This window comes from Mesorhizobium sp. B2-7-2 (assembly GCF_006440775.1).
Classification (GTDB): domain Bacteria; phylum Pseudomonadota; class Alphaproteobacteria; order Rhizobiales; family Rhizobiaceae; genus Mesorhizobium.
Window position 1 is genome coordinate 50,309 of sequence record NZ_VFTZ01000017.1, and the last position, 56,498, is coordinate 106,806.

Sequence of the window (56,498 nt, forward strand, 5' to 3'; positions counted from 1 at the left end):
CAGTCCTTCTTCGACTCTTCCGGTTTCTTGACCTGATAGAGATACATGTCGTGCACCATCGAGCCGTCGGCCTGCACCTTGCCGTTGGCGGTGAAGACGTCGTTGACCGGCATTTCATGCAGTTCCTTCGCCACCGCCTCGGTCTCGTCGGTGCCGGCCTTGTCGATGGCCTTCAGGTACTGCGTCACCGCCGAATAGGTGCCGGCCTGAATCATGTTCGGCATGCGGTTGGTGCGCTTGAAGAAGCGTTGCGCGAATTCGCGGCTCTTGTCGTCGCGATCCCAGTAGAAGCCTTCGGTCAGCACCACGCCTTGCGCCGCCTGCAAGCCCAGCCCATGCACTTCGGCGAGCGTGAAAAGCAGCGCGGCGAGCCGCTGGCCGCCGGCGACGATGCCGAATTCGGCTGCCTGCTTGATCGAGTTCGACGTGTCGAGGCCGGCATTGGCGAGCCCGACGATCTTGGCGCCGGAGGACTGCGCCTGCAGCAGGAAGGAGGAATAGTCGGTGGAGCCGAGCGGATAGCGCACTTCGCCCAGCACCTTGCCGCCGCTCGCCTCGACCAGCTTGGCGGTCTGGTCCTTCAGCGAATAGCCGAAGGCATAGTCGACGGTGATGAAATACCAGCTGTCGCCGCCCTGCTTGACCAGTTGGCCGCCGGTGCCGACCGCTTGGGAGTGGGTGTCGTAGGCCCAATGGAAGCCATAGGGCGAGCACTGCTTGCCAGTCAGGTCGGTGGAAGCCGCGCCGGTGACGATGTCGATCTTCTTCTTTTCCTTGGAAAGCCCCTGGACGGCCAAGGCTACGGACGATGTCGTGAGCTCCATGATCGCGTCGACCTGCTCGGTGTCGTACCACTGGCGCGCGATGTTGGAGGCGATGTCGGGCTTGTTCTGATGATCGGCGCTGACGATCTCGATCGGCACGCCCTGCACCTTGCCGCCGAAATCATCGACCGCCATCTTGGCGGCCTCGACCGACCACTTGCCGCCGAAATCGGCATAGACGCCCGACTGGTCGTTCAAGATGCCGATCTTGACCTTGCCGTCGGAGATTTCGCCAGCCGCGGCCGGCATTGCGGATGCCGCAAGGAGCGCGGCCGAGACGAGACAGGATGCTTTCACTGGTGGTTCCTCCCATATGGCAGCCACGGGGAACGCGGCTGCCTCGCGATGGTTCAACAGTTCCTTCGGATTTTTGGATTGGAGCCTCGATCCCGCTCTGCCGCTCCTCCTCCGGCGGGCCTTCCTGTTTGCGGGCTGGGCCACAGCGTGCCTTGGGTGCACGAGCGCGAGCCTAGCACCACATGTCGCAGGCCGAGAATGCTATTTTCGTAGCATGGAGGATTGCCAGGCAGCCTGGGCGGCTACCAATCAGGCTCTATTGCAGAATCCTCGGAAAGCCCAAGCGATTTTACCGGCAGGAGCGTGCGGATCGCAGCTTCTCTAAGAGGAGCGGGAAAAGCCTTGAGATAGTCGCGGTCAAGTGGAAGCTTCAGGTAGTTGTGAGAAATCGCCGCAGCCACCTCAGCCTGCTCGCGATCGCGGGTGGCCTTGACCGCGGACCGGTCGGGCCGCCTCGCGAGCCATGCCTTGTGAAGCGCAAATATCCTGGGGTCGACAGTCGGTATCCTTACGGGATAGCCGCGCTCATCGATGGCGATTGCCTCGGTCTTGGGCGCATTGATGAGCCATTGCAATCCGTCCATCGGGGCACCGTCGAGATCATCGGCAAGCGGCGTTATCGACGTCGGGGCATTGTCCTTGAGGACATTTCTCGTTTGCGGTCTAATGAGATCGACCAGATAACCATCCCGGTTTGTCGCCCTGAAGGCTCTGGGCTGGAGTGGCTTGAAGGACTGGTCCACTTTGCGCAATACACCGATCAACCCGGATTGTGTTATCTTCTCGCCGGTCACGAAGCTGATCCGGCGGCGCGAGTCAAAGAGCAGATCGATGTCTCCGGTTGCCGTGAGGCCGCTCGCGATCTGCACACCTGCCAACGCCTCGTAGGCGAACAGGGCATTCGTGCCGACGACAACCAATTGTCGTCCAAGGAGGTTCGTTTCGGCGCAGCGTCGCAATATCCGGGCAGCTATAGCCGGCACCCGCCCCAAGCCAATTGCGACATTGATCTTGGCAAGGCTGTTCAAGTGATCTGACAGGCCGGCCAGCAGGTCCTTGTTCCGTTCCCTGCCCTCGGAGAAAGCCGAAAATGATCTTTCCGTATCCTCGCTTCTGGGACCTAGCGAGCTTTCGGCTTGGCCGATCTTGCGCAGCAGGTATTCGGCGCCGTTCCGCTCAACCCAGCGCATGCTGCCCCGGAAGCGCCTTTGGTGCTCTTCGTTGGCGCCGAGCCAGCTCTCATAGACCTGCTGGGTATCTATGAGTTGGCGGCGCTGTTCATTTGTCAGCTCCCTAAGCATCCGTTTTCCACTCTACCGAGCCATTCCTAAATTAATAGTGGAAAATCGTTAAATAACAATGCCTTGCTTGCCATTTTCCACCATCACTCTCGAATTCCGCCATGATAGTGGAAAAATGCTTGAAAACAATAGCTTAAATCGTTTCCTATGAAACGACTTTCGCGATTGTCCTTTCTCACCAAGGCAGTCTTTTGCAGTCATGAAAAAAGCCGCCGGTCGGACCGTCGTCGCGCAAGGTCGCGGCCCAGACGATGCCGGCGGCGCCAGACACAATCCGGAAACAAGATTCAACAGTCGGGAAAAACTCGCGAAAAAAACTGGTGTCATAACGGTACCCGCAGCAGCCGACCACTCCGGCGCGCGACAACAGACATTGATCCGAACCCAAGGAATGCCGATTATGAAAAAGACCTTTCTTTCCGCACTCGGCCTCGCCGTCGCTCTCGCTTTCGCGGTGCCCGCCGCCAACGCCCAGACCACCACGACGAACACCGCTCCGGCGACGAGCACCACTGCTCCTGCCGCGACCACGGCTGCCCCGGCCGCTAACGAGACGGCGAAGGCCGGCGCCAATGGCCCGCACAAGAAGCTCAGGAAGCATCACCGTCATCATGCTCGCAAGCATCATCACGTGAAGAAGCACCACGTGCGCAAGCACCATGTGAAGAAGCATGTTGCGAAGCAGGCCGCATAAGGCCTAACGCGTTTCGACCTTCATGACCGGATGATCCGGGACCGCTTGCCAAGGGTTCAGGATCATCGCTTCCCGAAAACGCCGCCCTCCCTCCCGGGCGGCGTTTTTGCTTGCAGACCTAGTCGGGCAAACCGGCGACCATTTCGGGATCATGCCTTACTTCTTCTGCGGGTGGATGGTCTCGCCGCGCTTCAACATCGCCACCAGATCAGCGATCTTCTTCTTGCGGCCGGCCTCGGTCCTCATGTTGTGGACGCGGAAGGCGAGCGCGAAGCGGTTCTGTGCCGAAAGCTTGCCCAGCATCGCTTTCGCCTTCGGCTCGGCATCGATCGCAGCCTGCAGGTCGGGCGGGATGGTCATCTCCTTCGATCCGCCATAGGCGCGGTCCCAGCGACCGTCGGCCTTGGCCGCCTCGACCTGATCGAGCCCATGCTTCGTCATGCGCCCCGCCTCGATCAGGCGCGCGACATTGTCGATGTTGATCTTGCTCCAGATGCTCTTCCTGCCGCGCGGCGTGTAGCGCTGCAGAAAACTCTTCTCGTCGAGCGACTTGCGCACCGCGTCGATCCAGCCGAAGCAAAGCACGACGTCGATCGCCTCTTTCGGCGTGATCGAGGCGAGACCAGAACCAACCTTGTGGATCTTGATCCAGACTTCGCTTTCGCGGGCATGGTTGTCGGCAATCCAGGCATGGAAGCTTTCGGCATCCGGGAATTCGTGCACCTTGTCCGGATCGAGCTTGATGGGGGCCATTATCACCTCGTCATTTCATCACGCCAATGTGGATGATTCTGCGACGGTTGTAGCGACGGCTGGTGCCAGTTTCTGTCAGCACGCGCTATACGGCTTGATCCGAGGGATTCCCGTTCGCGACTTGAACCACCGGCCGAAAACTCCCTTGTTTTCAATAACTTGGTAAACTCCACACTTCTGTTGACTTCTACAGATGTGTGGAGTACGCTATCCTTTATGAACGCAAACGAATTCCGGCGCTGGCTCGCCAAGGAGGGATGCACCTTTGAAACCCACCGCGGTGGGAGCGGTCATCTGACTGTCCGTTTTAAGGACAAAGTTTCCCAGTTGCCAATGCATGGTGGCGGCAAGGAGCTTGGAACGCGTTGGTCGAGAAGATCAAGAAGGATTTGGGCCTGAAATAGAGGAGATAGTGTATGTGGTATGAACTCGCCTTCACGCCCGACGACAACGATACCTGGTTGGTTACGGCACCTCAGTTCGACGAAGTCGCGTCCTACGGCGCCACCGATGAAGAAGCTTGCCGCAATGGGCGCAATGCAATCGAGGAGGCCATCGCCGCCCGGATTGCGCACGGGGATGATATCCCTTTTCCGCTCAAGGAAACCAAGGGCAAGGGATGGTTCGTGGAGGTTCCGGCGCTCGTTTTCCTGAAGTCGGCCCTATACATGGCCCTGAGGGAAAAGGGCTGGAGCCGGGCGGATCTGATGCGCGAGTTGAAATGCCAGCGCGAACATGTCGATCGGTTGTTCCGGCTCGATCACAACTCGCGACTCGATTCGCTCGAGGAGGCATTCAAGGCGCTCGGCCACCCGCTGCGCTTCGACATGGAGTTCCACAAGGCCGCCTGACTTTCGCAACGAAAGGGGGCGGCCGCCGACCTCGCCATCGGACGCTCCGATACCACTATCGGTTTGTTCCGTTTCCGCTTCGCGCCAGGGTCTGCCAAACCTCCTCCATGCAAAGGAAAGGCATGGACATGGAGAAGCAAAAAATCCTGATCGTCGGCGGCAGCTCGGGCATGGGGCTGGCGCTCGCCAGGCGCTGCCTCGAGGAAGACGCGCACGTCGTCATCGCCGGGCGAGGCGAAGCGAAGCTGGGCGCGGCGCGGGAAGAGCTCGGCCAGCCGGGCACGCTCGAAACAGCTGTGGTCGATATCAGCCGCGAGGATGAGGTCGCCGCACTGTTTCAGCGCGTCGGCAGGGTCGACCATATCGTCAGCACGGCGGCCGACATCGACGGCGCCTACCGGCTGTTGCCCGAGATCGAGCTTTCAGCCGCGCAAAAGGTGGTGGAAAGCAAGTTCTACGGGCCGCTTTTACTCGCCAAGCACGGCGCGCTGAAGCTGCCGTCAGCCGGCTCGCTCACTTTCGTCTCGGGCATTGCCGCCCACCGGCCGGCGGCGCGCGGCTCGGTCGTCGCCGCCGTAAACGCCGCCTTGGAAGGGCTGGTGCGGGCTTTGGCCGTCGAACTGGCGCCGATCCGGGTCAACGCCGTCTCGCCTGGCTGGGTCGACACGCCGATCTGGGAGTTCGTCGCCGGCGACAAAAAGGACGACACGCTTGCGGCGATGGCGAAACGACTGCCGGTAGGTCGGGTCGGAAAGCCGGAGGACATCGCCGACGCAATCCGCTTCCTGATCGGCAACGGCTTTACGACGGGAGAGACGCTGCATGTCGAGGGCGGGCACCGCCTGGTGTGACCAAGGCGAAGCCCTCCCCTACGGCCGTGAGCAGTGCCTTAAGCGCCGGCGGCTGGACGCGCCGGCGGCGCCAGATCATCACCACGTCCGCCGAGCGGACCGGCCCAGGCCAGGCAAGCTCGGACACCTCGCCGCGATCGATCGCGGCGGCGACCGCCAGCCGCGGCACGAGGCCAAAGCCGGCGCCTGCCGCCACCAGCCCGGCGATGGCGTCGATGCTGCCGGCTTCGGCGGCGAGGTTGGGATTGCCGAGGCCGGCCTCGGCGAACGCCTTATCGACCATGGCGCGGTAGACGCAGCCGGTCTCGGTGGCAACGAACTGCTTCTCGGCCAGCGCCACCAGATCGACATCCGCCCGGTTGTCGCCGGGCGGCGCGATCAGCGCCAGCGGCTCGGCCGCCACGAGGCGTCTGGCAAAGCGCGGGTCCGGCTCACCGGCATTGGATTGCTCGAAGCAGAAAACGACGTCGATCTCACCGTCGCCCAGCCGGCGCAGCAACTCGCCGCTGCCGGCGATCCGGAGCTTGATGTCGATGCCGGGATGATCGGCGCGAAAACCAGCAAGCCATGGCGCCAGCCTTGCCGCGGCGATCGTCTCCAGCGCGCCGATCGACAGGCCGCCGCCCGCCTCGGCGCTGGTGGCATCAATGGCGGCGCGGGCCTCGTCGGCAAGCGCCAGCAAATCCTCGGCATAAGGTTTCAATGCCTCGCCGGCCGGCGTTAGGGTGAGCCCCTGTCGCGAGCGGGTGAAGAGGCTGGCGCCAAGCTCGGTTTCCAGCGCCTGGATCTGGTCGCTGACGCTCGACTGCGCGAGATTGACCTCCCGCGCTGCGCGCGTGACGTTGCGGGTACGCGCGACCGCCAGAAAGGTCTTCAGCAACCTGGGATGCATCGGCGCTCCAAGCTTACTGCAGCTGCGGCTTCTTCAGGAAGGAATTGCGGTCGGCGGATTTGATGCGCAGCCAGGTTTCGCGGCCGTCGCGCACGACGCGCAGCGGAATTTCAGCGCCGGCCGGGTTCTGCCAGAGTTTTCTGTAGAAATCGGCCAGACCATCGACTTCGCCGTCGCGCACATCGGAGATGATGTCGCCCTGGCGCAGGCCCGCCTGTGCGGCCGGGCCGCCTTCGGCGACGCTCATCACCACCACCATGCCATTCGACTCGGCCGAGAAGGCGCCGAGCCACGGACGCGGCGCCTTCGCCGCCTGGCCGCGCTTGATCAGATCGTCGAGGATCGGCGTCAGAAGATCGATGGGCACGACCATGTTGATGTCGGCCACCTCGCCGGCGCGGCTCATCTGCAGGCGCAGCGAGCCGACGCCCAGCAGCTTGCCGGCGCGGTCGAACAGCGCGGCGCCGCCCCAGGACGGATGCGCGGGCGCCGTGAAGATCGCCTCGTCGATCAGATACTCCCAATAGCCGGCGAATTCCTGCTTGGTCACGATGTGGGCATCGACCTGCTGGCCGATGCCGTCGGCGAGCGTCACGGCGTCGCCGATCTTGGCTTTCCTGGCATTGCCGAGCTGGACCGCCGGCAGGCCGAGCGGCGACAGCGCCTGCACGAGCCCGAAGCCGGTTTCCTGGTCGTAAGCCAGCGCATGCGCCGCCACCACACGGCCATCCTGGTCGGTCAGCCACACTTCCTCGGCCTCGGTGATGAGATAGCCGATGGTGAGCACCAGCCCATTGTCGCGGATCACCACGCCGCTGCCCTCGCGGCGCGTGCCCAGCGCATTGGCGGTGAAGGCGTCGTCCGGAACCGTGGCGCGCACGGCAACGACGGAGCGCGAAATTTTCTCGATGGTCATCGATCCATCCTGCATTGCGGGTCTCTGCCTATAAGTATGGCCAAAGGAGCGCCGTGCAAGGGCGGATTTCCCCTCGCCCAAGCTGGCATAAGCGCTAGTTCAACGAAGATTGAACTTTTTTCTTTGACGCGCGCGGAACCGCACCTAAGTCTATCGGCATCCGTGTCAGATGCCCGCCCTTCACGAAACGCAAGGCCTTCAACATGAACCAATACGTCCCGCCGAAAGTCTGGACCTGGAACAAGCCGAATGGCGGTGAGTTCGCCTCGATAAACCGGCCGATCGCCGGCCCCACGCATGACAAGAAACTGCCGGTCGGCAAGCACCCGCTGCAGCTCTACTCGCTGGCCACGCCCAATGGCCAGAAAGTGACGATCATGCTGGAGGAGCTTCTGGCGCTCGGCCACAACGGTGCGGAATACGATGCCTGGCTGATCAAGATCGGCGACGGCGACCAGTTCGGCTCGGGCTTTGTCGAGGTCAATCCGAATTCGAAGATCCCGGCGCTGATGGACCATAGCGAGCCGAAGCCGGTGCGCGTGTTCGAATCCGGCTCGATCCTGACCTATCTCGCCGAAAAGTTCGGCGCGTTCCTGCCGACCGAACGCGCGGCGCGCGCGGAAACCTTCTCATGGCTGTTCTGGCAGATGGGCTCGGCGCCTTATCTCGGCGGCGGCTTCGGCCATTTCTATGCCTATGCGCCCGAAAAGATCGAATATGCCATCGACCGCTTCGCCATGGAGACCAAGCGGCAGATGGATGTGCTCGACCGCCGGCTGGCGGAGAGCGAATATCTCGCGGGCCCCGATTACACGATCGCCGACATTGCGGTCTGGCCCTGGTATGGCGGGCTCGCCAAGGGCCGCAGCTACAGCAACGCCGCGGAGTTCCTGTCGGTGCATGAATACAAGAACGTGCAGCGCTGGGCCGACGCGATCGACGCTCGGCCGGCGGTGAGCCGCGGCCGCATGGTCAACCGCATGTCCGGCGATCCCGCCTTCCAGCTGCGCGAGCGCCACGACGCCAGCGACTTCGAAACCAAGACGCAGGATAAGCTGCAAGCGGCGGAGTGAACTGCTAATCTCCCCCCTCGTGGGGGAGATTGGCTGTCGCCAGCGCCCCGCTACCTCCCATATGTGTACGTCACGGTCGCCTGGCCGAGCGCAGAGCTCTTGGCGGCGACCGAGATCATCTCCGGCAAGGGGCTGGCCGGCATGCGCAATGTCTTTTCACCCAGCGCATAGAGCGTAAAGACATAGTGATGGTCGCCGCTGCCGGGCGGCGGGCACGGGCCGAAATAGCCGGCGCGGCCGACGCCGCCTTTGCCCTGCACGGAGCCCTTGGGCATGCGCTTGCCGCCCTGCGCGCCAGCGCCCTCGCGCAGGCCCTTGGCGCTCGCCGGGATGTTCCAGGCCAGCCAGTGCCAGAAGCCCTTGCCGCCATTGGCATCGGTGTCGAACATGGTCAGCGCGTAGCTTTTCGTTCCGGCCGGCGGATCCTTCCAGGCAAGCGCGATCGAGACGCTCTGCCCGCCGCAGCCGGGCTTGTCGCCGAGATATTTCGCATCCCATTTGCCGTTCGATACCGACGGGCTGGAGATCTCGAAGGCCGCCGCCTGACCGGCGAAGGCGACAAGGGCAAGCATGGTGAAGCCGAGGCGCAAGGTCATCTGATCCTCCCTGAATGACGCAGCGTAGCCGAAAAGCGGCCCGAAAAAGGCTAGCTAGCGCGGCCTCCTGCCGGGACAATGAAAAAGCCCCGCCGGTGGAGGCCATCGGGGCTTTCGTTCGGACCGTAGAGGTGGGACCCCACGGCCGGGTCGATCCAGGGGGTTGGATCGGTCGCGACACTAGCCGAGGAATCGGGCGCGCGGACAATCACGCCTGCGCACGACCAATCACGCCTGCGCGAGTGGACGGCCGGCTGCTGATCTCCTCTTGAGGATCAGCCCCGCAGCAGCTTTGCCAGTCTCGGCACGCCTTCGCTCACCGCGCGGTCGTCGGCAAGCGTGAATGACATGCGCAGCGTGTTGCGGCCGGTGCCGTCGGCGTAGAAGGCGTTGCCCGGCACGAAGGCGACGCGCGCCTCCTTGATCGAGCGCGCCAGCAGTTCGGTGGCATCCGTGCCTTCCGGCAGCGTCAGCCAAACGAACATGCCGCCGTCCGGACGGCTCCAGGAAATGCCGGCGGGCATGTCGGCTTCCAGCGCGGAAAGCAGCGCATCGCGGCGCTTTCGGTAGGCATCGATCAGTTTTTCCACCTGGGCGTCGAAGATGGTTTCGGCGACGCGGTGCATGACCATCTGGTTGATCGAGGGGCTGTGCAGGTCGGACGCCTGCTTCATCAGCACCAGCTTCTCCACCACATGGCGCGGCGCGCAGACCCAGCCGACGCGCATGCCCGGTGACAGGATCTTCGAGAACGACCCGCAATAGAGCGTGCGCGCATGATCGATGCCGCCGGAGCGGGCGCAATCGAGCGCAAGGATCGGCGGTTCGCCCTCGCCGTCATAGCGCAGCGCGCGGTAGGCGGCATCCTCGATGACGGCGATGTCAATCTCGCCGGCAAGGTCGAGCACCGCCTCGCGCTGCTTGGTATCCAGAGTATTGCCGGTTGGATTGGCGAAATCCGGCACCAGATAGGCGAACTTCACCTTGCCGCCATTGGCCGCCGCTGCAGCGCGATAAGCCTCGGGCGTCATGTTGCCGCCGGCGGTGTTCAGCCGGTCGTAGCGCGGTTCGTAAGCGTTGAAGGCCTGCAGCGCGCCGAGATAGGTCGGCCATGTCACCAGCGCAGTGTCGCCGGGGGACAAAAAGAGCTTGCCGAGATAGTCGAGCGCCTGCTGCGAGCCGGAGGTGATGAAGATGTTGCCCTCGTCGCATCGAACGCCAAGCTTGCCCATATAGGCGGCCAGCCATTTGCGCAGCGGCAGGAAACCCTCGCTGACCTGGTACTGCAGCGCGGCGCCCGCCTCCTTGCCGCCCAGCACGGCCTGGTAAGCATCGGCGATGGCTTCGGCCGGAAACAGCGACGGGTCGGGAATGCCGCCGGCGAAGGAGATGATGTCGGGCTGGTCGAGCAGCTTCAACAGCTCGCGGATTTCCGAAGCCTTCATGCGCGACGAACGCGAAGCCAGAAGATTCAACAGGGTCAAGGCGCACCTCCCGCGGAGCGTATTCTATTTAGGTCAACCTAGCTGACCTATTACCAGGCTTTTTCACCGAGTTGAATAGCCCAGGTTCGAAGCGCGCGCAGGCCAATAAGCACCATGCATTCACTGAAACGTGACCGCCAGGAAATATCAGCGACATCTAAATAAATCGCTGTTGGTGATACTTATGACGTGCCCCAACTGTGGGGTTACAACGATGGGAGGTACAGGCCATGAAAACGAAGATCGCATTTCTAAGCCTATTGGCCGCGTCGGTCATCGCCGGCACGGCATTCGCCGGCATCCTCGACGAGCCGAAGATGATGGCTCCCTTCTTCACCGACAAGACCATGAAGACGATGAAGTCGGATGCCGATATGAAGAAGGCTTGGGCCAAGATGTCGAAGAAGCACCAAGCGGCGATGATGAAGGAATGCCAGGACGCGGCCATGAGCAAGCCGCATGCCGAATTCTGCGCCAAGCTGAACGCGCTGGCGGGCCACGCCTGACCGAGTTTCGACGGCAGGATGGCGGACCTGGAGAGGACCGCCATCCGCCTCAAACTCAAGAACATTTAAGCGACCGCGAATAGAAACCCGTTGCCTCGAAGCGCAAGCGGATGCAACCTCATTGGCGCGGACCGTCAAGAAGAAGAACATCGGTCCGGAACGGGAGGGGCAATGACGCTCGAGATCATCGGGGCCGGCTTTGGCCGCACCGGCACGTGGTCGACTTTCGCCGCGCTGAACAGGCTCGGCTTTCCGAGCTACCATATGCAGGAAGTCATCATCAACAAGGCCAACAAAGGCCATCTCGACTTCTGGCGCAAGGTGGCGAACAGCCCGCCCGGTGCGCAGCAGGATTGGAGCCGGGTCTTCGCCAATTATCGGGCGACCGTCGACAATCCGGGCTGCTGCGTATGGCGCGAGCTGATGGCCGCCTATCCGGAAGCCAAGGTGCTTCTGACGCTGCATCCGCGCGACGCCGAGGCCTGGTACGACAGCACCATCGACACGATCTACTTCACCGAGAATGTATGGCAGTTCAGGGTGCTAGAGTGGCTGACGCCGTTCGGCCGCAAGTTCGGCGACATGTCGCGCAAGCTGGTCTGGGGCCGAACGCTGAAGGGCGTGATGAACGACCGCGACAAAGCGGTGGCGCGCTACAATTCCTATATCGACGAGGTGAAGGCGGCGGTGCCGCCTGAGAAGCTGCTTGTCTTCAAGGTCAGCGACGGCTGGGCGCCGCTCTGCGATTTCCTTGGAGTCGCGATGCCCAACGAACCCTTCCCTAATCTCAATGACCGCGCCAGCATCAAGAAGGTCATCAACGGGATGATCGTGGGATCTTACCTGATGCTTGCCGGCGTGGCGGTCCTGATCGCGCTGGCCATCGGCGCCCTGTGGTGGTGGCTGGCGTAGCGGCCACCCGGATCGGCCTGCCAGGGCCGCGGCGCTCCGGCTCCGGCGGCCGCGCGATTAGAACGGCAAACGGATCTCGTCAGGCTCGGTCCTGCCAGGCCAGCCGATGTCCTTCTGAATCTCCGTCGGCAGCTCGCTAAGCTCGCGCGCCGTGCGGCGGCGCTTGCTGGCCTGCGCGAAGGCGGCGCGGATTCGGTTGAGACTTTTGAACATGAAAAACCTCCTAAATCAGCGGCGGAAAACCGGTGCCGCCTCTTCCCGGCGTCGCTTTTGCGATGCGTCTGTAACCGGTGGATTGCGCGCGAACGGTGAAATGCTTCACGAAGCCGGAACGGCTTGAAACATATGCATGCAAACTAATTGGGGGTCGGCCATGTGGCGCTGCGCAGGACGCGAGCCTGCATGGCCTGCAATGTCAAATGCTTACGCCTGTTGCCTTGCGCGTTGATTCACGTCCCCTGAGAGGGCCGCGCCTTACTCTGGCGCCTGCGAATCCGAATTGCTTGGCCTTGCGGTCTGCTCGGAAAGCCGGCCTTTGCGGACGAGCGTCGGCCTTGCGTATTCTTTCTTCATGGCTAAGTCCCCAACCTGCACGGAAACGTGCGGCACCGGCCCACAGGCTGTCAAGCGGAAGGCGACATCTCACTCGGCTGACCGGCCGGCCGGCCGATGGTGCAATCCGTCGAAAAGGAAGCCTCAGTCGTCGCCGCGCGGAGGCCAATGCGGCAAAGGATAGAACCTGTTTCACGCTTGCCTTCTCTCCTTGTGGAAGAAGGCAAGTTCAACGCCGCCATATACCGTTTTCGCGGAAGTTTCAGCGGGCGGCAAATGTGCCATGGTGAAGTCTGCGGTATGAGGCCGCCGTGGTCGACGCGGACGCCCAAGCACATCCCCAACAATGCGCCCCCAACGGCCGCGTCGACCATGACCGGAAACGCCAATGGCGACCGCGCCTTGGGTCGCCTTTTTTCGACCGGCCTCGCTTTCATTCAGCCGTGGGAGCCGGCGTATTCGGCGACCAGCGGCTCATATTCCTCGAAGGCGGGCAACGTCGCGTAGCTGTGCACGGCCGATGTCGCCGCCCAGGGCAATTTCTCACTGGTCCAGGTTTCGATGAAGGGCGCGAACCAGGCATGGTCGTCGAGCATGGTCGGGCGCAGGTTGACGAACCAGTCGATCCCTTCCGGCCGCGTGAACATCCAGGTCATGCAGTAGCCGCAGAAATAATGTCTCGAGGCGCCATGCAGGCCGCCGACCACCGGCTCGCCCTTCGTCACCCCGAAACCTTCCGAGGGGATCGCCGCGCTCAGCGAATAGGCGCTGGACGACATCGACTGGCAACCCGTGCAATGGCAGGCCATGGTGAGCAGCGGCTTTGCCGAGATTTTCAGGCGCACGCGGCCGCAGCGGCAGCCTCCTTCGGCGGGAAGAGTGAGGGTGGGCAAGATGGGCTCCTGGGGTTGGGGTTCTCCCTTCTCCCCTTGTGGGGTGAGAAGCGGTCCGCGCAGCGGACCAAAAGCCAATTGCTTGGCTTTTCGAGCTTCGAACGCCCTGAGCCTGCGAAGGGCGGGGCGGTGGATCGGCGCGTAGCGCCGAGACGGATGAGGGGTGTTCCAGCGGAGTGAGACGCTGGCATTCCCTGGAACACCCCTCATCCGGCCGCTTCGCGGCCACAAGGGGAGAAGGGGAAGGCGCGCTCAGCCTTCGATCAACTCCTCCGTCGTTGCCATCCGCACGCCCTGCCCCGCGAAAGCCTTGTTGTGGCGGGCAATGATGTCGGATGCCTTCTCCTCCAGTGAATCCAGCGTCGAGTGCGCGTCGGAGACCACGGTGACGCCGAGACCTTCGGCAAAGGCGCCCTTCACGGTGGCGGCGACGCAGAAATCGGTCTGGGCGCCGAGGAGCACGACGTCCTTCGCGCCGTGTCCCGCCACCCATTCAACGAGTTCGGGATTCGAGAAGGCGTTGCCGACGGTCTTGCCGAAGGTCGGTTCGTCGGCGGCCTGACCGAGCAGCGGCCATACCGGCCAACCGGAAGCGCCCGGCGCCAGCGGATCGCCTTCCGGTCCGTCATGGCGGATGAACGCCACCTTGCGGCCGGAACGCCGTGCCCAGTCGATCAGCCGACGGGCACGCTCGGCGATCGTGTCGGCGTCATGGATCGGCGGATCGAACCGACCGTCGAACATGCCGGTCTGCAGGTCGATGACGATCAGCGGCGCGGCGGCGGAGGGGGCTGTGTCTGGCATGGCGCGAAGATAGCGTGGGTGGGGGATGGGTCAAGGCAGCGCCAGCCTTCCCTTCTCCCCCTTGTGGGAGAAGGTGGATCGGCGCGATAGCGCCGAGACGGATGAGGGGTGTTCCAGCGGAGTGAGACGCCGGTTTCCCTGGAGCACCTCTCATCCGTCGCCTCGGCGACACCCTCTCCCGCAAGGGAGAGAAGGGGAGCCCTCACGACATCAGCGGCATCGGCCCCTTCAGCGCCTCCGCCAGCGCGTTGCGGAACACCGCGATCGGACGCACCAGCCTTCCCGCCGGCGGGCGGTGCAGCAGCCAGCAGCGCACCTGCGGCTTGAAGCCGGGGCAGTCGACCACCTCGACCGCGTCGCGCCATTGGCTGCCCGACAGCGCGCCCGGCGTGACGACGCCGATGCCGTGGCCGCGCGCCACCAGCGACATTCTCAGATCCGCGCCCTGCGCCTCCACGCCGACATGGAAGGGCAGCCTTGCCGCCTCTAAGCGATGGCGGATGAAGGCGCGGAAGCCGCAGCCGGTTTCGTTCAGCACCCAGGGGTAGCGCGCGAGATCGTTGAGCTCGGCCGGCTTCGGCACGCCGAGGTTTGGCGCGGCCACCAGCAGCACCGCCTGCACGCCGAGATCGTCGCCGACGAGCTCCGGCGGCGGCTCCACACCCTCGGCGAGGCAGACCGCGACGGCATCGATCTCGCTGTGCAGCACCTGCTCCACCAGGCGCGGCGACAGGCTGGAGGTGATCTTCAGTGTCAGTTGCGGGAAGGCCGCGCGAAGACTGTCGAGCGGCTCCGATAGCGCGCTGGTCGAGAGGTAAGGCATGATGCCGAGACGGAACTCGCCCCTCACCTCGCCGGCCGGCGAGACGCCCGCCTTCAGATCCTCCAGCGAGCGCAGCACCCGGCGGCCATGCTCATAGGCCTCGCGGCCCGAGGCGGTGGGTTTGAGCGGCTTCGACTGGCGGTCGAGCAAAGGCGTCGCCAGCCGCTCCTCGAGATTCTGCACCCGCCGCGTCACGCCGGGCTGGGTGAGGTTGAGCCTGGCCGAGGCGCCGACGATGGAGCCGGTTTCGACGACGGCGACAAAAGCCTCGAGGTCATGGATGTTCATGCGCAACTCGCATAATGATTATCAGATCATTTCAATTGTAGCATTATGATCAGTGCGAATAAAGTCCTCGCGAAATATACAAACAGCGAGGCTACCCATGAACGGAACAGAGAACGCCCGGATCGCGACGGCCGAGTTCGCCGATCCGTCGCCGCATGCCGGCGGCACGATCACCCGATCCCAGACGCTGCTGTTCGCCGCTTCGGTCGGCATCATCGTCACCAATCTGTTCGCGCCGCAGACGCTGGTCGGGCTGATCGGCCCGTCGCTGGGCGCCGAGGTATCGGAAAGCGGCTTGGTCTCGATGGCTACGCTGCTCGGCTATGCGGCCGGGCTATTCTTCATGGTGCCGCTGTCCGATCTCCTCGAGAACCGCGTGCTGGTGCTGCGCATGCTGTGCATGGCCGCGCTCGCGGCGGCGGTCGCGTCATTCGCGCCGTCGGCCGCCTCGCTGCTTGCCGTGCTGTTCGTGCTTGGCGCGGCCTGTTCCTGCATCCAGGTGCTGGTGCCGGTCGCGGCCTCGATGGCGCCGCCGGGACAGGACGGGCGCGTCATCGGCGACGTGATGAGCGGGCTGATGATCGGCATCCTGCTCTCGCGTCCGATCGCCAGCCTTATCGCCGACGCCTTCGGCTGGCGCGCCTTCTACGGCATCAGCGCCGCGGCACTGGCGCTGCTTGCCATCCTGCTCGGCTTGACATTGCCGAGGCGGAAGCCGCCGCTGGCGCATACGAGCTATGCGGGGCTCATCGCCTCGCTGGTCGGGCTTCTAGCCCAAGAGCCGGTGCTGCGCCGCCGCGCCTTCACGGCAAGCCTGGTGATGGCGGCCTTCAGCGTGTTCTGGACGGCGGTGGCGCTGCGCCTCTCCGCTCCGCCATTCGATCTCGGCCAGAAAGGTATCGCGCTGTTCGCATTTGTCGGCGCCGGCGGCGCGGCGGCGACGCCGATCTTCGGCCGCGCCGGCGACCGCGGCTTTACGCGCACCGCCACGATCCTCTGCCATCTCGTGCTGATTGCGGCGCTCGGCCTCGCCGCATGGACCGGGGCGGCCAAAGCCGGGGCATGGCTGCCGCTCATCCTCATGGGCGTCAGCGCCGTGCTGCTCGATATCGGCGTCACCGGCGACCAGACGCTGGGCCGCCGCGCCGTCAACCTGCTGCAGCCAAAGGCACGGGGCCGCATCAACGGGCTGTTCGTCGGCATCTTCTTCATCGGCGGCGCAATCGGCTCGCTGCTTGCCGGCATCGCCTGGACCTGGGGCGGCTGGAACGCGGTGTGCGCGGTTGGAGCGCTGTTCGGGGTGGTGGCGCTGGTGGTGGATTGGACCGAGTAGCTCGATCTTCTCCTCCACGCTTGTGCGAGAGGAAGCTATCCAATCCCACCCGTCACCCTATACGCCCCGCTGACGCGCCCATCCGGCGACCTCACAATGGCCGTGACGATGGAGCCATAGGCGCCGCGCCAGACGCTATGGAAGCCTTGATGGGTCGTGGCCGGCACGATCACGCGACCGGTGAATCGGTTACCGCTGCCTTGCATGAAAACCGGCTCGCCGTTGACGTGGACTTTGACCACCGCCGCGTCGCCGGTCTCCAGCGCGATCGCGATCTCATCGGTGTCGCCGGAGCGCGTCGTCTCGGCTGTGAGCGCCAGCGTGAGCGGGGCATCGCCAACACGACTTGCCGCGCCCCTCCCCTCGAACACATCGCCGGCCAGCGCCGGCGTGCGCGGCGGAACGGTGCGGCGCTTCGTGGCGCGCTCGTAGTCGCCGGCGATCCTCAACAACGCAACGTCGTCATAAGCCTTGCCGGCGAAGGTGAGGCCGACGGGCATGCCGATATCGGCCATGGCGCCCATCGGCACCGTCACGGTCGGGATGCCGAGATGGCGCCAGACGAGATTGCCGTTGGCGACCCAGGTGCCGTTGCGCCAGGCGAGCCGGGCGGAAGCCTCGTCGACGTCGGCATCGGCCGGACCGACATCGGCGACCGCCGGCAGCACCACGGCGTCGAGGCGGTTGGCATCGAGCCAGTCCTCGAAGTCGGCTCGGCGCGTTGCCTCCAGGCCCTTCAGGCCTGCCTCGATGGCGGGAATGTCCGCAAGCGAGGCCACCCCGCGCTTCGCTCGCTCGACATACTGCGCCAGATCGAAATCGGCATCGCCATAGCGATCGCGCAACGTGCCCGGCGGTTGCGGGAAGATCTTTGCGCCGTCGACCGAGGCGAGATCGGGGATCGCCGGATCGGCATTGGCGCGCAGGAAATCGTCCCAGGACCAGATGGACAGGTCCCAGATCTCGTATTCGGCGAATTCCGGCGGCACCAGGCCGCGGTCGACCATCGACAGCGCGCCCGCACGGTTGCGTTCGTAATTGGAGACGACAGGGAAATCGACCTCGACCACCTCGGCGCCGAGTGCTTCAAGGTCGCGCGCCGCCTGCCGCCAGAGATCAAGCACCGAGGCGCGCGTCTCGATCGGGCGCTCCGCGCCATCATCTTTGCCGATATACATTCTCGGCACGCCGAGGCGCTTTCCCTTGAGCGCGCCCTGCACGGCAAGCGCTGTGTAGCTCGCCGGCCGCAGCGCCGAGGCTTTCGGGATTTGCACCCAGGGCTGCACGCGCCAGAAATCGCTGCGCGCCTCGGCATCGTCGGCAACGATGACGTCGAGCAGCTCCAGCATGTCGGGAATGGTGCGCGTATGCGGCACCACCACATCCATGGTTGGCACCAAGGGCCAGTTGCCGCGCACCGAGACCACGCCGCGCGAGGGCGTGTAGGCGACCAGCGCGTTGTTGGAAGCCGGCGCCCGGCCGGACGACCAGGTTTCTTCGCCAAGGCCGAACGCGGCGAAGCTGGCGGCGGTCGCCGTGCCCGAGCCGTTCGACGAGCCGGAAGCGAAGGCGGCGGTGAGGAAATCCTTGTTATACGGACTTTCGGCACGGCCGTAGACGCCGCGCTGCATGCCGCCATTGGCCATCGGCGGCATGTTGGTGAGGCCGATCAGCACCGCGCCGGCGGCGCGCAGCCGGGCGATGGTGAATGCGTCTTCCGTAGCGACGAGATGCTCGAAGGCCGGCGAGCCGGCGGCCACCGTCAGCCCCTTCGCCTTGTAGCTGTCCTTGGCGGTGTAGGGGACGCCGTCGAGCGGCCCGAGCGTCTTGCCCTCGCGGCGGCGCCGGTCGGACGCTTCGGCCTCCTCGAACATCTTCGGGTTGAGGATCGGCACGGCGTTGAGCGCGATGCCGTGGCGATCGTAGTGGGCGATGCGCCTGAGATACGCAGAGACAAGCTCGACGCTGGTGACTGTGCCATCTTCCAGCGCGCGGCGCAGGTCGGCGATCGAGGCTTCGACGAGGTGGAGCATAGTAGGAGCGAATATCCCTGCAGAGGCTGCGTTCCGTCACACTTCTGCCCTGCCGGGCATCTACCTCGCAAGGGGAGATCGATGTCGCCATCGCTTTCGCCAATCGCTGACGCTGCAGAGAGGCGCCGTCGCAGGAAACTGCCAATCTTCCTGCTTGCGGGGGAGATGGCCGGCAGGCCAGAGGGGGCTGTCCAGCCCGCCTGTCAGGTAATCCAAGGGCGCCATTCATTTTTCCGGACGAATGCCCGCCTCTCGCCCTCGTGCTCTACGCTCAACCCACCAATCATTCTGCCAATCCTCATAGCCGAGAAGCGAGCCCTCCATCCGTTCGAGGGCTTCGTTCCAGCCGGTCTTGGCGGAGACTTTCGATGCCAGCACATATGCGTCTATTCGCCATTCCTCGCCGGGGAGTGCGAAGAAGGCGCGCCGCCATCTTTCGAACTTTGGGAAGCGAGCGCGCTGGGCGTTGGTGAAGGGCGTGTCCATTATGCGGCGCACCAACCGACCCGAGCGGACGAATGGGTCAAAGCGGGCCAGCGTTTCCGTCAGCCACTCCACCGGATAGGTGTCTTGGAACACAGCAAGAGGCTTGCGACCTTCCAGCATCAGCGGCAGCTCGAAATTCGTGTGAACGAGATACGGTGTCTCGCGGATCGGATGCCAGGGCTCGATGCGATTGAGCCTCGGGTCAAGCTCGCGAGGTGGGATGCAGATCGCGCCCAGCCTTTGAATATCTCCCGGGTCCAATTCCCATGAACCTGATAGCTGTGTGCTGCTGCAACCCAGAATCGCGCCAAGCTCTTTCAGGTCCAAGACGCAGATCCGAGCCTCAGCGACAGCCGAACCGGTCGCAGGATCGATCTCCTGCAGGACAAAATAAGTGGATTCGGCAGTGTTGCTCATGCGGCGACGATGGCTGCTCGGACTGTCCTTGTACAGGTCTTCTTCGGACAGGCTGGCGGGACAGCGCCCCTCTGCCCTGTCCGTCCTTCGCTACGGCGAAGGGGTGAACCGGGTATCTCCCCCGCAAGCGGGAAGATCGATGTCGCAGCCGCTTTCGCCAATCGCCGCCCCTAAACCCCCAGCACGCCCTTAACCCGCTCGCGCGTGTAGGGTAGATCGTAAATCCGCATCCCCGTGGCATTCCGGAACGCATTGGCGATGGCGCCTGCGGTTGGGCCCTGGGCGGCTTCGGCGACACCGAGATAGGGCGTGCCTGGATTGTCGACGACCTGCACCTCGATGCTGTCGGGCACCGCGCTGAAGCGCAGGATCGGATAGGTCGACCAGTCCGGACTCAAGATGCGCGTGCGGTCGAAATGCACCGCCTCGTAAAGCGTCCAGCTCATCGATTGCAATATGCCGCCCTCGGTCTGGTTGACGATCGAATCCGGGGCGACGGCCTCGCCGCAATCGACCGCCGCGACAGCGCGCGACACCTTGATCGCGCCGCTGTCGCTGTCGACATCGGCTTCGAGCGCGACGGCCAGATACGCGGCGTGGTTCTTGTACTTGGCGAAGGCGAAGCCCCTGCCCTGGCCCGCCGGCAAAGCATCCTTCGACCAGCCGAACTTTTCGGCCGCGACCTCGATCACCTTCCTGGCGCGGGGGTCTTTCAGATGGCGAAGGCGGTATTCGACCGGATCGGCGTTCGCCGCCAGCGCCAGTTCGTCCATGAAGCTTTCGATGGAGAACACGTTGCAATAGGCCCCTAAGCCGCGCAGCGAGGAAACGCGCACCGGCATGTCGGCGATGAAATGCCAGTTCACGCGCTGGTTGGGCACGTCGTAGAGCGGGATCGCGTTGCGGTCGCCATTGCCGAGCGGCGATATCTGCAGCTTCGCGGGATCCGGTGGGAAATGCCGGTCCATCAGGCGGCCGGCGATCAGCGATCCGGCCGAGCCCGGCCGTGTGCCGTGACTGTTGCTCCACAGGTCGTAGTGCCAACTGACGATGTTGCCGTTCTGGTCGAGTGTGGCGCTCGCTCTGGTCAGCATCGCCGGTCCGTATGGCTCCCACAGATGCTCCTGGTCGCGCATCCACTGCACGCGCACCGGCTTGCCCGGCACTTTCTGCGCAATCAGCGCGGCGTCGGCCGCCGCATCGTCGGCGCCGTTGTGGCCGTAGCAGCCGGAACCTTCGGTATGAATGCAGCGCACCTTTTCCTCCGGCACGCCGAGCATCTGAGCAATCGCCTTGCGGTCGGGATAGACGCCCTGCGTGTGCGTCCACACCGTCGTCAGGCCATTGTCGACCATGGCCACCGCGCTCGACGGGCCGATCGAACCGTGCATCTGGTAGGCGCGAGTGAACTGCGCCTCGAGCGTCCGGGCGCCCGGCACGCTATCGGCGCCGACCGAGGTCACGGCGCCGACCTCCGATACGGATTTTTCGAGGAAGGCCGGCAGGTCGTACTGGTCGGGAAGCGCCGGCTGCTCCTGCCACTTGGCGACGCCGGCCATGGCGCGCATGGCCCTCACCGCCTGGAATTCCTGCTCGGCGACCACGGCCAGGAAATCGCCTTCGCGCACCACCGCGATGACGCCGGGCATCGCCTTGACGGCGGCATCGGCGAAGTCGGTGAGCCTGGCGTTGTAGCTCGGCGGACGCACGACGCGGGCATGCACCATGCCGGGCGGCCGCATGTCCTGCACATAGGCTTCCCCGCCGGTGACCTTGGCCGGGATGTCCACCCGCGCAAAGGGCTTGCCGATGGCGTGGTAAGCGGCGGGCGGCTTGAGCTTGGTGTCGGCCGCCGCATCGACATGCAGGAAGTCGGCCGAGACCAGTTCGCCATAGCTGGCCTTGGCGCTGTTCGGGCCGACGATCGCGCCCGCCTGCGCCTTGAGCGCCTCGACCGGCGCGCCGAGCTTCTCGCTGGCCTTGGCGATCAGGATCTGGCGCACCTGCGCCGAGGCGTAGCGGATGGCGGTGCCTGAGTTCTGGATCGTCTGGCTGCCCGCTGTGTAGCCTTCGTTCGGCGTCAGCGCGGTGTCGGCGGTGACCAGCTTGATCGCGGCCGGCTCGACCTCCAGTTCCTCGGCCGCGATCTGGCGCAGCGACGTCTTGGTGCCCTGGCCAAGCTCGGCCTTGCCGGTGAAGACGGTGATCGAACCGTCGGCGTCGATGCGGATCCACGCGTCGAGCGAGGGCATATCGGCCAGGCTGCCGGGTCGTTTCGGCTTAGCCGCCTGGCCGCCGGGCGCGGTCGGCACCTCGCCCTCCTGCGCCTCAGCGGGGATCGCGAAGGAGACGACCAGCGCGCCGGCTCCAGCCAGGAAGCCGCGGCGAGTGACATCGGGAAGCGGGTTCGGTGCGTTCATCATCCCCTCCCCGTGGCGGCGGACGGCGCCATGTTGCCGGCGGACTTGCCCTGCATCAGGTCGCGGGCGCGAGCCACGGCCCGAAGGATGCGCATATGCGTGCCGCAGCGACAGAGGTTGGGCTCCAGCGCCTGCCTGATGTCGGCGTCGGCGGCATCGGGCTTTGCCTCGAGCAGCGCCTGCGCCCGCATCATCATGCCGGCAATGCAATAGCCGCATTGCGCCGCCTGTTGTTCGATGAAAGCTTTTTGCATCGGGCCGGGATCGTCGATGGTGCCAAGGCCCTCGACTGTCTTGATCTCGCGCCCCTCGACCAGCATGGCCGGCGTCAGGCAGGAAAAGACCGCCTTGCCGTCGACCATCACCGTGCAGGCGCCGCACTGGCCGAGGCCGCAGCCGAACTTGGCGCCGTTGAGCTTCAGATCGTTGCGCAGCACATAGAGCAGCGGCGTTGCCGGATCGACGTCGACGTCATATGACGTGCCGTTGACGTTGAGCTTAACCATCAGTCCTTGGCTCCCACATTGTCCGGGCTGCGCTCGATGCCGTCCGAAGGCTGGACGCTGACCCGGTATTTGCCGCTCCTGGTGTCGGCGGTCTTCGCCTTCGCGTCCGCCCATGCCGGCTTCTGTGCATATGCTTCACGCAGATAGCCGAGCAGGTCCGCCACCTGATCGTCGGTCAGCGTCGCGGCGAAGCCGGGCATGATCGGGCTCTCCCGGCCGCTCGCCGCCGGCAGGCCAAAGAGCACGACGTTGATTGCATTTTGCGGATCGCGCGTGGCGATCGTGCTGGAGAGATGAAAATCGATGCCGCCGAAAGGCTGCGGCCGGCTGCCGTCATGGCAGGTGGCGCAGGCCGCCTGGAAGATCGCGCCGCCGCGGCTTGTCGGACTGCCGGTGGTGGCGCTGGCCGGTATCGGCGTGCCGCCCTGGTCGATCGAGAGCTTCTTGCGGATGTCCTCGGCTGCCGCCGCGCGCTCCGGCGTCGGCTCGCCCATACGCGAGCTCAGGTAAGTGGCGATGGCGCTGATATCGGAATCGGACAGACGGCCGAGATTGCCGGTGACTTCGGCCATCGGTCCGTTGGCCACGCCGTGATCGGCATGCCAGCCCTGGCGCAGATAGTCAAAGAGGCTGTCATGCGTCCACGGGATCGGGGCTGAGGACGATGCATCGAGCGCGAAGGCGTCCCAGCCCTCCGCTTCGCCGCCTGCCAGATGCGCGCCTTTCCGCTCGGCACCCAGGGCATTGCGCGGCGTATGGCAGGCGCCGCAATGGCCAAGCCCTTCGACGAGATAGGCACCGCGGTTCCATTCGGCGCTCTGCGCGGCATCCTCGCGATAGGCGCCCTTGTCGAAGAAGAGCAGCTTCCAGCCCGCCAGCACGAAACGCAGGTTGAGCGGGAATGGCAGCTCATTGGCGGGAGGCCGGCTCTCCACGGCATGTCGCGTCATCAGATAGGCGTAGAGCGCCTTGTTGTCCTCGTCGGAGACCAGAGTGAAATGGTCGAACGGGAAGGCAGGATAAAGGTGATCGCCGTCGCGCTCGACGCCTTCCCGCATCGCCCTGCTGAACGCAGCTTCCGACCAGCGGCCGATACCGGTCTTGGGGTCCGGCGTGATGTTGGTGGAATAGATGGTGCCGAATGGCGTCGGCACCGCTAGCCCGCCGGCAAAGGACTTTCCGCCGGGCTTGGTATGGCAGGCCGTGCAGTTGCCGACCGAAGCGAGCACCGCCCCCTTCTCGATCAGCAACTTGTCGAAGGCGGCGCGCTGCGGCGGTTCAATCGGGTCGATCGCCGGCTTCCAGGCATAGGCGGCAAAGCCCGCCAGGCAGACGACAACAAGAATGAGAACGCTGATCCAGAAGCGTTTCAAGGAAGGGCTCCTTGCGCAGAGCGCAGCAGCAGCCCGGGACATCCAGCGGCTACGCGCCATCGGATGAACTAGGCAGGAGCTGCGCGCCGTCAATTGGCGAAGGCGCGGAAGCCGCTGATCTTTTCCCCAGAGAGATTGTCTGTCACGCGGGCCTTCGCCAATCGCCTCAGCTATTCCGGCGCCCCGGCACTCACCCTAGTTCCACCCAGACCGGCGCGTGGTCGCTTGGATTGTCCCCTCCCCGTACTTCGCGGTCGATGCCCGCCCCTTTCAGTTTTCGAGCGAGCTTCTTCGACAACAGAATGTGGTCGAGCCTCAGGCCGGCGTCGCGCGGCCAGCGGTTCCGGCGATAGTCCCAGAAAGTGTAGAGCCTCTCCTCCTTGGGAAAAACCTTTCGCAACGCGTCTGTCCAGCCCTGCGCGATGAGCGCGGCGAAGGCGGCGCGGCTTTCGGGTTGCACCAGCGCGTTGTCATCATAGGAGCGGGTCTCATAGATGTCGCGCGGTTCGGGCACGATGTTGAAGTCGCCGGCGAGCACCACCGGCAGGCCGGTGTCGAGGAGCTCACCCGCATGCGCGGCGAAGCGCTCGTGCCAGGCGAGCTTGTAGTCGAATTTCGGGCCAGGCCGCGGATTGCCGTTCGGCGCATAGAGGCAGGCGATGACGACGCCGTCGACCGCTGCCTCGATGTAGCGCGCCTGGCGGTCGGCATGGTCGCCGGGCAGGGCATCGCGCGTCAGCACAGGCTCGGCGCCACGCGCGAGGATCGCGACGCCGTTCCAGGTCGGCTCGCCCTTCCACACCGCGCCATAGCCGGCCTTGGCGAGCCGGGTCAGCGGAAACTGCGTGCCGCGCGCCTTCAACTCCTGCAGGCAGACGACGTCGGGCTTTGCCTTGGCGAGCCAAGCCAGCAGGTTGTCCAGACGGCTGTTGATGTTGTTGATGTTGAAGGTGGCGAGTTTCATTTACCGAAAGCGCCCCTCGCTTCGTCATCTTCGGGCTTGACCCGAGGATCCATTCCGTGACCGTCGCCGCGGAACGCGACGGGGCAGAATTCTGAACCGTTGCAACGCCTTAGCGTCACGGCATGGATTCCAGGGTCTGCGCGCGTCGCTCCGCTCCTTGCTTCGCCCTAGAATGACGACGCCGATGGCTGCGCCAGCCTGGCTTTTATAGTCTCTGCCACCGTATTCAGATGATCGCCCGCCGTAAAACCCGAGATCGCCTTGCGCGGTTTCAAATCATGGTCGCCGTCCTCCAGCCAGATCACCTCAATGGCAGGAGAAAGGCCGTAGGTCGCAACTTCTTCCTTGGTGCCGAACTCGTCGCGCGTGCCCTGGAAGATCAGCGTCGGCGTCTTCAGGTCGGCGAGGTGCTTTGTCCGCAACTGCTCAGGCTTGCCCGGCGGATGGAAGGGATAGCCGAGACAGACCAGGCCGGCGATTTCGCCCCTGGCGAACATCTCGTCGGCGACCATGGAGGCGACGCGGCCGCCCATCGACTTGCCGCCTATGATCAGCTTTCCGGTCACGCCCTTGGCGCGCAGATCGGCGATTGCCCTCACATATTCCGGGTTCACCGTTTCGGCGCGCGGCGGCGGCTTGCGATGGCCGTAGCGGCGAGCGGCCATATAGTGGAACTCGAAGCGTGCGACCTGAAAGCCGGCGGCCGCGAGCGCCCTGGCGGTGGCGGTCATGGAAGGCGAATCCATCGGCGCGCCGGCGCCGTGGGCGAGCAGGATGGTGACGGGGGCGGTGTCGAAGCCGTCGAAGAGGAAGTGGGTCATGGGTGCGCCAACCTCACCTTCTCCCCTTGCTGTGGGAGAAGGTGGCCGAGCGAAGCTCGGACGGATGAGGGGTGCTCCAGCTTGGCGGCCACGCCTATCAATATCGTTACCTGCGACAAGGTCACCAGCGCCTCATTCCTTCCAGCACCCCTCATCCGTCTCGGCGCTGCGCGCCGATCCACCTTCTCCCACAAGGGGAGAAGGAAGAGGCGCTCACCCCGCCGTCCGCGCCATATGCAGATCCACGAACTGTATGCCCTTCTGCGCAGTCCGCGCCCATTCGGACACCGCATCCAGCTCCAGATATCGCACCCACAGCCGGCGAGCCTCGGCCAGATTGCCCGCATCGAACTCCAGGCGCGCGAGGTTGAACACCGGATCGGCATAGGTCTTGTCGAGCGCAACAGCCTTCTGGAGGTGCCTTCGCGCCGATGCCATCTTGTCCTCGTCGCTCATCAGGCCGGCGAGGTTGAACCAGGCCTCGACGAAGCCGGGGTCGAGCTTTATCGCGCGGGCATAATCATGCGCGGCTTCGGCAACCCGGCCGGCGCCGCGCAGGCAATTGGCGCGGTTGAAGGCGGCAATCGCATCCTTGGGATCGATCGCCAGGCAACGCTGGTAGAGCGCGGCCGCGTCGTCGTGGCGCCCCTCCTCTTCCGCCATCTCGGCCTCGGCGAACAACTCCTCCAGCGTGTCATCCTCGGGTGAACCGAGGTCGAACAAAAGCTGGCCGTCGAGCTCGCTCCTGCCTTCGTCGAGATAGATCGCATCCGGGCGGCCATGCTGCGAGCCGAGATTGAGCGACTTGGCGGTGAGCGAGGCGACCGGGCCGGAGCGATGCACGGAGCGCGCGATCGCGCCCCAAGTGGCGCCGCTGGCGATCAGCCCGGCATATTTGCGGGCAAGGATCAGGTCTCGGAAGGAATAGGGTTCGCCGTCATGCTCCAAGGCATCGAACAGCGACAGAAGGTCGAGTTCGTCGCCGGCGAGTCGCGACTGGTCGATCAGCGACTGCCTGGAGAGCGACGCGGCGCCGGGCGCCTTCATCAGCCCAAGCAGGCGCACGAAACCGCTCTCGCTGATCAGCGCGCGGCCGGCTTCGCGCTCGACCTTCACGCGGCGCTCGATCTCGGCATCGCCGGATTTCGCCGCCTTGGCGAGAAGCGTGCGACCAAACACGACATGAGTGGTGCGGCGGGTGACGCCGCGCCTTAGCTCCGCATGGCGGCGCTCGACCTCGCGGGCAGCGAGGCGCAGCGGAAAGGCGGCCAGCGCGCCGATGACACCGAAGACGGCGCCGGGAACGATCACTGGCCCTGCATTTCCCGTCACTTCTTGCTCTTGCCGACAGCTTTCAAGAGGTTCGCCTTCAGCGGATTTTCAGGCGCGCCGCCGGCAGCCGCCTTCTTGGCGGGCTTGGCCGACGCTTCCTCGGCCTTGCTCTTCGACCTGGCCGGGGGTTTCGCCTGCTGCGAGAGGCTCGCCTTCAGCGCATCCATCAGGTTGATGACGTTGCCACGCTCGGGCGCGGCCGCGATGATCGGCTTATGGCCCTTCAGCTTCTCGCGGATCATCGCCATCAGCGCCACCTCGTAGCGATCCTCATAATTCTTCGGATCGAAATGGGTTTGCTTCTGCTTGATCAGCGCCTCGGCCAGCTGCAGCATTTCGGGATCCGGTTTGGCATCCGGGATGTTTCCGAAATATTCAGCTGTGCCGCGCACTTCGTTGGGATTCCTCAAGGTGCAGACGAACATGCCGTTCTCGCGCGCGCCGATCGTCACCACGCGTTCGCGGCTGGAGAGCACCAGGCGCGCGATCGCGAGCTTGCCAGACTTGCGCATCGCTTCCCGCAACACTGCGAAGGTCTCCTCCGCCATGGCGCCGTCGGGCGCGAGGTAATAGGGCGAGTCCTGGTAGATGACGTCGACCTCGCCCTCGTCGACGAAGGCCTCGATGTTCATCGTGTGGTTGGATTCGATCCTGACCGCATCGAGATCGGCGTCATCGATGATGATGTACTGCTTGTCCTCATATTCGTAGCCGCGCACCAGGTCCGAGCGCTCGACAAGGCCGAGCTCGGGATCGACCGGCTTCATGTTGATGCGGTTGTGGGTCTTCTTGTGCAGCTGATTGAACGAAATGCGCTCGCTCGCGCTGGTGGCCGGGTAAAGCCGGACCGGACAGCTGACGAGGCTGAGCTTGAGATAACCTTTCCAACTTGCCCTGGGCGCCATGATGAACTCCTACGCGGCCATGCACTGACAGTATGTTTGGAGCATGGTCTTGTCCAAAACCGGTTCCGGCCTTTTAGGGCCATGCTCTTTGCAGCGCTTCGTCCGTAGGACGATCAGCGCCGTGGAAATCCTACACCGACCCCTGATTGTACTGCCGAATTCCTGACGAAGTGTTTTCTGGGACGGTTGGCGCGGAGAATAGTTCAAATTGTAGCAAGCGTCGATGGAGATGGCATTGAGATGATGGCGGGACAGCGCCCCCCTCTGTCCTGCCGGACATCTCCCCCACGAGGGGGGGAGATCAGATGTCACGCCGGCTTTCGCCAATCTCCAACGTCGCAAAGAGAGCGCCAGCGGCGAGGTTGCTGATCTCCCCCCTTGTGGGGGAGATGCCCGGCAGGGCAGAGGGGGGCGCGAAGGAACGCGGCGCTCGCCGTTATCCTACCTTGTCAAACACAGGCAAATCCCTTGCCGCCTCGTCGATCTCTGCCCAGGGATCGCCAGATGTCTCCAACAGCCCCGGCAGCGAGGCGTAGTTCAGATCCTCCGGCGCGTCGATGGTCTCCAGGTCGGTCCAGCTCACCGGCGTCGAGGCCGGCAGATTGGTGCGGGCGCGCAGAGAATAGGGCGCGGCGGAGGTGTGACCGCGCGCGTTGCGGTGGAAGTCGATGAAGATGCGCTTCTTGCGGTTTTCCTTGCCCATCGTGGTGGTGAAGGTGTCGGGCGCGCTTGCCGCCAGCAAAGTCGAAATCGCGCTCGAAGCCTGATGCAGTTTCTTCCAGTTCTGCTTTCGGGTCACCGGCACGGTGATGTGGATGCCCTTGCCGCCGGAGGTTTTGGCGAATGGGACCAGTCCCAGGCTCTCCAGCCCGCCCTTGATGTGGACCGCGGCTTCGACCACCTCGCGCCAGGAAATCCCCTCGCCCGGGTCGAGGTCGAAGACGATCTGGTCGGGCTTGTCGAGCTTTGACCGGTGCGTGCCCCAGGTGTGGAATTCCACCACGCCGAACTGCGCCAGCGCAAGATAGCCCTTGGCGTCCTCGACCGAGAGATAGGTTTTTGTCTCGCCTTCCGAATTGGTGCTCTCGAACACGGCAACCGAAGCCGGCATGCCGGTGAAGGCATGGCGCTGGAAGAAGCAGTCCTGCGGCTTGCCGGTCGGGCAGCGCACCAGCGACACCGGCCGGCCGATGATATGCGGCAGCATGAAATCGCCGACCAGCGCGTAATAGACGGCGATGTCGAGTTTTGTAGGCCCGGTTCTACCGAACAGCCGCCGCTCCGGATTGGTGACCCAAATGGTGGCGAGGTCGGATTCGGCGATCAGCCGTTTGCGCTTGACCGGCACCGGTGTGGTCAGCCCGCCGATATCGCGCAACCCGCGGAAGACGCCGTGCCGGATCGCATTATCGGCGGTGCGGTTCGAATAGCGGACGCGTGCCGACAGCAGCGGCTTCACCCAATGCATCTCGCGCATGATCTCGCGCGGCACACCTTCGGGCGGGGTCGCGCCGGCGGTCAGCCGCTCCAGGCGGGCGAGCAGAGCCCGCGCCATCTCGCTGTCGAAGCCGGTGCCGACCTTGCCGCGATAGTGCAGTTCACCATTTTCGAACTCAGCCATGCCGAGCGCCGCCAGCCCTTCGGCCTGGTCGGAGACGGTATAGCCGGCGATGACGAAATCGTCCGTCTTCTGCGCCTTGGCCTTGGTCCAGTTCTTGGTGCGGCCGCTCTGGTAGATTGCGTCGGCGCGCTTGGAGACGACACCTTCCAGCCCAAGATCCGAAGCCTGATCGTACAGGCCCTGGCCGTCGCCCTCGACATGGTCGCTGTACTGGATGGCGGAATTGGCGGGCTGACCGGCGAGCAGCTCGGCGAGCAGGGCTTTGCGCTTCTGCAGCGGCACCTTGCGCAGATCCCAGCCGTCGAGATGGAGCAGGTCGAAGGCGTAGAAATGCAATTTGGAGCCGGCGCCCTCGGCCAGCGCGTCCTGCAGCAGCGCGAAGCGCGAGATGCCCTTGTCGTCGAGCACCATGATCTCGCCGTCAACGATCGCTTGGGCGATCGGCAGCCGCGAAAAGGCCTGCGGCAGATCGCCATAGCGTTTCGTCCAGTCGATTCCGCCGCGGGTGATCAACCGCACCTCGCCGCCCACGACATGCGCCATGGTGCGGTAGCCGTCGAACTTTATCTCATGCAGCCAGAGCTCGCCCGTGTCCGAGGCAACGCTCGTGCCGCCCGGTGGCTTCGGCACCTGGCTGGCGAGTTGCGGCTCGACGCGGGCGGGTGGCTCGGCCCTAACTGCGCCGGGCAGCTCGCCCGGTTTGAGCGAGCCGATTTTCGGCGGCAGGCGCTCGCGCTTCCTCGGCGGCGCCGCCAGTTCCTCGATGCGGCGGCCAGTCTTCACGCTTTCGGGGCGCGCCTCGAGAATGTCGAGCTTTGTATCGGAAGCGATATCGCGCTCTTTGAAGAGCAGCCAGTTCTTCTTGTTCTCGTCCTCGCCGGGCTTCGGCTTCAGCCGGGTCAGCATCCAGCCGCCATTGAGTTTTTGCCCTGCCAGCCGGAACTTGAACGCGCCGGTCCTGAGGCTTTTCTCGACATCCTCCATCGGCGCCCACGTACCGGTGTCCCAGACGATCATCGGCCCGCCGCCATATTCGCCCTCGGGGATGACGCCCTCGAAATCGATATATTCGATCGGATGGTCCTCGGTCTCGACGGCGAGGCGCTTGTCGGCTGGATTGAGCGAGGGCCCGCGCGGCACCGCCCAGCTCTTCAGCACGCCGCCGACTTCCAGGCGCAGATCGTAATGGTCGGCGGTGGCGTGGTGCTTGTGAACGACGAAGCGGTTGCCGGCACCGGCGGACAGGGCGCCTGCCGGTTCGGGGGTGCGGGAGAATTCGCGCTTGGCGCGGTAGGGTTTGAGGTTGGCGGGCATGGGTCAGACGCCGAAGGGCGGAATGGAATGCGGCGAAGGCCGAGTTCCTTCGCGCCCCCCTCTGTCCTGCCGGACATCTCCCCCACGAGGGGGGAGATTGGATGTCGCGCCGGTTTTCGCCAATCGCCCACACTGCAGGAAAAGCGGTGCCGACGAAGCTGCTGATCTCCCCCCTTGTGGGGGAGATGTCCGGCAGGACAGAGGGGGGCGCTGTCCCGCCAGCCTTGCCGTTGTCATGCTTAGTCGCTCAATCGTCAACAGCCGGCGTCAGTTCCAGTTCGGCGGGCGAAAGCCCTTGCCGCAACTGGCTCAGCCGGAACTCGTCGACCCAGTAGGCCTCGCCGTCGACCAGCACGCGGGCGCTGTAGGAGCCGCCGGAAAAGCGCTGCGCGGTGACATAGACCTTGTGGCGCTCAAGCGCGGTCTTCACCGCGGCGCGGCGGGACTTTTCTCTGGCGACGGGACTGGCCATGGCCTCACTCGAGCACGCTGCCGCTCCAACAGCGGCTGCCCATAAGGATGGCGGAGAGCAGGATGTGAGTCAATTTGCAGGGTGAAGGCGGCCCGTTCACCGCCCCGCACGCAGCCGCCGCCAGCGCTGCATCGCCTCCTGCGCGACCTTGAACAGGCGCGGGTTGGCGCGCACGAAAGCCACGCCCCGGCCACGGTATTTGATGGCCTCGCTCGCCGCCATGCCCTTCGGCGTGATGCCGTAGCAAAGTTCGGACAGAACCGACTTCACTGCGCCCATATGTTCCTTGTAGCTCTGGTTGCCGACCGACAGGTCGAAATGGTCGAACCCCTGCCCGCGCCCCCATCTGATCAGCTCGCCCATGATGCAAAGTCCCGGCGAGACATTGGGAACCGCACCCTGGTCGATCGCGACCAGCAGCGCGTGCAGCGTGCCCAGATGGACCGCCAGATATTGGACCGCGACCATCACGTCGCCGGCGCGCAGGCCGAAGATCCGCACCGAACCGTCGGTCAGGCCGCGATGCGCGGCCTTGCGGTAGAAATCGACGACCGGCGGTTGCGCCAACAGATCGAAGCGGCCGAGCTCGCGAAAACGGCTGAGCCGCATCTCGACCAGCTTGTCGAAGATGGAATCCACCAGGGCTGGCGTGTCGGCCTCGACCAGGGCCAGGCCGCCATTGCGATCGAGCCGGCGCAGGTCCTTGTTGAGCGCCTTGACGAAGGACGGGCGACAGATGCGCTTGACGACGGTTTCGGCGTCGCCATCCATGGCGATGCCATAGTGGGAATGTATGGAATCGCGCGCTGGCGAAAGCAGCGCCAGGGGATTGGCGATGCCGCCGATCTGTTTCGGGATACCGACGATATGGATGCGGTCGGCCGGCGGCAGCACGGAAAGCACCGCCGCCCATGCGGCCTCGGCGGATTGCCTGGTCCAGGGCGTCGCGTCGGCGAGCAACGGCGCGGAATAATCGCACACCCCGCAGCTCAGCCACTCGATCACCCAATGGTGGAATGCGCGGCGCCGCATCAACGGCACCAGCATCCTCAGCTCGCCCGTGGCGGCGTCCCTCACCTCGACGATGGCGAGATCGGCTTTTGGCGGCACAAGCCCTTCGACAATCCCTTCGGCCCAGGCGAAATGCTGGTGGCCGGTGCACACGCCCTCTGTCTCGAGACGCAGCCAGAGCGGCTTAACCGCTTCGAGGCTGGTGTGCAGCCGCGCCACATAAGCGCCGCCGGCGGCGTGCACTGCAGCCTCATCGCCGGCCAAGCCGGTCGTCATCGCGGCCATCGGCATTGCCTGGCTTGTCACATCATTCTCCTATCGTCTCTGGACTGCCAGCGTGGCCGCACGGCGCCAGGCGCCGAGCACGCTGGGGCGCTGCTCGTTCGGGTGCTTGGAGTTCCACATACGGTGAGCAGCGAAATACCATGAGGCCACAAGCACGAAGGTCTCGGAGACCGCGGCTCCGGCCAGCGACCATGTCGACGGGGCGACGGCCAACAGAATCCCGATCGCCGCCAGCCCGACAATCGCGCCGGCCATGGTGATGAAGGCGACGATGCGGAAATCGCCAAGGATCTCGAGGACCACGCGCGGCATGACATAGGCCATGATCGGCACGAAGTTGGCGATGGCGAAAAGCCCGATCAATCCGACCGAGGCATGCTGCAGCGCCTGGGATTTGATCATCGGCAAGATGAACAGGATGTCGCAACCATAGGCCAGGCTGCCGAGCCCCATGACGAGCGCCCAGACCTTGGCCTGCGTCCACACGCGGTCGAACTCCTTGTTGCGCGCCAGCTTTGCGAGTTCCGGCTGGGTCATGTTGGAGAAGGCAAGGCTGGAGATGCGCAGCGGCGCAAACAGCACCAGCACCGCCGCCAGCGGCGCATAGGCCGCGGGTCCGGCGATGCCGGCGACCAGCAGGGCCAGGCATTGCCCCTGGATGTTGGTGGTTGTGGCGCTGAACCCCGACCAGCGAAGCTGCGGCCAGAGCTTTGCGTAGCGCCGCAAGGTCGGCGCACGAAAGGAGATGCGCAGCTTGCGGCGCGCCAGCTTCACCAGCACTGCGATGCCGACCATGTTGGCCACGGCAAGCGCGTAGAAGGTGACCTGAAGCGCGTCCGCGAAGAGCCAGATCGCCGCTCCTGCGAGCACTATGCCCGCGATCGTGAACGCGGCGTCGCTGATGGAGACGACAAGCTGCATGCGGCGCGCGAAGAAGGCGGTGCGCATGTGGCTACGCAGCGACCAGGCCCCGACGAAGCAGGCGGCGCCGATGCCGCTCGGGTCGCCCAGGAGGCGCATCAGCAGCCCGGTGCCCAATCCCATCAGCAGCGCCACCACCAGCGCCGCCGATCCGAAGGTCACGTCGTAGGCGTCGACGCCGGCGGAGTTGGCGCTTTTGCTCATCCATACGGTGGCGGGAACGGCGGTGAGCGAGCGGATATAGGACAAGCCGACGCCGCCCATCACCATGGCCAGCGCGAAGAGCCCGTAACCTTCGGCCGACAAAAGATGCAGCAGCGCGATGTTCAGGGCGAAATGGAAGCCGCTCTGCATCGCCTCGCCGCCGATCATCAACATGAGGCGCCGCACCAGATGGGCCGGGAAGGTGAACTTCACGGGCTCGTCTCCGCCTCGCGGGCGACACGCGCCCGCCCCTGCCGCGGCGGCGTCGCCTTCAGCTTGTCGGCCACGATCGCCACGATCGCGGCGGCGGCGATCGGCTCGCTGAAGAGCGCCTCGTAGCGCGCACGACCGGCGGCGGCGAGGCCGCGCCACAGATCGGGCCGCAGGATGATCTCGCCGAGCTTGCCGGCAAGGGCGGCGGCATTGCCCGGCGGCGCATGCCAGCCGGTCTCGCCGTCGGCCACCACTTCCACCAGCCCGCCGATCGCCGACACCAGCGGCGGCCGCCCCCAGCCCATCGCCTCGATGGCCACGCGGCCGAGCGATTCCGGGCGGCGCGACGGCACCGCGACGATGTCGGCCCAGCGATAATGGTTAGTGGGGTCGGAAACGAAAGGCAGCACCTCGACGTGCCCGGTCAGGCCCATGCGCCCAACCAGCTCGGCCAGTGCCTGCTCGCGCTCGGCGCTTTCGAAGGCGCCACCGACGAGGCGGACCTCGACACGGTCGCGCAACTCGGCGGGAAGCGAGGCGACGGCTTCGAGCAGCACCTCCTGCCCTTTGATACGGTTGACGCGGCCAAGCAGGAGGACCTTGAGCGGCCGGTTGCCGTCATAAGTCATCGGCAGTGCCGCGGCGGGACCGGCAACGCCGTTATAGACGACATGCGTGCGCCGCCCCTCGGCATCGAGGGCCGGCGGATCGCCGAAGGTGGCGCGCGTTGCGCGCGAGTTGAAGATGAGATCCGCCTTGCTCCAGCGCATCAAGGCGACAAGCACCTTGCGCAGGACGCCCTCGGGAATCTCGTGGATGTGCAGCAGCGCCTTGCGCGGCAGGAGCCGCGCGGCCAGCGCATAATCGGCGATGATCGAGGTGTTGATATAGGTCAGGTCGCTGCCCCGCATGCGCCGCCAGGCCCGCCAGAGCGCCGCCGGCAGCCGCGCCATCTCGACGGTGGCGAGCTTGAGCATCGCCTGGCGCCTGAGCACCCAGAGCGGTTCGAACACGATGCGGCTGGCATGCGGCTTGAGGATGTCGACAATCGGTCCCTCGCGCGGCAGCACGACCTCGATCTCGGCGGCCGGAAACGCGGCGCGCAGCGCTGCCACGCTCTCCGCGAAGCTGCGGTCCGAACCATAGAGCTCGTAGCCCTGATGAATGCAGGCTATGCGCATTGCTATCTTTCCACCTTGCACCCCGAGTCCGCTCAGTACCGGACCCTTCAAGCGCGGAAGGAACTTCATGCCAAATCCGCACGCCGCTCTACCCAGCGGTGGCCACTGCAGGCCCGGGAGCAAGGATCGTGCCGGGTCCCGAATGTCCGGCCGCGACCCAGGAACCCCAGCCGTGCCCCATATCGATACAGATACGTGGCGAAAGTTGACCGATGATGAAGCAAGCGAGGTAGCTTGAAGAGAAATTTTACACCTTCATGTGAATATTCGCCCTGGGGGTACCCTGGCACGGAAGTTGCTGGGCGTGTCATTGCCGTAACAACAACCATGACCGGACCCTGGGGATTCCTTTATTTTGAAACCGGAACGACCTTCCACCCTGATCGAAAAGCCTTCGATCCTGATCCTGGGGACGCGCGGCATTCCGGCTTCTCACGGCGGCTTTGAAACCTTCGCCGAGCGGCTGGCGCTTTTCCTGGTTGGACGCGGCTGGAAGGTCGGCGTCTACTGCCAGAAGGAGGTCGGGCGCGTCGGGCAAAGGGTTACGAGCGAGACCTGGCGCGGCATCGAGCTCATCACCATCGAGGTCGCCTCCAAGGGTCCGCGCGCGACACTGGAATTCGACTGGCAATGCGTGCTCGACGCCGCCAGGCGGCCGAGCGTGTGCCTGGTGCTCGGCTATAATGGCGCGGTGTTCCTGACCTGGCTCAGGCTCATGCGGCGCAAGATCATCACCAATATGGACGGGATCGAGTGGCGGCGGCCGAAATGGGGGCCGGCGGCGCGCAGCTGGTTCTGGCTCAACGAATGGATCGCCGCCTGGGTTTCGCATCGGCTCATCGCCGATCACCCGGCGATCGCCGACCATCTGGCGACAAGGCGACGGCGCGGCGCCATCGCCACCATCGCCTATGGCGCGGACCCGGTGACCTCGGCGCCAGAATTGCCCGTTCGCGCGCTCGGGCTCGAGCCAGGCAAATATCTGGTCTCGATCGCGCGGATCGAGCCCGACAACAACATCCTGCCGATCATCGAAGCCTTCCGCAGCCGCGATCGCGGCGACATGAAGCTGGTGGTGCTCGGCACGCTCAACGACGACATTCCCTACCACCGCGCCGTGCGCGCGGCGGCAGGGACCGCGGTGATCATGCCGGGCGCGATCTACGATCGGGCGACGGTGCAGGCGCTGCGCTATCATGCGCGCGCCTATATGCACGGCCACACCGTGGGCGGCACCAACCCCTCGCTGGTCGAGGCGCTTGCCGCCGGCAACATGGTGATCGCGCATGACAACCGCTACAATCGCTGGGTCGCCGGCGAGGCGGCGATTTACTTCAGCGATGCCGACAGCCTGAGCCATCGGATCGACGAGGCGTTGGCCGACGACGCGCTGGTGGCGCGCTGCAGCAAGGCGGCGCGAACGCGGGCCCGCGAGGCTTTCCGCTGGGAAGATGTGCTCATTGCCTACGAGAGGGAAGCGCTGCGGCAACTCGGCGTCACCAGCGCCGTGCCGGCGAAAGCCGACCGCGCCAAGCACGCATGACCGGTTGGTCGCGCCGCCGGCTCCTCGGCGCGGCGCTGGTCGCGGCAATAGCGCCGCTGGCGAGCGCGCTTCCGCCACTCTCATCTTCAGTGCGTGCCGCCGGCGCATGGCCGTTCAGGCGCGGCATCAATACATGGCCCTGGTTTGCGCTGACGCGCGAATTTCCTGCACCCCGCACCGACTATGACTGGCCGCCTTTCCAGCCGCAGCGGCCGGTGCCGACGCCGGCCGACCTTGCGCGGCTGCGCGCCAGCGGGCTCGACTTCATCCGCCTGCCTGTCGATCCGGGGCCGTTCCTGGCCGCCGACGCGGGCCAGCGCGCCGAGCTGATGGCAATGCTGAGCGGGGCGGTCGAGGCGGCGCTCGCAGCCGATCTTGCTATCATCGTCAACGTGCAGGCCAATGGCGCCACGCATTACTGGAATCCCGACCACATGTATTCCAGCACCGGCGCGCCGGAATTCGCGCGCTACCAGGTCTTCGTCGGCGAGGTTGCCGGCATGCTGGCGGACATGGCGCCCGGCAGGATAGCGCTAGAGCCGGTCAACGAGCCGCCGCAGGACTGCTCCTCCGGGCTGTGGCCCAAGGTGCAGGCGGCGCTGCTGAGCGCGGCGCGGGGCTCGGCGCGTAACCTGCCGCTGCTCGCCACCGGCGGCTGCGGCTCGATGGTGCGGGGCCTCGCCGCGCTCGATCCGGCGCCGGTGGCGGCCTTCGAGCCGATCCTGTTCACCTTCCATTTCTACGAGCCCTATCTGTTCAGCCATCAAGGCGCACCGTGGATGCGCGAGCCGGTCTACCGGGCGCTGAACAATGTGCCGTGGCCAGCCTCCGCCGGGACGCTGGAAAGAACGCTGGCCTCGGTCAGGACAAGGATGGCGCAAGATTCCGGGACGTCTGACGAGGCCAAGAAAGCCGCGTACGAAGAGACCCAAAAGGTGCTCAAAGTCTATTTCGATGCGCAGCCCGACCGCCGCTTCATCGACCGCTACCTCAAGCAGGTGAGCGACTGGGCGCAAACCCATGGCATCGCGCGCGAGCGCATTATCATGGGCGAGTTCGGCGCGTTGCGCACCGATGCACGATACACAGCCGCGCCCAATCCGGATCGTGCCCGCTACATCTCCGATGTCCGGCAGAGCGCCGAGGCCTTCGGTTTTGCCTGGGCATTCTGGGACCTGTTCGACGGCATGGGCATGATGGACGACACCACGCGCGCGCTCGACCCGGCGATGGTCGAGGCGCTGGGGCTAAGAATGCCGCGCGCTTGATTTGCTGAATCACCAAACCGCGCTAAGGGTTTGGTTTCATGCAAGAGCGGCCGAGAAGCCCGCGCTTGTCTCGCGGCGTTCCTACGCCTGCGTCCTTTGACGCGCAACAGGCCTCACCGGCCGATAAAGCGCCAGCGCTATAACCACGAATTTGGTCATCAGCGTCGTCTTGGAGGCGATGCTTTCGGAGGTGTTGAGCAGGATGAGCCAACCCAGCATCGGCAGCCAGATGCCCGAATGGCAGCGGCGCGCGACCTCGTGCATGAACAGCGCGAAGCCGAAGAAGATCAAAAGCGTGAAGAACGCCCCTTGGTAGAGCGTCAGGCGCAGCACCGGGTTCTCGATGCCCTGCTCCAGGCCGGTGATGCGGCGCATGCTGTCGAGCAGGTCGACATCGGGCCCGACGATCAGGTCGCGCAATTCCAGATGCCTGAAGAGATCGAACATCTCGACGCGGGCGTTGGCGCTGCCGCTGTCGGAGACGAAACGTTCGAGCAGCGCGTCGAAGAAGCCATAATAGCCGGCAAGCGCGATGGCCAGCGGCAGCAGCGCGGCGAGCATGATCGCCAGCGCGGCGCCCAAGAGGTTGACACGTCCGGTGCTGAGCTGCGCCACTCCGCGGATGAGCACATAGACGCCTCCGAGCAGGATTGTCAGCACCATGCCCGAGCGGCCGCCGAAGGCGACCAGCGCGCAGAACTGCAGGCCGACAAGCGCCAGCCTGAGCGGCGTCGACAGGGAACGCGAGCCGGACAGCAGCGACAGCACATAGATCGAGGTGACCGTGGCATTGGAGAGCGGGTGCCCCTGCAGCGCCGTCGAGCGCAGATCGTTGACGAACACCGCGCCGTCGAACCTGTAGGGAAACACCAGATGCTTAGTGCCGAACTCGAACAGCGCCAGCAGTGCGTTCGCGGTCATGACGACATGGATGACCGCCTGCAGCCAGGCAAACGTCTTCTCGTCGTCTTCGCTGAGCAGCAGCACGATCAGCGCCGGGGCGACGAAAGTGTCGATCATGCCTGCCATGCCGGGGCGCTGCCTGAGGATGACGACGAAGAGCAGAACCGTCGAGATTACCGCCATCAGCATCGTGGCCGGCCGCCTGTTCGTGACATGGACCACATAGCCGACCGGATTGCCGAAGATGCAGGAACGCCAGACGAAGACGAGCACGAAGAGATAGGTGGACGGGTGGATCTTGCTCAGCGGGCTGCCTTGCAGGCCGTCGTAATTATAGCCGGCGAGCCACAGCATGCCGCCAGAGACGGAAAACAGAAGCAGCACCGCTACAGTCAGGCCAAGACGGGTCAGCGTGTCGACTGGGACAGTGCGCGGGCCCGCCATGCCATAGCCCGAAGCCGGAACAGGCCGGGCGGGACCAGCCAGGATCGAGGCCATGTCAGGCCGCCTCGTCGACCAGCATGGCGCCGGTCGGCAGCCGCCCCATGACGGAGACCGCTTCCGAGGTCGCGGCGACGTCGCGCATCGGCGTCGCGTTCAGCCTGGCGACGAGCAGGATCTCGTCGGCCATGGCGACCAGCGGCAGGACGTTGAGGTCGTCGGCAAGCGCGCCGCCGTCGACGACGACGAGCTCGAAGCTGTGATTGGCCTTGGCCAACATGCGATGGGCGAAATAGAGCGCCTGCGCTTCCTGGAACACCGCGGTCGGCCGCCCCCGGCTGACCAGCGCCACGGAACTGCCCGTTGCATAGCGGCTGACCGCGTCAAGCGGATATTCGCCGCGCAGCACGTCGAGCACGCCGGGCTGCGGGTCCTTCTGGCCCTTGCCGGCATTGATGTCGATGAACAGCACGCGGCGCCCCCTGGCCGCCGCCGCGTTGGCGAGCTGCCATGCCACCCTCGACCGCTCAGCCTTATCCTCGGGCGGCGACGCCACCAGGATGGAGGGTACCAGCGGCCAGTCCGGCGGGCGCCTGGTAGCGGCGGCGATGCGCTGCAGCGCGAGCCCGGCCACGGCGTCGGTCTTCTGGGCGGCAGCGCCGGAGCGGCGGCGCCCCCTGCCCGGCAGAACGCCCAGCACCGGCGCCTCGATGGCCGACTGCATCTGGTTGGCGGACAGCACGGTCGGCGAGAGATATTCGGCGATCAGCGCCATGCCGACGCCCAGCGCCAGCCCGCCGAAGATGGCGCCAAACACAAGCAACCCCTTCGGCGGCCAGCTCTTCTTCAGCGCCGGCATGGCCTGCGAGATGATGCGGGCATTGGTGCTGTTGACGTTGGTCTGCTCGCGCGTTTCCTGGGCCCGCTGCAGGTAATTGGCATAGACGGTGCGTACGGCGTCGAGATCGCGCTGCAGCTCGCGCAGCCTGACCGAGGCCTGGTCGGTGTCGAGCGACTTGCCTTTCAGGGACGCCACCTTGGCCTCCAGCGCCTTCTGGTTGGCCGAAGCGCGCTCGTAGTCGGTCTCGGCGGCGGTAACGAGGCGGCCGAGCTCACGCGAAATCAGCTTGCGCAGATCGCTGAGCTGCTGCTGCGCGGAGATCATCGAGGGGTGGCGTGGCCCGAGCTCGGTGCCGAATTGCGATATCTGGTCGACCAGCGTCGCCTCCTGCGCCCTGAGGCTCGCAATCACCGGCGAGCGCATCGCTTCCGATGTCGCGTCAGGCGCGCCGCCCTGCCGGCGCAGCTGGTCGACCTGCGCCTTGAGCTGCGCGGTACGGGTCTGGGCGGCTGTCAATTGCGTGTTGAGGTCGGTCAGTTCCTGATCGCTGACCAAATTGCCGGCCGCCATCACCATGTTGTGCTCGGCCTTGTAGGTCTCGACCGCGTTGGCAGCCTGCTCGACGCGCTTGCGCTGGTCTTCCAGCCGGGCGCTGATCGCGTCGGAGGCGTCGGCCGCGGCCTTCGAGCGCGCTTCGGCCTGGTCATCGAGATAGGCCTGCGCGATGGCGTTGGCGAGTTCGGCCGCCAGGTCGGCGCTCTTGGCCGTGATGATGATGTTGAGCACCAGCACCTTGTCGTCGCGCTTCACCGCCAGGCGGCGGCGCAGCGCGTCGAGCGTTTCGGCTGTCCTGTCGCCGTCGCCCGAGCCGAAGAACATGCCCAGCCAGCCGCCGAGCCCGCCCTGCCCGTTGAAGTCTGGGTTCTCGGTCAGGTTGGTCGCCTTGATGGCGCGCAGCAGGACGCCGTTCGATTGCGCCACGCTCACCTGGCTTTCGACCTGGGTGATGCCGCCATCGGGCGAGATGCGGCTCGGATTGACGTCGTTGGTGACGACCTGGAGGTCTTGCGGATCGATGATGATCTGCGCCGTCGAGGAATAGAGCGCCGGCGTCAGGAAGGCGTAGATCAGCGTTGCGATGGTGAGCAGCGCGACGGTGGCGAAGATCAGCTTGCGGCGGCGCAGCAGGATGCGGCCGAGATCGCCAAGCTCGACCGTAGCGGGCGCGGGCGCAGGCGCGTAATAGGCCGGCGCCGGCGCGATCGCCTCCGGAGCGTTTTGCTGAGGCACCATGAGCAGGGGTGATTGCAAAGGTCGCTCCGAGAACGCTCCATCGGCCGGCAACGAGAAATGCGGCGTTGGTCTAGCTATTCCCGGCAACGATTAAAACACTGTTAATTATGTTCATAAATTGAGGCCGCTCTGGCACGAAGTTTGCACCAACGCAGTAGAATCTAAGTGCAGCCTAAATTGGAGACATCGTGCGCATGCGGCGGGAATTTGATCTGGCCAGCCGGGTCGGCGGCACCGGATGTGGCCGGGGCTGGCGATGCGCCTGACCCTGCGCCTCGACGGCGATTGCGTGCGCGCTTTTCATGTAGCGCTGGCCGAGCGGTTGTCGCTGCTGCCTGGCGTGGAGCTTGCGGTCGACGGCCGTCCGGCGGCGGGCGGCGTGCCGCGCGCAGCCGAAGCGCTGTTCCAGCTTGAGACGCTGATCCATCGCCTGCCCGCCAATGGGACGGCCAGGCGTGTGCCGCTTTCGGCACTGGCCGGCCATGCGAGAGCGTCCGCGCCGGCCGACCTCACTATCGATCTCATCGGCGACGTCGAGCCGCAGGGCAGACGGGTCTGGCGGCTCGCCTATGACAGCGTCTGCGGCGAGCAGGCCCTCCTGGCGCTGATCCTTGCCGGCCGCACGCCGCTGGCCCGCCTGGAACAGAACGGCGCGACAGTCGCCGAGGGACGGCTCGGCACCGAATATCACGGCATCGCGCTGGCTTCCTTCCAGGACATGCTGGCGCGCAGCGCCAGCCTGATCGTCGCGGCGGTCAACGGCGCCGCCCGCTCATCGCTTCCGGTGCTGCCCGAACCGCCATCTGAGACGGCGCCGCCAGCCATGCCGCCAGCCACGAAGCTCGGTGTGCGTGCGGCCAAGGCGACGGCACGCCGCATCATCCAGCAGATCTATCACCTGTGCTACAACGCCCCGCATTGGCGGGTCGGCTGGCGCGAGACCGGCGGCAAGGATCTCTACGAGCTGCGCGCCCATCCGCAATCCGGCTGGCGCGATTTGCCGGACGACGGCAGCCGCTTCTACGCCGACCCGTTCCCCGTGCTTTACCGCGGCCAGGTGACGCTGTTCGTCGAGGACTACATCCATCGCACCGGCAAGGCGATCCTGTCGGCAGTGGCGTTTGGCGCATCTGGACCAGTCGGCACTCCGAAGCCGGTTCTGGAGCTGCCCTACCACCTCTCCTACCCCTTCGTGTTCGAGCGCGACGGCGAGATGTGGATGGTGCCGGAAAGCTCCGCCAACCGGACCGTCGACCTCTACCGCGCCACCGCTTTCCCGGGCGGCTGGGTCAAGGAAGCGACGCTCCTGTCGGATATCGTCGCCAGCGACGCCACGCTTGTCGAGCATGGCGGGCGCTGGTGGATGTTCGCCACCGTACGCGACGGCGGCGGCGCCTTCTCGGACCAACTGCATCTGTGGTCGGCGCCGGATTTCCGCGGGCCGTGGACGCCGCACCCGAAGAACCCGATTATGATCGACATCGCCTCGGCGCGGCCGGCGGGCCGTATGGTCAGCCGCGGCGGCCAACTCCTTCGCCCGGTGCAGGACTGCCGCAGGAGCTATGGCGCCGCGCTCGGCATCGCGCGTGTCACGCAGCTCGACGATGGCGGCATGGAACAGGTCATCGAAACGATCGTCAATCCTGGCGCTGGCTGGGCCGGACGCAAGCTGCATACACTGAACGAAGCGGGCGGGATGGAATTCATAGATGGTTCGGCAATGGCGCCGCGCTGGAAACGCATGCAGAGGCAGGATTCCATGCCTAAGGGCGGTGGAGAAAAGACATGAGCATCGCAGAGGACCGCGAAGCAACCGCCGTGCCGGCCAGCCAGGCCGAGGTCGAAGTGGCGATCGTCGGCGCGGGGCTCGCCGGAACCGTGCTGGCGCTGTCGCTCGCCAAGGCGGGCTGCAAGATCGCGCTGGTCGATCCGCATCGTGTCCATCATGACGAATTCCGGGCCGAGAAAACTCGCGCGGAGCAGATGGGACTGTTCGAGAAACTCGGCCTCGGCCCGGTTTTCAGGTCTCTCGTCACCCCGATGACAGACGTCCATGTCTTCCGCTTCGGCCAGCTGTTCGAGCGCAAGCGAGGCTGGGAGTACGCCTTTTCCTACACGCCGCTGGTCAACGGCCTGCGCGCGGCGCTGCCTCCGCAAGTGCCGCTGACGATCGGCAAGGTCGCGGAGGTCTCGACGGGACCGGACCGGCAGCGGCTGGTGCTCACCGACGGCTCCGTGATCGATGCCCGGCTGCTGGTGGTGGCCACCGGCTATAGCGAGGCGGTGCGGCGCGCGATCGGCGTCGAGCGCGTCGAGGAATCGAAGGCGCATTCGCTGACGTTGGGGTTCGATCTCGCGGTCACGCCGCAGGAATTCGGCCTGCCGTCCCTCACCTTCTACGGAAGGCGGATCGCCGATCGCATTGCCTTTCTTACCATCTTCCGGATCGGCGAGCGGATGCGCGCGAACATGTTCGTCTACCGGACCGTCGCCGATCCGTGGGTGCGGTCGTTCCGCGAGGACCCGCAAAAGATGCTCCTGGAGTTGATGCCGGAGATCGCGGCTCGATGCTGCAACTTCGCCGTCGCCAGCGAGGTCGAGGTGAGGCAGGTCGGCCTGACAACGACGCAGGGCCATCGGCGCGACGGTGTCGTCTTCATCGGCGATGCGTTCGCCACGACCTGCCCGGCGCAAGGCGACGGCATCCACCGGGTGCTGACCGATGTCGATTGCCTCAGCTCGACGCATATCCCCGCCTGGCTCGAGACGCCCGGCATGGCGGCCGACAAGATCTGCGCCTTCTACGACGATCCGACCAAGATCGCCGCCGACGCCAGGGCCATGCGCGCCAGCATTTACGCAAAGCGGATAACCACCGAGACGGGGCTTGAATGGCGGCTGCGCCGCCTGCGCAACAACACCGCGCGGCGCTTGATGATCTTTGCCCGTCGATTCCGCGAGGCGGGAAAATCGGGTGACGCCGGACCTGGCCCAGAGGGAACTGCTTTCGACCAAACCGGCAAGGCACCGGCCAGCCTGGGAACATGATCGTGAGCGATCTTACCAATCCGTAAGTCGCGATCCCTGGCAAAGCTGGTTTAGATCGTGGCGAGCAGTGTCTCCTGCTCGGCGGGACAGCACGCCCGTCGCTCCAATGGCCCGCTGCCGGCTCGGCGGCGGGCTAACGAGCGGCGGCAAGTAAGGGCGGTGTCACCGGATTAACCTAATTTTTCATTGCTACCCTGCTCGCGTCCGGGTTGCTTGAGAGTGTTTCGGCTACTCGCGATATTCCGCCGAAGGCTGTGGAGCAGAAGAATGAGCACCGCACAAGGGCGCGAAACGGCCGGCCAGGCTGGCGCGGCCGAAGTCGAAGTGGCGATCGTTGGCGCCGGGCTGGCGGGCACGAGCCTGGCCGCGGTGCTGGGCAAAGCCGGCCGCAAGGTGGCGCTGATCGACCCGCATCTGGTGCATCACGACGAGTTCCGGGCTGAGAAGATCGGCATGAAGCAGATGCAGGTGTTCGAGAAGCTCGGCCTCGGCCCTGCCATCAGGCCTCTGGTCACACCGATGACCGACATTCACGTCTTCCGCCTCGGCCAGTTCTTCCGGCGCGAACGGAAATGGGAATTTGCCTTCTCCTACGGCGCGCTGGTCAACGGCATGCGGCAGGCCCTGCCTCGGCAAGTACCGCTGACGGTGGGCAAGGTCGCCGAGGTTTCGACCGGGCCGGACCGGCAGCGCCTGGCGCTGACCGACGGTTCCGTCATCGATGCCCGCCTGCTGGTGGTGGCCACCGGCTACGGCGAGGCGGTGCGGCGCGCCATCGGCATCGAGCGCGTCGAGGAATCGAAGGCACATTCGCTATCGATCGGATTCGACCTCGCGATCGCGCCGCGGCAATGCGCCTACCCCGCCGTCGCCTGCTATGCCAGGAACCCGGCGGATCGTGTCGCCTATCTCAGCGTCTTCCCGATCGGCGACCGCATGCGGGGCAACATGTTCGTCTATCGCACCGTGGCCGAGGAATGGACGCGGGCGTTCCGCGAAAATCCGCAGAAAATGCTTTGCCAGCTGATGCCGGAGATCGCCAGGCAGTGCGGCAACTTCGCCGTCGCCGGCCCCGTCGAAGTGAGGCAGGTCAGCCTGACGACGACAAGGCAGCACCGCCGCGCCGGCGTCGTCACCATCGGCGACGCGTTCTGGACGACATGCCCGACGCCCGGCATCGGCATCAACCGGGTGGTGACCGACGTCGACCGGCTGGCTTCGACCTACATCCCGCAATGGCTCTCGACGCCCGGCATGGACGCCAACAAGATCTGCGCCTTCTACGACGATCCGGTGAAGGTCGCGACCGACAAAGCCAGCATGCGCTCCAGCATCTACGCCAAGCGCATCACCATCGAGACGGGGCTCGAATGGCGGCTGCGCCGCCTGCGCAACAACACCGCGCGCCAATTGATGATCATTGGGCGCAGGTTCCGCCGTCGCGAAGAATTGCCGGCACAGAGCGCGGCGTAAAGCGGAGATCCCAAGCGCGGACGGGCCGGCGCGACAGCACCCCCCTCTGCCCTGCCGGGCATCTCCCCACAAGGGGGAGATTGGCTGTACCCATCGCTTCGCCCTATCTTCAGACTCCAACAAGGATGGCGACCATGACCCGCATCCGGGCGATGACGAGGAATGACCTTGCCGATGTGTCGCGGCTGCTCGGGCAATCGTGGCGGCGGACCTATGCGCCGATCATGGGCGACGAGGCCGTGGCCAGGCTCTCCGATGAAAGGCACGCGCCGGAAAGGCTCGCGGCGGAGCTCGACGACGAGGACAAGATGTCCTTCGTCGCCGAGCGCGCCGACGGCTCGATTGCCGGCTACGCCATGGCGGCGATGGACGGGAAAGGCGATGTGATGCTGCAGCGGCTCCACATCGAGCCGCAGGCGTTCGGCAGCGGCCTCGCGGTCGACCTGCTGCATGCCGTGCTTGCCGCGCATGCCGGCATCCCCAGCATCGCGCTGGAGGTGATAGAAGGCAACGACCGCGCGATCGCCTTCTACCGCAAGCACGGCTTCGAAGTGGTCGAACGCCGGGAAGCGGCCCACGGCGTCGGCGGCCATGCTTCGCTGATCATGCGCCGCATGTTGCCGATGGCTTAGAGCTTTGTTTTTGCCGCAATTCCAGGCGGAAAACCGCTCACACTTTTCCTGGAATTGCTCTAGATCAGGCAGCGGCCCGCACGCGCAGCGCCTGCATGACGCTTTCCTCGAAAGCGCCGGGCGCCCCGCCCGCTTCGGCCAGCTGGGCCGCATCCCAGCTCCGGTCCAGGCTTCCGTCAGCCATCAGCACCGCGCGATTGCAGAGCGTCGGCACCGCCTCCACCACATGGGTCGAGACGATGACGGAGTGACGGCCGCTCGCGCAGAGCGCGGCGATGATGCGCTTCACCTCCCAGGCCGCGACCGGGTCGAGGCCGTTCAGCGTCTCGTCGAATATCAGAAGCGGCGGCCGGCCGAGGAGTGCGGCGACGATCGCGGCCTTGGCTCGCGTGCCAAGCGAATATTCAGCGATCGGACGCTCGATCCAGCGCCCGAGGTCCAGCCGCTCCAGCAGATCGCCGCTTGGCAGGTCGTTTGGCGCGCAGCCGCGGATCGACGCGACGAGCTCGATATACTGTCGTCCCGAGAGCGGGGTCGGCAATTCATGCGGCTCGATGGCAAGGCCGAAGCCGGCCTTGGCGCGTTCCGGTGCGGCGGCGAGGTCGATGCCGTCGATCGCCACGCTGCCGCCGATCAACGGGATCTGGCCGGTGATCGCCCTGATGAGCGTCGACTTGCCTGAGCCATTGGCGCCGAGCAGGCCGAGAATATCGCCCCGGCGGAGCGAAAGATCGATGCCTTGAACCACGGCCCGCCCGCGATAGCCGGCGCTGAGTTCGCTGACGGCGAGAACTTCATCCATTGCGATACCTCTGTCGGGTTCGGTGCCACAGGAAGAACACCAGCGCGGCCAGGCCGATCAGCACGGTCCGGCCATATTCGAACGTCTCGTAGCCGGCATAGGCGAGCGCGCCGGCGAAACTCAGCATGGCGACGAAGGGCGCATTCAGGAAATAGGCGCCGAACACCGCATAGATGCCGTTCAGCACCAGCAGCCAGAACCCGCCCGCCACCGGCACGGCCCATGCCGACGGCTCGGCCGCAAGTGCTGCGCCCGCCGGCAGCAGGAAGAAGGCGAGCGACAATTGCAGCGGCAGCCGCACCAGGCGCAGCCACACGCGGGTAAAGCCGATGGGCGCCGTGCGCAGCACCGGCGAGCCGAGCGGCTGGCAGCGCAGGCTGAGCATGAAGACGAGAATGCCGCCGGCCAGACCCGCCATCGCCGCCGGCCCCGCCGTGCGGCCGGCCAGGCTGGCCCATGCGCCAAGGATGGCGGCGACTGCCGGCAGCAGGCAGGCAGCCGCCAACTTCCATGACGGCCGCATATGGCCGCCCGGCAGCTTCCAGGCCCAACTGGAAAGCCAGCTCGGACGCGCCTGGTCGAGGCGGCGAATCCAGGGCCTTCCAATCGGCGCCCTCTCGCTTCCCGCCCCTTCGAGAAGAAGACGTGGCCGTCGCAGACGCCACCGGGCCGCCGTGCCGAAGCCCAAGGCAAACAGGATCGCCGCACTCAGGCCCCAGACCGGCGCCCACGGCTTTCCGATGACGGCGCAGGCGAAGCCGACCGAAATCGCAATCAGAGCGCCAAGCGGCACCGCAAGCGCGAATGTTGCCTCGCCCGCCATGCGACGGCGCCGCCGGGGCGCAAGCGGCAGCGCTTTGAGGAAGGGCGCGAAGGCGCGTTGAAGGCAGAGCCCGGCCACCGCATTGCCGGCGGCCGTTCCGAGAACGGCCAAGGCGAGCGGCAGCCCGAGAGTCCACAGAAGCTGGTCGTGGCGCAGTCTCGCCGCGCCGGCATGCAGGGCAACCACGACATCGGCGACCGCATAGGCCGCCAGTCCGCCGCCGCCGAACGCAATCCAGGCAAGATCGCGGCGTCGCATCGCGCGCAAGCCGGCGACGAGCTCGCGCCAGAGCAATATCAGGACAAGCCTGTCGTGCCGCATTGGCCGTCACCACAGTGGAATCGCCACCGGCAAGGATGGCGACGATTACGCCGTCAATAGGGCCAGCGCTGGACGCATTGACGTCCGGCCCTATAATTTAGCCGGATCGAAAATTCGGCGGAGCAAGACGCATGAGCCTCGGCAAACGGAAACTCGGCAGCCAAGGGCTCGAAGTCTCTGCCATCGGCCTCGGCTGCATGGGGATGAGCCAGGCCTACGGCCCGGCCGACGAGGCGGAGTCTATCGCCACGCTACACCGGGCGATCGAGCTCGGCTGCACCTTTCTCGACACGGCCGAAGTCTATGGGCCCTTCGTCAATGAGGAGTTGCTTGGACGCGCGCTGAAAGGGCGGCGCGATCAGGTGACGATCGCGACGAAGTTCGGCTTCCGCATCGCCGGCGGCAAGCAGGCCGGGCTCGACAGCCGGCCCGAGCATATACGCGAGGTGGTCGACGCTTCGCTCTCGCGACTCGCCACCGACCGCATCGACCTCCTCTATCAGCACCGCGTCGACCCCGCCGTGCCGATGGAGGATGTCGCGGGCGCGGTCGGCGAACTGGTGGCGCAGGGCAAGGTGCGCTTCTTCGGCCTGTCGGAGGCGGGCATTGGCAACATCCGCCGCGCGCATGCCGTGCATCCCGTTTCGGCGCTGCAGAGCGAGTATTCGCTGTGGGAACGCAACCTCGAGCCCGAGATCATCCCGGCGCTGAAGGAGCTCGGCATCGGCCTGGTGCCGTTCGCGCCGCTCGGCCGCGGCTTCCTGGCCGGCGACGTCAGGCGCGCGGAAAACTACCCCGAAGGCGATTTCCGCCGCGGCGATCCACGCTACCAAGGCGAGAATTTCGACCTGAATGTCGCGGCGGCCGCCACGGTGCGCGACATCGCCGCGGCAAAGGGCGTCAAGCCCGGCCAGATCGCGATCGCCTGGCTGCTCGCCAAAGGCCCGGATTTCGGCATCGACATCGTGCCGATCCCCGGCACCAAGCGCCGGACCTATCTGGAGGAGAACGTCGCGGCGGCCGACATCGCGCTCGACGCCACCGAGATGCTGGGGCTCGACATGGCGCTGACGCCCGACAAGGTGTCAGGGCCGCGCTACAACGAGCGGACGATGTCTCTGGTGGACCGGTAGAAGCTGGCTAATCTCCCTCGGGAGGATTGGGCAACGGCCTTACTTTTTCTTGCAGTCCGACATCGCCTCCATCGCCTTCCTCGCCTCACCCTCGCTGGCGTATTTCTTCTTGCCGAGATCGACGACAAGCGTGCCGTCGGGCTTCTTCGGCACGATCTCGCATTGCTTCGACACGGCGTCCCTGGCGACCCAGTATTGCTCGGCTGCCATGACAGGCAGGCTCATGATGCCGGTGGCGAGGATTGCGGCGAGGATGGTGCGAACCATTGCGGACCTCCATGGCTCTGGTTGGAACGCAACGCGAAACAGGCGGGCGCCGATTGGGCGACGCACGACACGCTGCCTTTGGAAAACGCCCCGTCCGCCGCTGTGTTCCGGCGGCTCAGGCGTGCGAATGCGGATCGATGCTGTAAGGATACACTGGATAGTCCGGACCGATCGCCTCGCTGACGCGTCCCATCCAAGCATCGACCGCGGGATAGTCGGCGAGCGAGAAACCGCAGTCCTCGGCGCGGTGGCTGTAGGCGTAGACGGCGATGTCGGCGATGGTGAGCGCATTGCCGACCAGGAATTGCGTGCCGGCCAGGCTGCGCTCCAGCGCGCCGAGCGCGCGCACGCCCGCCTCGCGCTTGCCGGCAACCATCGCCTGGTTACGCTCCAGCCGGCCGGTCAGCGTCCAGTAGCGCAGCGAGCCGATGACCGGCTCGATATGGTACTGCTCGAAGAACAGCCATTGCATCACCTTGGCGCGGGCAAAGCGGTCCGACGGAAGGTAAGGTGTGCCCTCGGCGAGATAGGCAAGGATCGCGTTCGACTCGGCGATCGCCTCGCCATTGTCCAGCCCGAGCACCGGAACTGCGCCTGCCGGGTTGAGCGTCAGGAACGTCTCGGTGTGGCTCTCGCCCTCGAAGATCGAGATGATGCAGGTTTCGTAGGCGATGCCGATCAGGCCGAGCAGGACGCGAACCTTCCAGGCATTTTGCGACGGCAGGTAGTCGTAGAGCGTGAGCATGGCGGTCCTCCGTTGGTGGGACTGGCTTGGCATGCCGCGGTGAAAGGTGCCACCCGATTCAGGCGGGCGCAGATCAGCACAGAAAGGTCTGAGCGAGGCCCCCCTCTCTGCCCTGCCGGGCATCTCCCCCTCAAGGGGGGAGATTAGATGTCACGCCGGCTTTCGCCAATCGTCAACGTTGCAGGAAGGTGGCCGTCGCCTCTCACCGCCTCGCAATATCCTTCGCCACCGCCTGCGCCTCGATGCCGATCTCGCGCAGCAGGCCGGTGACCGGGTTGTAGAAGCCGACGAGATAGACGCCGAGCTCGGTCGCGCGGGCGTTTACGCCACTCTTGTCCGGCCTGAGCTCCGCCGGCAGGAAGCCATCATAGGCCCGGCGGTAGCCGGTGGCGAAAATAGCCGCGTCGAATTTCTTCTCCACCCCGTCGGCGAATTTCACACCGTCCCGGGTGAAGCTTGCGATATCCGGTGCGATGCCGATCCGGCCGGCCTTGATCGCCGCCACCGTGCCGACGTCGATCACCGGAATGCGGCCGGCTTCGATCCCCTGCATGATGCCCTGCCGCGGCCGCACGATGCCGTATCTCTCCAGCCTACCCAGCGCCAGATCGAGGATCTTTGGGAATATCCAGTCGTTCAGCGCCTGCGGCATCGGCCGGCTGGCGATGCCCACCATCTGGATCGGCACGCCGAACAGCTGGCGCGGCACGATGTGGACGCCCTTGCGCACCGAGATTGTGGGCCTGGCGCCGCTTTCAGCCAGGTCGAGCGCGATCTCCGCGCCCGTATTGCCCATGCCGACGACCAGCACGTCCTTGCCGACGTAAGGCGCGGCCTCGGTATAGGCGGCGCTATGCAGCACCTTGCCAGTGAAGGCTTCGATGCCCGGGAAGCTTGGTGTGATCGGCTCGGCATTGTTGCCGGTGGCCACCACAACTTTGCGCGCGTTGAACAGCCCGGCATCGGTCTGGACCAGCAGACGCTCGCCTTCGCGGCGGACCGATTTGACGGTGACGCCGAAGCGCGGCTTGAGCCCGAAACGCCCGGCATAGGCATCGAGATAAGCGACCACCTTCTCGCGCGGCACGTAGCGCGGGTGGCTTTTCGGGAACGGCACGAAGGGCAGCGACGAGAAGGATTTCACCGTGTGCAGATGCAGCCGCCGGTAATGTCGCCGCCAGGCTGGCGCCACCTCATGGGCCTTTTCAAGGATGATGAAATCCTGCCCCGCCTGTTTGAGGCAGGCAGCAACGGCGAGCCCGGCAGGACCGGCGCCGACGATGACGACATTGGTGTCCAAATTGCTTTCCTCCCGCCAAAGCAGCAAAAACTATGACAGGAGAGGTTCGAGGGGCAAGTAGGGAGAAGCACCTATGGGCAGCCGCCCTACTCCATCGCGCCCGGCGCCTCGGGCTCATCCTCGGGTGGTTCGAGGATCTCGATCAGTTTCGCCACACGGACGCCGGGCATGGCGCGGCCTTCATTGACCAGCGCCTCGTCGGCGCCGATCCAGGCGAAGGCCTCGCGCAGTTCCTCAAGACTGGCGCCGGTGAGCGCGATGTCGGCGATGACGGCCTCGTCGACCGGTCCAAGCACGGAAATGATGTCGTTGCGGGTCATCTTGTCCTCCCCCATGGGTCGGGATGATTGCCCAGGGGAACGGCTGACGAGCGGAGCGGGTTCCAAAAATCCGTGGGCCGGCTTCTTCGGAACGAGGCCCGGTGCTATGGCTCGCCCCATGAAGCCCGCCCTCCTCCTCGCCGCCCTGCTTTCGTCCACGCCGGCGCTCGCCGACTGGAAGCCCGTCGAGAAAATCGAGACTTATGCCGTCTCAGGCGAAAGCGCGGAACAGCTCTACCTCTCGATCGGGGAGAAGGGACCGGTGATCGGCAAGGATTCGGCCGGCAACGAACGGCGCGTCATCGCGCATACTTTCTTCAAGCTGACCTGGCAGCGCGACTACCAGCCGCAAGGCGGCGCCTGCGTGCTGAGGACGGCGCGGCCGAAGCTGATCATCACCTATACGCTGCCCAAGCCGGCGGGGAAACTTGGCTCAGCCTTGCAAACGCGCTGGGACGCCTTCGCCGCCGGGCTGATCGCGCATGAGAAGGTGCATGGCGCCGGCATCGTCGACATGGTGGACAAGATCGTCGCCTTCAGCACTGGCCTCACCGCTCAGAACGATCCCAGCTGCAAGAAGGTCCGGGCGGAGCTGACGGCCTATCTCGACCAGCTCTCGAAGGCGCAGCGCCAGGGCAGCCGCGATTTCGACAAGATCGAGTTCGGGCAGGATGGCAACATGCTGAAGCTGATCGCGGCGTTTCTGGGCGGAGGCTGAGAACGAAGGCAAGAGCGGCAGCGACAGCCCGCTCCCTGCGCTATGGCGGAAGTAATGCGCGCGTCCTGGATGGATAACGACCAATCCCGTTGGCGATGTAAATCGGCATGATTCGGCTTTTCTCGGACACGCTGAAATCTATTACATTAACGATGCCTAATATCCATCGGCGGCGTTTGAAGATCAATCGGCCGCCCTCCGGCGACTGGCTGGATCCACTTCGCTTCAGCGCAGCCTTCGCTCAACTGTCTTCAAAGACAAAAGTAAGCAAGGCGCGCCGCCGCTTTACAGGCGGATGTGGTAGCGCTACCGTTTCACAGTCGCGTGACCCGGGGGGAGCTGGGGCAAACGTCGCCGACGCCAGTGGTGGGTGCTTGCCGGCATCCGTTTCAGCCACACCTTGATTGGAACGGCTCCCCGCGGGACTTCGCAGGGACCATCGGGAGGAGTTCGATGGCGTCTGTCGCGATTGGCGATGTCTACAAATCGTTCGGGACCACCCAGATCCTGCATGGCGTCAGCGTCGATATAGACGACGGCGAGTTCGTCACGCTGGTCGGGCCCTCAGGCTGCGGGAAATCGACGCTTCTCAGGATGATTGCAGGCCTGGAAAAAATCTCGCGCGGCCATATCTCGATCGGCAGCCGTATCGTGAACGACGTTGCGCCGAAGGAGCGCGACGTGGCCATGGTCTTCCAGAACTACGCGCTCTACCCGCATATGACGGTTGCCGAGAACATGGCGTTCTCGCTCATGCTCAAGGGTGTCCCGAAGGCTGACAGCGATTCGGGCGTGAAGCGGGCGGCCGAAATCCTCGGGCTGGTGCCGCTTTTGTCGCGCTATCCGCGCCAGCTTTCGGGCGGCCAGCGCCAGCGGGTCGCGATGGGCCGGGCAATCGTGCGCAATCCGCAGGTGTTCCTGTTCGACGAGCCGCTCTCGAACCTCGACGCAAAGCTGAGGGTGCAGATGCGCGCCGAAATCAAGGAGCTGCACCAGCGGCTGAAGACCACGACGGTCTATGTCACCCACGACCAGATCGAGGCCATGACCATGGCGGACAAGATCGTGGTCATGCATGACGGCCTCGTCGAGCAGATCGGACCGCCGCTCGAGCTCTACGACCGGCCGAACAACCTGTTCGTGGCAAGCTTTATCGGCTCGCCCGCCATGAACCTGCTCAAGGGCGCATTCGCCAATGATGGCCCACCGTCGTTCAGGGGCGCGGGCGGCATTTCCGTGCCTCTGCGGAAGCCTCTCTCGATCGGCAGCGGCGAAGCCATGGTGCTCGGAGTACGACCCGAGCATCTGCGGCTGGCCGACGACGGCATTCCAGTCAAGGTGGCGGTGATCGAGCCGACCGGATCGGAAGTGCAGATCATCGGCCGCACGGTCGGCGGGGAGGACATCGTCGCCAATTTCCGCGAGCGCCATTCCTTCGCGCCGGGAGAAACCATTCGGCTGTCGGTCGACCCCGGTCCGATCCACCTGTTCGACGGCGAGACCGGCAAGCGAATCGAGACGGCGCGATAAAAAACCAGGCAACGGCAGAGCAATAGGAGGAAACGAGTATGAAGTTCACCAGACGCGATGTAATCCGCACGACCGCAGCCGCGGCGGCCGGAGCCCTGGGCAGCCGCTTCGTCGGCTCGAGCGCATTCGCCCAGGAAGGCGTGACCTACAAGCCCGAGGAAGGCGCCAAGCTCAGGCTGCTGCGCTGGTCGCCCTTCGTGCAGGGCGACGAGGACCAGTGGCTGAAGAATACCAAGCGGTTCACCGAGGCGACAGGCGTGGAGGTGCGCGTCGACAAGGAAAGCTGGGAAGACATCCGTCCCAAGGCGGCGGTCGCCGCCAATGTCGGCTCCGGCCCCGACCTGATGTTCGTCTGGTTCGACGACCCGCACCAGTATCCCGACAAGCTGCTCGATGTAACGGAACTGGGTGATTATCTCGGCAAGAAGTATGGCGGCTGGTACGACGGCCCGAAACAATATGCGACGCGCGAGGGCAAGTTCATCGGCTTGCCGCTGGCCACCATCGGCAACGCCATCGTCTACCGCGAAAGCTGGGTCAAGGAGGCAGGCTTCTCCGAATTCCCAAAGGACACGGCCAGTTTCCTCGAACTTTGCAAAGCGTTGAAGGCGAAAGGCCATCCCGCCGGCTTCACCCATGGCCACGGCGTCGGCGACGGCAACAATTACGCGCATTGGCTGCTGTGGAGCCACGGCGGCCAGATGGTCGACGAAGCCGGCAAGGTGACGATCAACAGTCCGGAGACGCTCAAGGCGATCCAGTATGCACAGGAGCTCTACAAGACCTTCATCCCCGGCACCGAAAGCTGGCTCGACGTCAACAACAACCGCGCATTCCTGGCCGGGGAAGTGAGCGTGATCGCCAACGGCATCTCAGCCTACAACACAGCAAAGATCAACAAGGACAAGGACCCGAAGCTGGCCGAGATCGCCAAGGACATCCGCACGACCAACATGCCGATCGGGCCGGTCGGGAAATCGGTCGAGCTTTTCCAGGTGACCACGGCCGTCATCTTCAACTACACGCCCTACCCCAATGCCGCCAAAGCCTATCTGCAGTTCATGTTTGGGGACCCGCAAATGTCCGACTGGATCACCTCGTCGGCGGGCTATTGCTGCCAAACGCTGAAAGCCTTCGACAACAACCCGGTTTGGAAGGCCGATCCCAACAATGCAGCCTACGCGAAAGCCTCGGCGACGCTGCGCCCCAACGGCTATGCCGGGCCGCTCGGCTATGCATCCGCCGCGACAATGGCTGACTACGTGCTGGTGGACATGTTCGCCAAGGCGGTGACGGGCCAGGCGACGCCGCAGGAAGCGATGGAGGAGGCCGAAAAACGCGCCAATCGCTACTACCGCGTCTGATCCTGGCGCAGTTTGAAGCAGGATGACCGCGCTTTGCGGCTTACCAAGCCAAGCGCGGTCAGCCACAGTTCCACCCGCATAACGAGGAGCCCGCGCCATGGCCGTGCCGTCCGTTGCCGTTCAGACGCGCCTGTCGATCCGTTCGAGGCTCGCCGAAAGCAGGAACGCTCTCGGCTTCGGCTTCATGCTGCCGGCGGCGGCGCTGCTCCTGGTCTTTCTCACCTATCCGCTCGGGCTCGGCGTCTGGCTCGGCTTCACGGACACGCGCATCGGCCGGCCCGGCATCTTCATCGGCGTCGAGAACTACGAATATCTGTGGAGCGACAGCGTCTTCTGGCTCTCGGTGTTCAACACGCTGCTCTACACGGTCAGCGCTTCGATCCTAAAATTCGTGCTCGGCCTCTGGCTGGCTCTCATCCTCAACGAGAAGCTGCCCTTCAAGTCGTTCTTCCGCGCCGTCGTGTTGCTGCCCTGGGTCGTGCCGACGGTGCTCTCGGCCATTGCCTTCTGGTGGATCTACGACTCGCAGTTTTCGATCCTGTCCTGGGCATTGCAGCAGATGGGCCTGATCGACCACCGCATCAATTTTCTCGGTGACCCGACCAATGCGC

The 56,498-nt window shown here is 65.1% G+C and carries 51 protein-coding genes (2 of these 51 running past the window's edge); 18 read left to right on the forward strand and 33 right to left on the reverse strand.

The features are described from left to right. Both FJ425_RS21915 and FJ425_RS21920 read right to left on the reverse strand, forming a co-directional pair. A protein-coding gene (locus tag FJ425_RS21915) for an ABC transporter substrate-binding protein (protein WP_140631433.1) crosses the window boundary here: on the reverse strand, positions 1 to 1,121 show its 5' portion. Its footprint begins 88 nt before the window's first position; 1,121 of the gene's 1,209 nt are visible here — the first part of the coding sequence; its start codon is at positions 1,119 to 1,121; its stop codon lies off the left edge, out of view. Between the two features lie 242 nt (positions 1,122 to 1,363). Continuing rightward, entirely contained in the window at positions 1,364 to 2,422 is a 1,059-nt protein-coding gene (locus FJ425_RS21920) for a nucleotidyltransferase domain-containing protein (protein WP_140631436.1), read from the reverse strand. A gap of 199 nt (positions 2,423 to 2,621) precedes the next feature. On the opposite strand from FJ425_RS21920, the gene FJ425_RS31635 reads away from it, so the two are divergent. Then, positions 2,622 to 3,116, forward strand: coding sequence for a hypothetical protein (locus FJ425_RS31635; protein ID WP_181164903.1), 495 nt, complete (start codon positions 2,622 to 2,624; stop codon positions 3,114 to 3,116). Positions 3,117 to 3,272: 156 nt separating this feature from the next. Here FJ425_RS31635 and FJ425_RS21935 read toward each other — a convergent pair whose 3' ends face one another. Further along, positions 3,273 to 3,869, reverse strand: coding sequence for a YdeI/OmpD-associated family protein (locus FJ425_RS21935; RefSeq protein ID WP_140725976.1), 597 nt, complete (start codon positions 3,867 to 3,869; stop codon positions 3,273 to 3,275). A gap of 416 nt (positions 3,870 to 4,285) precedes the next feature. Between FJ425_RS21935 and FJ425_RS21945 the strand changes: the two genes are divergently transcribed. After that, positions 4,286 to 4,720 carry a type II toxin-antitoxin system HicB family antitoxin gene (locus FJ425_RS21945; RefSeq protein WP_140725979.1) on the forward strand — a complete coding sequence of 145 codons (435 nt, stop codon included), beginning with the start codon at positions 4,286 to 4,288 and terminating at the stop codon, positions 4,718 to 4,720. 122 nt (positions 4,721 to 4,842) lie between these two features. Then, entirely contained in the window at positions 4,843 to 5,571 is a 729-nt protein-coding gene (locus FJ425_RS21950) for an SDR family oxidoreductase (RefSeq protein ID WP_140725982.1), read from the forward strand. Here the strand turns inward: FJ425_RS21950 and FJ425_RS21955 are convergent. After that, a complete protein-coding gene (locus tag FJ425_RS21955; RefSeq protein WP_140725986.1) occupies positions 5,522 to 6,463 on the reverse strand; it encodes a LysR family transcriptional regulator in 942 nt (313 codons plus the stop codon). The genes FJ425_RS21950 and FJ425_RS21955 overlap by 50 nt on opposite strands. 13 nt (positions 6,464 to 6,476) lie before the next feature. Continuing rightward, the gene (locus FJ425_RS21960) at positions 6,477 to 7,379 is read right to left on the reverse strand and encodes a S1C family serine protease (protein WP_140543066.1); all 903 of its coding nucleotides are present in this window, start codon (positions 7,377 to 7,379) and stop codon (positions 6,477 to 6,479) included. Between the two features lie 203 nt (positions 7,380 to 7,582). Here FJ425_RS21960 and yghU point away from each other — a divergent pair, with 203 nt between their 5' ends. Continuing rightward, positions 7,583 to 8,452 carry a glutathione-dependent disulfide-bond oxidoreductase gene (gene yghU / locus FJ425_RS21965; RefSeq protein ID WP_140725991.1) on the forward strand — a complete coding sequence of 290 codons (870 nt, stop codon included), beginning with the start codon at positions 7,583 to 7,585 and terminating at the stop codon, positions 8,450 to 8,452. Between the two features lie 50 nt (positions 8,453 to 8,502). Here yghU and FJ425_RS21970 read toward each other — a convergent pair whose 3' ends face one another. Beyond that, positions 8,503 to 9,048, reverse strand: coding sequence for a YbhB/YbcL family Raf kinase inhibitor-like protein (locus tag FJ425_RS21970; protein WP_140725994.1), 546 nt, complete (start codon positions 9,046 to 9,048; stop codon positions 8,503 to 8,505). Between the two features lie 275 nt (positions 9,049 to 9,323). Then, positions 9,324 to 10,493 (reverse strand): PLP-dependent aminotransferase family protein, encoded by a 1,170-nt coding sequence (locus tag FJ425_RS21975; RefSeq protein ID WP_181176006.1) that lies wholly within the window; start codon positions 10,491 to 10,493, stop codon positions 9,324 to 9,326. Positions 10,494 to 10,762: 269 nt separating this feature from the next. Here FJ425_RS21975 and FJ425_RS21980 point away from each other — a divergent pair, with 269 nt between their 5' ends. Together FJ425_RS21980 and FJ425_RS21985 are read left to right on the forward strand one after the other, a co-directional pair. Continuing rightward, positions 10,763 to 11,038, forward strand: a complete 276-nt coding sequence (locus FJ425_RS21980) for a hypothetical protein (RefSeq protein WP_140543070.1) — start codon at positions 10,763 to 10,765, stop codon at positions 11,036 to 11,038. 171 nt (positions 11,039 to 11,209) lie between these two features. After that, on the forward strand, positions 11,210 to 11,950 hold the full coding sequence (locus FJ425_RS21985; RefSeq protein WP_140725999.1) for a sulfotransferase family protein: 741 nt from the start codon (positions 11,210 to 11,212) through the stop codon (positions 11,948 to 11,950). 57 nt (positions 11,951 to 12,007) lie between these two features. On the opposite strand, the gene FJ425_RS21990 is transcribed toward FJ425_RS21985, so the two are convergent. The 4 genes from FJ425_RS21990 to FJ425_RS22005 all read right to left on the reverse strand — a co-directional run bounded on the left by FJ425_RS21990 (position 12,008) and on the right by FJ425_RS22005 (position 15,310). Further along, complete coding sequence (locus FJ425_RS21990) at positions 12,008 to 12,163, reverse strand: DUF1127 domain-containing protein (RefSeq protein WP_140726002.1); 156 nt, start codon at positions 12,161 to 12,163, stop codon at positions 12,008 to 12,010. 776 nt (positions 12,164 to 12,939) lie between these two features. Next, positions 12,940 to 13,395 carry a GFA family protein gene (locus tag FJ425_RS21995; protein ID WP_140726005.1) on the reverse strand — a complete coding sequence of 152 codons (456 nt, stop codon included), beginning with the start codon at positions 13,393 to 13,395 and terminating at the stop codon, positions 12,940 to 12,942. A 252-nt stretch (positions 13,396 to 13,647) separates the two neighbouring features. Beyond that, a complete protein-coding gene (locus FJ425_RS22000; RefSeq protein ID WP_140726008.1) occupies positions 13,648 to 14,199 on the reverse strand; it encodes an isochorismatase family protein in 552 nt (183 codons plus the stop codon). 202 nt (positions 14,200 to 14,401) lie between these two features. Further along, positions 14,402 to 15,310, reverse strand: a complete 909-nt coding sequence (locus tag FJ425_RS22005) for a LysR family transcriptional regulator (protein WP_140726011.1) — start codon at positions 15,308 to 15,310, stop codon at positions 14,402 to 14,404. A 97-nt stretch (positions 15,311 to 15,407) separates the two neighbouring features. Here FJ425_RS22005 and FJ425_RS22010 point away from each other — a divergent pair, with 97 nt between their 5' ends. Next, positions 15,408 to 16,643 (forward strand): MFS transporter, encoded by a 1,236-nt coding sequence (locus FJ425_RS22010; protein WP_140726014.1) that lies wholly within the window; start codon positions 15,408 to 15,410, stop codon positions 16,641 to 16,643. Positions 16,644 to 16,678: 35 nt separating this feature from the next. Here the strand turns inward: FJ425_RS22010 and FJ425_RS22015 are convergent, their stop codons facing one another. The 14 genes from FJ425_RS22015 to FJ425_RS22090 all read right to left on the reverse strand — a co-directional run bounded on the left by FJ425_RS22015 (position 16,679) and on the right by FJ425_RS22090 (position 35,122). Further along, a complete protein-coding gene (locus FJ425_RS22015) occupies positions 16,679 to 18,676 on the reverse strand; it encodes an amidase (protein WP_140726017.1) in 1,998 nt (665 codons plus the stop codon). 225 nt (positions 18,677 to 18,901) lie between these two features. Then, entirely contained in the window at positions 18,902 to 19,579 is a 678-nt protein-coding gene (locus FJ425_RS22020) for a hypothetical protein (protein WP_140726020.1), read from the reverse strand. A gap of 170 nt (positions 19,580 to 19,749) precedes the next feature. Further along, positions 19,750 to 21,999: a molybdopterin cofactor-binding domain-containing protein gene (locus FJ425_RS22025; RefSeq protein WP_140726023.1), complete on the reverse strand. Its 2,250-nt coding sequence runs from the start codon at positions 21,997 to 21,999 to the stop codon at positions 19,750 to 19,752. Next, entirely contained in the window at positions 21,999 to 22,505 is a 507-nt protein-coding gene (locus FJ425_RS22030) for a (2Fe-2S)-binding protein (RefSeq protein WP_140726025.1), read from the reverse strand. The genes FJ425_RS22025 and FJ425_RS22030 overlap by 1 nt, the downstream gene beginning before the upstream one ends. Further along, positions 22,505 to 23,797 (reverse strand): cytochrome c, encoded by a 1,293-nt coding sequence (locus FJ425_RS22035; protein WP_246677979.1) that lies wholly within the window; start codon positions 23,795 to 23,797, stop codon positions 22,505 to 22,507. Before FJ425_RS22035 ends, FJ425_RS22030 begins: the two co-directional genes overlap by 1 nt. Positions 23,798 to 24,068: 271 nt before the next feature. Beyond that, a complete protein-coding gene (gene xth, locus FJ425_RS22040) occupies positions 24,069 to 24,842 on the reverse strand; it encodes an exodeoxyribonuclease III (protein ID WP_140631483.1) in 774 nt (257 codons plus the stop codon). 167 nt (positions 24,843 to 25,009) lie between these two features. Continuing rightward, positions 25,010 to 25,663, reverse strand: coding sequence for an alpha/beta fold hydrolase (locus tag FJ425_RS22045; RefSeq protein WP_140631487.1), 654 nt, complete (start codon positions 25,661 to 25,663; stop codon positions 25,010 to 25,012). A gap of 213 nt (positions 25,664 to 25,876) precedes the next feature. Then, on the reverse strand, positions 25,877 to 26,974 hold the full coding sequence (locus tag FJ425_RS22050; RefSeq protein WP_140632045.1) for a tetratricopeptide repeat protein: 1,098 nt from the start codon (positions 26,972 to 26,974) through the stop codon (positions 25,877 to 25,879). Positions 26,975 to 26,991: 17 nt separating this feature from the next. After that, complete coding sequence (locus FJ425_RS22055; protein WP_140631490.1) at positions 26,992 to 27,900, reverse strand: Ku protein; 909 nt, start codon at positions 27,898 to 27,900, stop codon at positions 26,992 to 26,994. 436 nt (positions 27,901 to 28,336) lie between these two features. Further along, positions 28,337 to 30,835, reverse strand: a complete 2,499-nt coding sequence (gene ligD / locus FJ425_RS22065) for a DNA ligase D (RefSeq protein WP_140631492.1) — start codon at positions 30,833 to 30,835, stop codon at positions 28,337 to 28,339. Positions 30,836 to 31,082: 247 nt separating this feature from the next. After that, positions 31,083 to 31,307 carry a hypothetical protein gene (locus tag FJ425_RS22075; RefSeq protein WP_140544568.1) on the reverse strand — a complete coding sequence of 75 codons (225 nt, stop codon included), beginning with the start codon at positions 31,305 to 31,307 and terminating at the stop codon, positions 31,083 to 31,085. 96 nt (positions 31,308 to 31,403) lie between these two features. Next, positions 31,404 to 32,624, reverse strand: a complete 1,221-nt coding sequence (locus FJ425_RS22080; protein WP_246673344.1) for a GNAT family N-acetyltransferase — start codon at positions 32,622 to 32,624, stop codon at positions 31,404 to 31,406. A gap of 9 nt (positions 32,625 to 32,633) precedes the next feature. After that, complete coding sequence (locus FJ425_RS22085) at positions 32,634 to 33,941, reverse strand: hypothetical protein (protein WP_140726030.1); 1,308 nt, start codon at positions 33,939 to 33,941, stop codon at positions 32,634 to 32,636. Further along, the gene (locus FJ425_RS22090; RefSeq protein WP_140726033.1) at positions 33,938 to 35,122 is read right to left on the reverse strand and encodes a glycosyltransferase family 4 protein; all 1,185 of its coding nucleotides are present in this window, start codon (positions 35,120 to 35,122) and stop codon (positions 33,938 to 33,940) included. Before FJ425_RS22090 ends, FJ425_RS22085 begins: the two co-directional genes overlap by 4 nt. A 355-nt stretch (positions 35,123 to 35,477) precedes the next feature. On the opposite strand from FJ425_RS22090, the gene FJ425_RS22095 reads away from it, so the two are divergent. Continuing rightward, positions 35,478 to 36,665, forward strand: a complete 1,188-nt coding sequence (locus tag FJ425_RS22095) for a DUF1972 domain-containing protein (RefSeq protein ID WP_246677978.1) — start codon at positions 35,478 to 35,480, stop codon at positions 36,663 to 36,665. Continuing rightward, positions 36,662 to 37,933: a cellulase family glycosylhydrolase gene (locus tag FJ425_RS22100; RefSeq protein ID WP_140726039.1), complete on the forward strand. Its 1,272-nt coding sequence runs from the start codon at positions 36,662 to 36,664 to the stop codon at positions 37,931 to 37,933. The genes FJ425_RS22095 and FJ425_RS22100 overlap by 4 nt, the downstream gene beginning before the upstream one ends. 81 nt (positions 37,934 to 38,014) lie before the next feature. Here the strand turns inward: FJ425_RS22100 and FJ425_RS22105 are convergent, their stop codons facing one another. Further along, positions 38,015 to 39,280: a VpsF family polysaccharide biosynthesis protein gene (locus FJ425_RS22105; protein WP_246677980.1), complete on the reverse strand. Its 1,266-nt coding sequence runs from the start codon at positions 39,278 to 39,280 to the stop codon at positions 38,015 to 38,017. Between the two features lie 55 nt (positions 39,281 to 39,335). Next, the gene (locus FJ425_RS22110; RefSeq protein ID WP_140726042.1) at positions 39,336 to 41,429 is read right to left on the reverse strand and encodes a Wzz/FepE/Etk N-terminal domain-containing protein; all 2,094 of its coding nucleotides are present in this window, start codon (positions 41,427 to 41,429) and stop codon (positions 39,336 to 39,338) included. Positions 41,430 to 41,667: 238 nt separating this feature from the next. Between FJ425_RS22110 and FJ425_RS22115 the strand changes: the two genes are divergently transcribed. The 4 genes from FJ425_RS22115 (at position 41,668) to FJ425_RS22130 (ending at position 46,564) form a co-directional block, all read left to right on the forward strand. After that, the gene (locus FJ425_RS22115; RefSeq protein ID WP_140726045.1) at positions 41,668 to 43,200 is read left to right on the forward strand and encodes a formyl transferase; all 1,533 of its coding nucleotides are present in this window, start codon (positions 41,668 to 41,670) and stop codon (positions 43,198 to 43,200) included. Continuing rightward, entirely contained in the window at positions 43,197 to 44,459 is a 1,263-nt protein-coding gene (locus FJ425_RS22120) for an NAD(P)/FAD-dependent oxidoreductase (protein WP_140631512.1), read from the forward strand. The genes FJ425_RS22115 and FJ425_RS22120 overlap by 4 nt, the downstream gene beginning before the upstream one ends. Positions 44,460 to 44,726: 267 nt before the next feature. Continuing rightward, entirely contained in the window at positions 44,727 to 45,932 is a 1,206-nt protein-coding gene (locus FJ425_RS22125; protein WP_140726048.1) for an NAD(P)/FAD-dependent oxidoreductase, read from the forward strand. Positions 45,933 to 46,066: 134 nt separating this feature from the next. Next, positions 46,067 to 46,564, forward strand: coding sequence for an N-acetyltransferase (locus FJ425_RS22130; protein ID WP_140631517.1), 498 nt, complete (start codon positions 46,067 to 46,069; stop codon positions 46,562 to 46,564). A 64-nt stretch (positions 46,565 to 46,628) separates the two neighbouring features. Here FJ425_RS22130 and FJ425_RS22135 read toward each other — a convergent pair whose 3' ends face one another. Together FJ425_RS22135 and FJ425_RS22140 are read right to left on the reverse strand one after the other, a co-directional pair. Then, positions 46,629 to 47,366: an ABC transporter ATP-binding protein gene (locus FJ425_RS22135; protein WP_140726051.1), complete on the reverse strand. Its 738-nt coding sequence runs from the start codon at positions 47,364 to 47,366 to the stop codon at positions 46,629 to 46,631. After that, positions 47,359 to 48,510 carry a hypothetical protein gene (locus tag FJ425_RS22140; RefSeq protein WP_140726054.1) on the reverse strand — a complete coding sequence of 384 codons (1,152 nt, stop codon included), beginning with the start codon at positions 48,508 to 48,510 and terminating at the stop codon, positions 47,359 to 47,361. The genes FJ425_RS22135 and FJ425_RS22140 overlap by 8 nt, the downstream gene beginning before the upstream one ends. 131 nt (positions 48,511 to 48,641) lie before the next feature. On the opposite strand from FJ425_RS22140, the gene FJ425_RS22145 reads away from it, so the two are divergent. Continuing rightward, positions 48,642 to 49,643 (forward strand): aldo/keto reductase, encoded by a 1,002-nt coding sequence (locus FJ425_RS22145; RefSeq protein ID WP_140726056.1) that lies wholly within the window; start codon positions 48,642 to 48,644, stop codon positions 49,641 to 49,643. Positions 49,644 to 49,682: 39 nt separating this feature from the next. On the opposite strand, the gene FJ425_RS22150 is transcribed toward FJ425_RS22145, so the two are convergent. The 4 genes from FJ425_RS22150 to FJ425_RS22165 form a co-directional block, all read right to left on the reverse strand. Beyond that, entirely contained in the window at positions 49,683 to 49,910 is a 228-nt protein-coding gene (locus FJ425_RS22150) for a hypothetical protein (protein ID WP_140631530.1), read from the reverse strand. 115 nt (positions 49,911 to 50,025) lie between these two features. Then, the gene (locus tag FJ425_RS22155) at positions 50,026 to 50,655 is read right to left on the reverse strand and encodes a glutathione S-transferase family protein (RefSeq protein ID WP_140726059.1); all 630 of its coding nucleotides are present in this window, start codon (positions 50,653 to 50,655) and stop codon (positions 50,026 to 50,028) included. A gap of 202 nt (positions 50,656 to 50,857) precedes the next feature. After that, a complete protein-coding gene (locus FJ425_RS22160) occupies positions 50,858 to 51,955 on the reverse strand; it encodes an NAD(P)/FAD-dependent oxidoreductase (protein ID WP_140726062.1) in 1,098 nt (365 codons plus the stop codon). Between the two features lie 86 nt (positions 51,956 to 52,041). After that, positions 52,042 to 52,275: a hypothetical protein gene (locus FJ425_RS22165; protein WP_140726065.1), complete on the reverse strand. Its 234-nt coding sequence runs from the start codon at positions 52,273 to 52,275 to the stop codon at positions 52,042 to 52,044. A 118-nt stretch (positions 52,276 to 52,393) separates the two neighbouring features. Between FJ425_RS22165 and FJ425_RS22170 the strand changes: the two genes are divergently transcribed. The 4 genes from FJ425_RS22170 to FJ425_RS22185 form a co-directional block, all read left to right on the forward strand. Further along, positions 52,394 to 52,993, forward strand: coding sequence for a DUF922 domain-containing protein (locus FJ425_RS22170; RefSeq protein WP_140726068.1), 600 nt, complete (start codon positions 52,394 to 52,396; stop codon positions 52,991 to 52,993). Positions 52,994 to 53,446: 453 nt separating this feature from the next. Then, positions 53,447 to 54,523 (forward strand): sn-glycerol-3-phosphate ABC transporter ATP-binding protein UgpC, encoded by a 1,077-nt coding sequence (gene ugpC / locus FJ425_RS22175; RefSeq protein WP_140726071.1) that lies wholly within the window; start codon positions 53,447 to 53,449, stop codon positions 54,521 to 54,523. A 38-nt stretch (positions 54,524 to 54,561) separates the two neighbouring features. Then, a complete protein-coding gene (locus tag FJ425_RS22180; RefSeq protein WP_140726074.1) occupies positions 54,562 to 55,887 on the forward strand; it encodes an ABC transporter substrate-binding protein in 1,326 nt (441 codons plus the stop codon). Positions 55,888 to 55,984: 97 nt separating this feature from the next. Continuing rightward, a protein-coding gene (locus tag FJ425_RS22185; RefSeq protein ID WP_140726077.1) for a sugar ABC transporter permease crosses the window boundary here: on the forward strand, positions 55,985 to 56,498 show its 5' portion. The gene runs 425 nt beyond the window's last position; 514 of the gene's 939 nt are visible here — the first part of the coding sequence; its start codon is at positions 55,985 to 55,987; the stop codon falls past the right edge of the window.

Excerpts from the sequence above, each read along its gene's own strand:
- FJ425_RS21920 (WP_140631436.1), bottom strand. The coding sequence starts at position 2,422 with ATGCTTAGGGAGCTGACAAATGAACAGCGCCGCCAACTCATAGATACC.
- FJ425_RS31635 (WP_181164903.1), top strand. The coding sequence starts at position 2,622 with ATGAAAAAAGCCGCCGGTCGGACCGTCGTCGCGCAAGGTCGCGGCCCA.
- FJ425_RS21935 (WP_140725976.1), bottom strand. The coding sequence starts at position 3,869 with ATGGCCCCCATCAAGCTCGATCCGGACAAGGTGCACGAATTCCCGGAT.
- FJ425_RS21945 (WP_140725979.1), top strand. The coding sequence starts at position 4,286 with ATGTGGTATGAACTCGCCTTCACGCCCGACGACAACGATACCTGGTTG.
- FJ425_RS21950 (WP_140725982.1), top strand. The coding sequence starts at position 4,843 with ATGGACATGGAGAAGCAAAAAATCCTGATCGTCGGCGGCAGCTCGGGC.
- FJ425_RS21955 (WP_140725986.1), bottom strand. The coding sequence starts at position 6,463 with ATGCATCCCAGGTTGCTGAAGACCTTTCTGGCGGTCGCGCGTACCCGC.
- FJ425_RS21960 (WP_140543066.1), bottom strand. The coding sequence starts at position 7,379 with ATGACCATCGAGAAAATTTCGCGCTCCGTCGTTGCCGTGCGCGCCACG.
- yghU (WP_140725991.1), top strand. The coding sequence starts at position 7,583 with ATGAACCAATACGTCCCGCCGAAAGTCTGGACCTGGAACAAGCCGAAT.
- FJ425_RS21970 (WP_140725994.1), bottom strand. The coding sequence starts at position 9,048 with ATGACCTTGCGCCTCGGCTTCACCATGCTTGCCCTTGTCGCCTTCGCC.
- FJ425_RS21975 (WP_181176006.1), bottom strand. The coding sequence starts at position 10,493 with ATGAAGGCTTCGGAAATCCGCGAGCTGTTGAAGCTGCTCGACCAGCCC.
- FJ425_RS21980 (WP_140543070.1), top strand. The coding sequence starts at position 10,763 with ATGAAAACGAAGATCGCATTTCTAAGCCTATTGGCCGCGTCGGTCATC.
- FJ425_RS21985 (WP_140725999.1), top strand. The coding sequence starts at position 11,210 with ATGACGCTCGAGATCATCGGGGCCGGCTTTGGCCGCACCGGCACGTGG.
- FJ425_RS21990 (WP_140726002.1), bottom strand. The coding sequence starts at position 12,163 with ATGTTCAAAAGTCTCAACCGAATCCGCGCCGCCTTCGCGCAGGCCAGC.
- FJ425_RS22000 (WP_140726008.1), bottom strand. The coding sequence starts at position 14,199 with ATGCCAGACACAGCCCCCTCCGCCGCCGCGCCGCTGATCGTCATCGAC.
- FJ425_RS22005 (WP_140726011.1), bottom strand. The coding sequence starts at position 15,310 with ATGAACATCCATGACCTCGAGGCTTTTGTCGCCGTCGTCGAAACCGGC.
- FJ425_RS22010 (WP_140726014.1), top strand. The coding sequence starts at position 15,408 with ATGAACGGAACAGAGAACGCCCGGATCGCGACGGCCGAGTTCGCCGAT.
- FJ425_RS22015 (WP_140726017.1), bottom strand. The coding sequence starts at position 18,676 with ATGCTCCACCTCGTCGAAGCCTCGATCGCCGACCTGCGCCGCGCGCTG.
- FJ425_RS22020 (WP_140726020.1), bottom strand. The coding sequence starts at position 19,579 with ATGAGCAACACTGCCGAATCCACTTATTTTGTCCTGCAGGAGATCGAT.
- FJ425_RS22025 (WP_140726023.1), bottom strand. The coding sequence starts at position 21,999 with ATGAACGCACCGAACCCGCTTCCCGATGTCACTCGCCGCGGCTTCCTG.
- FJ425_RS22030 (WP_140726025.1), bottom strand. The coding sequence starts at position 22,505 with ATGGTTAAGCTCAACGTCAACGGCACGTCATATGACGTCGACGTCGAT.
- xth (WP_140631483.1), bottom strand. The coding sequence starts at position 24,842 with ATGAAACTCGCCACCTTCAACATCAACAACATCAACAGCCGTCTGGAC.
- FJ425_RS22045 (WP_140631487.1), bottom strand. The coding sequence starts at position 25,663 with ATGACCCACTTCCTCTTCGACGGCTTCGACACCGCCCCCGTCACCATC.
- FJ425_RS22055 (WP_140631490.1), bottom strand. The coding sequence starts at position 27,900 with ATGGCGCCCAGGGCAAGTTGGAAAGGTTATCTCAAGCTCAGCCTCGTC.
- ligD (WP_140631492.1), bottom strand. The coding sequence starts at position 30,835 with ATGCCCGCCAACCTCAAACCCTACCGCGCCAAGCGCGAATTCTCCCGC.
- FJ425_RS22075 (WP_140544568.1), bottom strand. The coding sequence starts at position 31,307 with ATGGCCAGTCCCGTCGCCAGAGAAAAGTCCCGCCGCGCCGCGGTGAAG.
- FJ425_RS22090 (WP_140726033.1), bottom strand. The coding sequence starts at position 35,122 with ATGCGCATAGCCTGCATTCATCAGGGCTACGAGCTCTATGGTTCGGAC.
- FJ425_RS22100 (WP_140726039.1), top strand. The coding sequence starts at position 36,662 with ATGACCGGTTGGTCGCGCCGCCGGCTCCTCGGCGCGGCGCTGGTCGCG.
- FJ425_RS22105 (WP_246677980.1), bottom strand. The coding sequence starts at position 39,280 with ATGGCGGGCCCGCGCACTGTCCCAGTCGACACGCTGACCCGTCTTGGC.
- FJ425_RS22115 (WP_140726045.1), top strand. The coding sequence starts at position 41,668 with ATGCGCCTGACCCTGCGCCTCGACGGCGATTGCGTGCGCGCTTTTCAT.
- FJ425_RS22120 (WP_140631512.1), top strand. The coding sequence starts at position 43,197 with ATGAGCATCGCAGAGGACCGCGAAGCAACCGCCGTGCCGGCCAGCCAG.
- FJ425_RS22125 (WP_140726048.1), top strand. The coding sequence starts at position 44,727 with ATGAGCACCGCACAAGGGCGCGAAACGGCCGGCCAGGCTGGCGCGGCC.
- FJ425_RS22130 (WP_140631517.1), top strand. The coding sequence starts at position 46,067 with ATGACCCGCATCCGGGCGATGACGAGGAATGACCTTGCCGATGTGTCG.
- FJ425_RS22135 (WP_140726051.1), bottom strand. The coding sequence starts at position 47,366 with ATGGATGAAGTTCTCGCCGTCAGCGAACTCAGCGCCGGCTATCGCGGG.
- FJ425_RS22140 (WP_140726054.1), bottom strand. The coding sequence starts at position 48,510 with ATGCGGCACGACAGGCTTGTCCTGATATTGCTCTGGCGCGAGCTCGTC.
- FJ425_RS22145 (WP_140726056.1), top strand. The coding sequence starts at position 48,642 with ATGAGCCTCGGCAAACGGAAACTCGGCAGCCAAGGGCTCGAAGTCTCT.
- FJ425_RS22150 (WP_140631530.1), bottom strand. The coding sequence starts at position 49,910 with ATGGTTCGCACCATCCTCGCCGCAATCCTCGCCACCGGCATCATGAGC.
- FJ425_RS22155 (WP_140726059.1), bottom strand. The coding sequence starts at position 50,655 with ATGCTCACGCTCTACGACTACCTGCCGTCGCAAAATGCCTGGAAGGTT.
- FJ425_RS22165 (WP_140726065.1), bottom strand. The coding sequence starts at position 52,275 with ATGACCCGCAACGACATCATTTCCGTGCTTGGACCGGTCGACGAGGCC.
- FJ425_RS22170 (WP_140726068.1), top strand. The coding sequence starts at position 52,394 with ATGAAGCCCGCCCTCCTCCTCGCCGCCCTGCTTTCGTCCACGCCGGCG.
- ugpC (WP_140726071.1), top strand. The coding sequence starts at position 53,447 with ATGGCGTCTGTCGCGATTGGCGATGTCTACAAATCGTTCGGGACCACC.
- FJ425_RS22180 (WP_140726074.1), top strand. The coding sequence starts at position 54,562 with ATGAAGTTCACCAGACGCGATGTAATCCGCACGACCGCAGCCGCGGCG.